Origin of the sequence: Colwellia marinimaniae (assembly GCF_002207865.1) — a bacterium.
GTDB classification, from domain to species: domain Bacteria; phylum Pseudomonadota; class Gammaproteobacteria; order Enterobacterales; family Alteromonadaceae; genus Colwellia; species Colwellia marinimaniae.
On the sequence record NZ_BDQM01000003.1, the window covers coordinates 57,672 to 115,342 of the forward strand.

51 protein-coding genes (2 of these 51 cut by a window edge) are annotated in these 57,671 nt (G+C 39.6%); 28 read left to right on the forward strand and 23 right to left on the reverse strand.

Going from position 1 to position 57,671, the window contains the following annotated elements; translation table 11 throughout:
* On the forward strand, positions 1–286 hold the final stretch of the coding sequence (locus MTCD1_RS02840) for an alpha/beta hydrolase (protein ID WP_057179212.1). Its footprint begins 1,103 nt before the window's first position; the window shows 286 of its 1,389 coding nt (coding positions 1,104–1,389); its start codon lies beyond the left edge, outside the window; its stop codon occupies positions 284–286.
* On the opposite strand, the gene MTCD1_RS02845 is transcribed toward MTCD1_RS02840, so the two are convergent.
* The 3 genes from MTCD1_RS02845 to waaA are packed head-to-tail and all read right to left on the reverse strand — an operon-like array spanning position 283 to position 2,707.
* The gene (locus MTCD1_RS02845; protein ID WP_057179213.1) at positions 283–603 is read right to left on the reverse strand and encodes a hypothetical protein; all 321 of its coding nucleotides are present in this window, start codon (positions 601–603) and stop codon (positions 283–285) included. The genes MTCD1_RS02840 and MTCD1_RS02845 overlap by 4 nt on opposite strands.
* Positions 604–612: 9 nt before the next feature.
* Entirely contained in the window at positions 613–1,389 is a 777-nt protein-coding gene (locus MTCD1_RS02850; protein ID WP_057179214.1) for a 3-deoxy-D-manno-octulosonic acid kinase, read from the reverse strand.
* Between the two features lie 10 nt (positions 1,390–1,399).
* Entirely contained in the window at positions 1,400–2,707 is a 1,308-nt protein-coding gene (gene waaA / locus MTCD1_RS02855; protein WP_057179215.1) for a lipid IV(A) 3-deoxy-D-manno-octulosonic acid transferase, read from the reverse strand.
* Positions 2,708–2,796: 89 nt separating this feature from the next.
* Between waaA and MTCD1_RS02860 the strand changes: the two genes are divergently transcribed.
* A complete protein-coding gene (locus MTCD1_RS02860) occupies positions 2,797–3,702 on the forward strand; it encodes an alpha/beta hydrolase family protein (RefSeq protein WP_143760082.1) in 906 nt (301 codons plus the stop codon).
* Positions 3,703–3,762: 60 nt separating this feature from the next.
* Here the strand turns inward: MTCD1_RS02860 and MTCD1_RS02865 are convergent, their stop codons facing one another.
* Positions 3,763–4,191 (reverse strand): Lrp/AsnC family transcriptional regulator, encoded by a 429-nt coding sequence (locus MTCD1_RS02865; RefSeq protein ID WP_057179217.1) that lies wholly within the window; start codon positions 4,189–4,191, stop codon positions 3,763–3,765.
* Between the two features lie 234 nt (positions 4,192–4,425).
* Between MTCD1_RS02865 and MTCD1_RS02870 the strand changes: the two genes are divergently transcribed.
* From MTCD1_RS02870 to glpG, 4 genes are all read left to right on the forward strand, one after another.
* Positions 4,426–5,634, forward strand: a complete 1,209-nt coding sequence (locus tag MTCD1_RS02870) for a glycine C-acetyltransferase (RefSeq protein ID WP_057179218.1) — start codon at positions 4,426–4,428, stop codon at positions 5,632–5,634.
* Positions 5,635–5,764: 130 nt separating this feature from the next.
* Positions 5,765–6,790, forward strand: a complete 1,026-nt coding sequence (gene tdh / locus MTCD1_RS02875; RefSeq protein WP_057179219.1) for an L-threonine 3-dehydrogenase — start codon at positions 5,765–5,767, stop codon at positions 6,788–6,790.
* Positions 6,791–6,917: 127 nt separating this feature from the next.
* Positions 6,918–7,244, forward strand: coding sequence for a thiosulfate sulfurtransferase GlpE (gene glpE, locus MTCD1_RS02880; RefSeq protein ID WP_082606371.1), 327 nt, complete (start codon positions 6,918–6,920; stop codon positions 7,242–7,244).
* A gap of 5 nt (positions 7,245–7,249) precedes the next feature.
* Entirely contained in the window at positions 7,250–8,140 is an 891-nt protein-coding gene (gene glpG / locus MTCD1_RS02885) for a rhomboid family intramembrane serine protease GlpG (protein ID WP_057179220.1), read from the forward strand.
* Positions 8,141–8,214: 74 nt separating this feature from the next.
* On the opposite strand, the gene MTCD1_RS02890 is transcribed toward glpG, so the two are convergent.
* The gene (locus MTCD1_RS02890) at positions 8,215–8,604 is read right to left on the reverse strand and encodes a flagellar basal body-associated protein FliL (protein ID WP_057179221.1); all 390 of its coding nucleotides are present in this window, start codon (positions 8,602–8,604) and stop codon (positions 8,215–8,217) included.
* A 213-nt stretch (positions 8,605–8,817) separates the two neighbouring features.
* Here MTCD1_RS02890 and MTCD1_RS02895 point away from each other — a divergent pair, with 213 nt between their 5' ends.
* On the forward strand, positions 8,818–9,474 hold the full coding sequence (locus tag MTCD1_RS02895) for a chorismate--pyruvate lyase family protein (protein WP_057179222.1): 657 nt from the start codon (positions 8,818–8,820) through the stop codon (positions 9,472–9,474).
* A 39-nt stretch (positions 9,475–9,513) separates the two neighbouring features.
* Positions 9,514–10,377: a 4-hydroxybenzoate octaprenyltransferase gene (ubiA, locus tag MTCD1_RS02900; protein ID WP_057179223.1), complete on the forward strand. Its 864-nt coding sequence runs from the start codon at positions 9,514–9,516 to the stop codon at positions 10,375–10,377.
* Positions 10,378–10,388: 11 nt separating this feature from the next.
* On the opposite strand, the gene MTCD1_RS02905 is transcribed toward ubiA, so the two are convergent.
* Together MTCD1_RS02905 and MTCD1_RS02910 are read right to left on the reverse strand one after the other, a co-directional pair.
* A complete protein-coding gene (locus tag MTCD1_RS02905; RefSeq protein WP_057179224.1) occupies positions 10,389–12,200 on the reverse strand; it encodes a putative bifunctional diguanylate cyclase/phosphodiesterase in 1,812 nt (603 codons plus the stop codon).
* A gap of 14 nt (positions 12,201–12,214) precedes the next feature.
* On the reverse strand, positions 12,215–13,351 hold the full coding sequence (locus MTCD1_RS02910; RefSeq protein ID WP_057179225.1) for an FIST signal transduction protein: 1,137 nt from the start codon (positions 13,349–13,351) through the stop codon (positions 12,215–12,217).
* 271 nt (positions 13,352–13,622) lie between these two features.
* Here MTCD1_RS02910 and MTCD1_RS02915 point away from each other — a divergent pair, with 271 nt between their 5' ends.
* The 7 genes from MTCD1_RS02915 to MTCD1_RS02945 all read left to right on the forward strand — a co-directional run bounded on the left by MTCD1_RS02915 (position 13,623) and on the right by MTCD1_RS02945 (position 22,031).
* Positions 13,623–14,711, forward strand: a complete 1,089-nt coding sequence (locus tag MTCD1_RS02915; protein WP_057179226.1) for a TRAP transporter substrate-binding protein — start codon at positions 13,623–13,625, stop codon at positions 14,709–14,711.
* Between the two features lie 100 nt (positions 14,712–14,811).
* Positions 14,812–15,333, forward strand: coding sequence for a TRAP transporter small permease subunit (locus tag MTCD1_RS02920; protein WP_197410231.1), 522 nt, complete (start codon positions 14,812–14,814; stop codon positions 15,331–15,333).
* A complete protein-coding gene (locus MTCD1_RS02925) occupies positions 15,333–16,613 on the forward strand; it encodes a TRAP transporter large permease (RefSeq protein WP_057179227.1) in 1,281 nt (426 codons plus the stop codon). Before MTCD1_RS02920 ends, MTCD1_RS02925 begins: the two co-directional genes overlap by 1 nt.
* 238 nt (positions 16,614–16,851) lie before the next feature.
* Positions 16,852–18,099 (forward strand): hypothetical protein, encoded by a 1,248-nt coding sequence (locus tag MTCD1_RS02930; RefSeq protein ID WP_057179228.1) that lies wholly within the window; start codon positions 16,852–16,854, stop codon positions 18,097–18,099.
* A 44-nt stretch (positions 18,100–18,143) separates the two neighbouring features.
* Positions 18,144–18,533 (forward strand): type 2 periplasmic-binding domain-containing protein, encoded by a 390-nt coding sequence (locus MTCD1_RS02935; RefSeq protein ID WP_231732931.1) that lies wholly within the window; start codon positions 18,144–18,146, stop codon positions 18,531–18,533.
* The gene (locus MTCD1_RS02940; RefSeq protein ID WP_057179230.1) at positions 18,526–20,121 is read left to right on the forward strand and encodes a sensor domain-containing diguanylate cyclase; all 1,596 of its coding nucleotides are present in this window, start codon (positions 18,526–18,528) and stop codon (positions 20,119–20,121) included. Before MTCD1_RS02935 ends, MTCD1_RS02940 begins: the two co-directional genes overlap by 8 nt.
* The gene (locus tag MTCD1_RS02945) at positions 20,121–22,031 is read left to right on the forward strand and encodes a putative bifunctional diguanylate cyclase/phosphodiesterase (RefSeq protein WP_057179231.1); all 1,911 of its coding nucleotides are present in this window, start codon (positions 20,121–20,123) and stop codon (positions 22,029–22,031) included. Before MTCD1_RS02940 ends, MTCD1_RS02945 begins: the two co-directional genes overlap by 1 nt.
* A 9-nt stretch (positions 22,032–22,040) precedes the next feature.
* On the opposite strand, the gene MTCD1_RS02950 is transcribed toward MTCD1_RS02945, so the two are convergent.
* Both MTCD1_RS02950 and plsB read right to left on the reverse strand, forming a co-directional pair.
* Positions 22,041–22,829, reverse strand: a complete 789-nt coding sequence (locus MTCD1_RS02950) for a hypothetical protein (RefSeq protein ID WP_057179232.1) — start codon at positions 22,827–22,829, stop codon at positions 22,041–22,043.
* A 119-nt stretch (positions 22,830–22,948) separates the two neighbouring features.
* Entirely contained in the window at positions 22,949–25,384 is a 2,436-nt protein-coding gene (gene plsB, locus MTCD1_RS02955) for a glycerol-3-phosphate 1-O-acyltransferase PlsB (RefSeq protein ID WP_057179233.1), read from the reverse strand.
* Positions 25,385–25,621: 237 nt separating this feature from the next.
* On the opposite strand from plsB, the gene MTCD1_RS02960 reads away from it, so the two are divergent.
* The gene (locus MTCD1_RS02960; protein ID WP_057179234.1) at positions 25,622–26,095 is read left to right on the forward strand and encodes an NYN domain-containing protein; all 474 of its coding nucleotides are present in this window, start codon (positions 25,622–25,624) and stop codon (positions 26,093–26,095) included.
* Between the two features lie 23 nt (positions 26,096–26,118).
* Here the strand turns inward: MTCD1_RS02960 and MTCD1_RS02965 are convergent, their stop codons facing one another.
* The 3 genes from MTCD1_RS02965 to MTCD1_RS02975 all read right to left on the reverse strand — a co-directional run bounded on the left by MTCD1_RS02965 (position 26,119) and on the right by MTCD1_RS02975 (position 30,029).
* Entirely contained in the window at positions 26,119–26,799 is a 681-nt protein-coding gene (locus MTCD1_RS02965; RefSeq protein WP_235013359.1) for a TVP38/TMEM64 family protein, read from the reverse strand.
* Positions 26,800–27,083: 284 nt separating this feature from the next.
* Positions 27,084–29,273, reverse strand: a complete 2,190-nt coding sequence (locus MTCD1_RS02970) for an SHOCT domain-containing protein (protein WP_057179236.1) — start codon at positions 29,271–29,273, stop codon at positions 27,084–27,086.
* Positions 29,274–29,330: 57 nt separating this feature from the next.
* Positions 29,331–30,029, reverse strand: coding sequence for a single-stranded DNA-binding protein (locus MTCD1_RS02975; RefSeq protein ID WP_057179237.1), 699 nt, complete (start codon positions 30,027–30,029; stop codon positions 29,331–29,333).
* 133 nt (positions 30,030–30,162) lie between these two features.
* Here MTCD1_RS02975 and MTCD1_RS21140 point away from each other — a divergent pair, with 133 nt between their 5' ends.
* The 5 genes from MTCD1_RS21140 (at position 30,163) to ftnA (ending at position 34,558) form a co-directional block, all read left to right on the forward strand.
* Complete coding sequence (locus MTCD1_RS21140; protein WP_157447778.1) at positions 30,163–30,318, forward strand: hypothetical protein; 156 nt, start codon at positions 30,163–30,165, stop codon at positions 30,316–30,318.
* Positions 30,318–31,136, forward strand: a complete 819-nt coding sequence (locus MTCD1_RS02980; protein WP_057179238.1) for a class I SAM-dependent methyltransferase — start codon at positions 30,318–30,320, stop codon at positions 31,134–31,136. Before MTCD1_RS21140 ends, MTCD1_RS02980 begins: the two co-directional genes overlap by 1 nt.
* Positions 31,137–31,243: 107 nt before the next feature.
* The gene (locus MTCD1_RS02985; RefSeq protein ID WP_057179239.1) at positions 31,244–33,193 is read left to right on the forward strand and encodes a methyl-accepting chemotaxis protein; all 1,950 of its coding nucleotides are present in this window, start codon (positions 31,244–31,246) and stop codon (positions 33,191–33,193) included.
* Positions 33,194–33,334: 141 nt separating this feature from the next.
* The gene (locus MTCD1_RS02990; protein ID WP_057179240.1) at positions 33,335–33,808 is read left to right on the forward strand and encodes a peroxiredoxin; all 474 of its coding nucleotides are present in this window, start codon (positions 33,335–33,337) and stop codon (positions 33,806–33,808) included.
* Between the two features lie 222 nt (positions 33,809–34,030).
* Positions 34,031–34,558 carry a non-heme ferritin gene (gene ftnA, locus MTCD1_RS02995; RefSeq protein WP_057179241.1) on the forward strand — a complete coding sequence of 176 codons (528 nt, stop codon included), beginning with the start codon at positions 34,031–34,033 and terminating at the stop codon, positions 34,556–34,558.
* A 153-nt stretch (positions 34,559–34,711) separates the two neighbouring features.
* Here the strand turns inward: ftnA and MTCD1_RS03000 are convergent, their stop codons facing one another.
* Positions 34,712–35,041: a winged helix-turn-helix domain-containing protein gene (locus MTCD1_RS03000; RefSeq protein ID WP_057179242.1), complete on the reverse strand. Its 330-nt coding sequence runs from the start codon at positions 35,039–35,041 to the stop codon at positions 34,712–34,714.
* 10 nt (positions 35,042–35,051) lie between these two features.
* Complete coding sequence (locus tag MTCD1_RS03005) at positions 35,052–36,566, reverse strand: DUF4397 domain-containing protein (RefSeq protein ID WP_057179243.1); 1,515 nt, start codon at positions 36,564–36,566, stop codon at positions 35,052–35,054.
* A 325-nt stretch (positions 36,567–36,891) separates the two neighbouring features.
* On the opposite strand from MTCD1_RS03005, the gene MTCD1_RS03010 reads away from it, so the two are divergent.
* Together MTCD1_RS03010 and MTCD1_RS03015 are read left to right on the forward strand one after the other, a co-directional pair.
* Positions 36,892–38,076, forward strand: a complete 1,185-nt coding sequence (locus MTCD1_RS03010; protein WP_057179244.1) for a BaiN/RdsA family NAD(P)/FAD-dependent oxidoreductase — start codon at positions 36,892–36,894, stop codon at positions 38,074–38,076.
* 492 nt (positions 38,077–38,568) lie between these two features.
* Positions 38,569–38,751, forward strand: a complete 183-nt coding sequence (locus MTCD1_RS03015; RefSeq protein ID WP_057179245.1) for a hypothetical protein — start codon at positions 38,569–38,571, stop codon at positions 38,749–38,751.
* Between the two features lie 333 nt (positions 38,752–39,084).
* On the opposite strand, the gene MTCD1_RS03020 is transcribed toward MTCD1_RS03015, so the two are convergent.
* Complete coding sequence (locus MTCD1_RS03020; protein ID WP_057179246.1) at positions 39,085–39,315, reverse strand: glutaredoxin family protein; 231 nt, start codon at positions 39,313–39,315, stop codon at positions 39,085–39,087.
* A 394-nt stretch (positions 39,316–39,709) separates the two neighbouring features.
* Between MTCD1_RS03020 and MTCD1_RS03025 the strand changes: the two genes are divergently transcribed.
* Both MTCD1_RS03025 and MTCD1_RS03030 read left to right on the forward strand, forming a co-directional pair.
* Positions 39,710–40,957, forward strand: coding sequence for an IS4 family transposase (locus tag MTCD1_RS03025; RefSeq protein ID WP_231732938.1), 1,248 nt, complete (start codon positions 39,710–39,712; stop codon positions 40,955–40,957).
* Between the two features lie 198 nt (positions 40,958–41,155).
* Positions 41,156–41,980, forward strand: coding sequence for a hypothetical protein (locus MTCD1_RS03030; RefSeq protein ID WP_057179247.1), 825 nt, complete (start codon positions 41,156–41,158; stop codon positions 41,978–41,980).
* 195 nt (positions 41,981–42,175) lie between these two features.
* On the opposite strand, the gene MTCD1_RS03035 is transcribed toward MTCD1_RS03030, so the two are convergent.
* Positions 42,176–42,586, reverse strand: a complete 411-nt coding sequence (locus MTCD1_RS03035; protein ID WP_057179248.1) for a CBS domain-containing protein — start codon at positions 42,584–42,586, stop codon at positions 42,176–42,178.
* Positions 42,587–43,169: 583 nt separating this feature from the next.
* Between MTCD1_RS03035 and MTCD1_RS03040 the strand changes: the two genes are divergently transcribed.
* Together MTCD1_RS03040 and MTCD1_RS03045 are read left to right on the forward strand one after the other, a co-directional pair.
* Positions 43,170–44,057 carry an alpha/beta fold hydrolase gene (locus MTCD1_RS03040; RefSeq protein WP_057179249.1) on the forward strand — a complete coding sequence of 296 codons (888 nt, stop codon included), beginning with the start codon at positions 43,170–43,172 and terminating at the stop codon, positions 44,055–44,057.
* A 133-nt stretch (positions 44,058–44,190) separates the two neighbouring features.
* A complete protein-coding gene (locus tag MTCD1_RS03045) occupies positions 44,191–46,194 on the forward strand; it encodes a methyl-accepting chemotaxis protein (protein WP_057179250.1) in 2,004 nt (667 codons plus the stop codon).
* 65 nt (positions 46,195–46,259) lie between these two features.
* Here the strand turns inward: MTCD1_RS03045 and MTCD1_RS03050 are convergent, their stop codons facing one another.
* The 7 genes from MTCD1_RS03050 to MTCD1_RS03080 form a co-directional block, all read right to left on the reverse strand.
* On the reverse strand, positions 46,260–47,528 hold the full coding sequence (locus tag MTCD1_RS03050; protein WP_057179251.1) for a leucine-rich repeat-containing protein kinase family protein: 1,269 nt from the start codon (positions 47,526–47,528) through the stop codon (positions 46,260–46,262).
* A gap of 209 nt (positions 47,529–47,737) precedes the next feature.
* Positions 47,738–50,356 (reverse strand): glycosyl hydrolase family 18 protein, encoded by a 2,619-nt coding sequence (locus MTCD1_RS03055; protein WP_057179252.1) that lies wholly within the window; start codon positions 50,354–50,356, stop codon positions 47,738–47,740.
* 114 nt (positions 50,357–50,470) lie between these two features.
* Entirely contained in the window at positions 50,471–52,063 is a 1,593-nt protein-coding gene (locus MTCD1_RS03060; RefSeq protein ID WP_057179253.1) for a lytic polysaccharide monooxygenase, read from the reverse strand.
* An 88-nt stretch (positions 52,064–52,151) separates the two neighbouring features.
* The gene (locus tag MTCD1_RS03065) at positions 52,152–55,316 is read right to left on the reverse strand and encodes a glycosyl hydrolase family 18 protein (RefSeq protein WP_057179254.1); all 3,165 of its coding nucleotides are present in this window, start codon (positions 55,314–55,316) and stop codon (positions 52,152–52,154) included.
* 506 nt (positions 55,317–55,822) lie between these two features.
* Complete coding sequence (locus tag MTCD1_RS03070; protein WP_057179255.1) at positions 55,823–56,224, reverse strand: CPBP family intramembrane glutamic endopeptidase; 402 nt, start codon at positions 56,222–56,224, stop codon at positions 55,823–55,825.
* Positions 56,212–56,571 carry a hypothetical protein gene (locus MTCD1_RS03075; RefSeq protein WP_057179256.1) on the reverse strand — a complete coding sequence of 120 codons (360 nt, stop codon included), beginning with the start codon at positions 56,569–56,571 and terminating at the stop codon, positions 56,212–56,214. The genes MTCD1_RS03070 and MTCD1_RS03075 overlap by 13 nt, the downstream gene beginning before the upstream one ends.
* A gap of 169 nt (positions 56,572–56,740) precedes the next feature.
* A complete protein-coding gene (locus MTCD1_RS03080; RefSeq protein ID WP_088568898.1) occupies positions 56,741–57,043 on the reverse strand; it encodes a hypothetical protein in 303 nt (100 codons plus the stop codon).
* A 168-nt stretch (positions 57,044–57,211) separates the two neighbouring features.
* Here MTCD1_RS03080 and MTCD1_RS03085 point away from each other — a divergent pair, with 168 nt between their 5' ends.
* Positions 57,212–57,671: the 5' portion of a SapC family protein gene (locus tag MTCD1_RS03085; protein ID WP_057179258.1), read on the forward strand. It continues 320 nt past the right edge of the window; the window shows 460 of its 780 coding nt (coding positions 1–460); the start codon lies at positions 57,212–57,214; its stop codon lies off the right edge, out of view.

The following is a 57,671-nucleotide window of genomic DNA, read 5'->3' on the forward strand; positions in this document are numbered from 1 at the left end:
ATGCAGTGACATTTTTGATGTTGCTCACATTGCTACCACTAATTCCCCTGATAATCCCCATTATGGCGTTAATGGGCGCTATAGAAATTGTGGTCACTATGTAAAAGATGCCGTTCGTTATCAGGCATGTAAACAAAATAAGCAGGTGATAAAAGGGGAGGTAACAGCAATGAACCTTAAGCATGAATTGCCAATACAAAGGCTGACTTACAATCCGTATTATCAGGAAATGCTTGCTGATATGGCTAAGTTTTTACAGGTGACTCAGCAGTCAGTTAGTGATTAACGTGAGTATTTTAGCCACAGTTTATAAAATACAGCATTACATGTGGCATTATTGTCCATCTTGCCATCCCTGTCACAATCAGAGCCAGTCAATGATCTAGCAACATGTTGACCATATTCATCTTTATCTGCTTTTGATGGCGTTACTGTAATTGTCACCTTGGGTGATTGTTCAATAAAGTCTGCGACATTTTGATAGCGGGCAAACTCTTGCTGAGAAATTAAGTGACTAATATCTTGTGCCGCCGGCTTTGTTGCGCTTAAAGCAAATGACGTTAGCGCTAAACTTGCGGTCAGTAGCAGGATAAAAAAATTCATTTAAGTCACCTAATCAGTGTGGTTTTGGTAGCCAGTCAGCAATGTTTGCCAGTTTTTTTCAGTAAAATTAAACTGCGTTAGCTTATTGAATTCCTTCAAAAATGAACGCTGTAAACGTGCCATATTAGCATGTTTCCATCGGGCATCAGTTGTTAAATCTGCTTTACTTTGGCGTAATTCGCCACGGTCAAAGTCGATTAGAAACACCTGCTCTTTATCATCGAGCAAAATATTATGGCTATTTAGGTCGTGATGATAAATACCCTGCAGATGAAAGCGTTTAATTGTGGCGCCGATACGTTGCCAAACATTATCAGCTAAGATTTTTTCACTTAATATTGCCACTAAATCTTGTGCGTTTTGAATACGGCTTGATAATAAGTCTGCTTGGTAGGTTAGACGATGGCGAATAACACGATAGGCAATAGGCTCAGGTGCAGGCAGTTGTAGAGTTTGCATATGACTCAGTAAGGCAAACTCACGCGCGGCACGAGTATTTGAAAAACCGCTAAACCAGTAGCTATCGTTAATTATTTTACCCATTAAACCGCCACGGTAATAATGACGTAACACCCAAGCATGTGAAATATTATTGCTATCATTATAAGCGACAAACCAAGTGGTGCCACGGCCTTGGGCTGAACCTGTCACTGCATTTTTTTGTTGCCAATAGCTTGGCTCAAGCATCTTGGCACTGAAATCATCAATAAGGTTTTTACTAAAAAAACCACTGATGTTACCTTGTGAAAACTTGGTAAACTGTTCGCTGCTTATCGCTTGATTCACACGTTTATCCTCATGACTTTGCGCCGTTACTCGCTAATAACGCTTGTACTTGAGCCAAGGTTTTTTCGCTGGCGCCTTGGTTTGCTAAGACCACTTTAAGGGCATTTTCGCCCAGAGACTTTTGTCGTTCCGGCTGCTGTAATAAGACGCTAACTTCTTTGGCAAGTTGATGGCTAGGTTCATCAGCAGTTAATTGGACTATGGCATCTGCCTGTCTTAACTGCTGCATGATTTCGTTGAAGTTACTCATATTAGGGCCAACGATGACTGGTTTATTAAATAACGCCGGCTCTAGTGGATTATGGCCACCCACGGCATTAAAGCTGCCACCCATAGTGACAATATCGCTCAACGCAAAAGCCGCCATTAATTCACCCAAGCTATCGAGTAACCATACTTGCTCATTATTAATGACAGTATTTTCACTGCGCTTAGCCAATGATAAACCTTGCTCAAGACAAAGCTTGGCCACTTGTGCAAAGCGTTCTGGGTGGCGCGGCACTAGCACTAATAATAATCGTGGGTATTGAGATAATAATGTTTTAAAAGCGGTCAAAACAATTGTCTCGTCGCCATCATGGGTACTGGCGACTAACCAAATGCTTCTTTGCTCTTGACGCTCATCAGTAAAAAGTAGTTTGGCTAATTCGACCTTTTTTGCCATCACTTGAGCATTGACACTGATATCAAATTTTAAGTTACCACTATTCACACAGCGACTAGCTTGCGCTCCTAGTTGCAAAAAATGGCTTAAATTTTCTTGGCTTTGTGTCAGGATTTTATCGAAGTGGTTTAGGCAGGGTTTAATAAGCGGGCCAATTTTTTGGTAGCTAGTTAATGATTTCTTCGACAAGCGGCCGTTAATTAATAATAATTTAATGTTTTGCTGAGCACATTGGGCAATTAAGTTCGGCCATAACTCGGTTTCCATAAAAATCATCATTTTTGGTTGTAGTCTATGCAAAAATAATGCGGTGCAGGGCAATATATCTAAGGGTAAATAACCGTGTTGCACACGATCACCAAAGAGCTTAGTTATTTGTGCTGAGCCAGTGGGAGTAAATGAAGTAATCGTAATGGCTAAATCAGGGTAATTAAGTAATAATTTTTCGATAAAACTTTTTAGCGCGATAACTTCGCCAACACTGGCAGCATGAACAACAATACCACCTTGCTGGTAAGGTTTTGGAAAAAATCCCAGTCGTTCAGCTAAACGCTGACGATAGGCTTTATTACTTTTTGAGCGAATAAGCAAAAAAATGAGTAGTAAGGGTAGTAATAGCAAGAGTAAAATACGGTAAAATAGCAAGTAAATCATGTCGGTGAATATTGCTCTATAATCAGTTTGTCGGTAGATTATACCAAAGGGTATCCAAATAAGCGTTAGCAATTATGATGGTAAAAGCCATGCAGCAAAAATTAATGAAAAATGTCGGTAGCTCGAAGGTAAAACACCTTGCTTACCTGAGTATATTGATGGTTTACAGCATTGCAATGCCGGCGAATGCCAACAACCATTTGCCAGAGAGAATTGTCTCCCAGGGCTTTTTATCTGAGAGCATGCCAGAGGCACACAAATCTGCTAAGCAAGCTAAGATTGATCTTGCTCTACAATACCAAGTACAGTTTAAAGCTCGGGTCGATCATGACTTTTTATTAGTGGCTGACTATCGCTACTTCCCGGATAAAGCGTCTGCTAAAAATATGGCCGGCGTCATTGTTTTACATGACTGTCATAGTGACCGCAGCCAATATCGAACCGTATCGACCAGTATTGCTGAGCAAGGCTTACATACCTTATCGCTGGATTTTCGCGGTTATGGCAGTAGTGTCGCCCAGGGATATTCTGCCTTAGAGGTGAAAAAACATGCCACTGACATTATGAGTTTTCAAACTGAAATTGCCGTGTTGATGTCTTATTGGTCAGCAGACTTAGTGGCGGCTTATAATTTTTTACGCAAAAAAGTTGATAATAGCAAAGGTATTTCAATTGTTGCTAGTGGTTGTGCGGGTAGCTATGCGGTAGCGTTAGCTGAAAAAGTGCACTTAAACTCTATGGTGTTATTAACGCCTGACATGTCTTATGCCGATAAAGAGCGCTATAAAAATTTGGTGGATATTCCAAGTTATTTTGTTAGTTCAGCGCAGCATGCCATAAGCTATGCTACGGCACAGGAGCTCTTTGCTTGGAGTGGCGCAAGGCATTCAAAACTGCAAGTGTACAAGGGCGAACGGCTAAATTATCAGCTAATTAGGGCCAATAAATATTTGGTGGATGATATAGCCCAGTGGTTGAAGTCCACTTTGCGTTAAGGCCGCCTAATCGCTTAAATAAGCGTTGGCGCCATTCAGGGCGGTGGCAAAAGGGTAGGGCTAACGCTCAAAGATGGTATCAAGAATAATAGCAGAGTTGGTTCTTTCTACGCCTTCAGTTGAGCATACTATATTGAGTACATCACTGAGTTTTTCTAGTGTGCTGGCTTGTATGATAACCAATAAGTCATATTCGCCACTTATCGAATGGATATGACTAATTTGGTGAACTTTTCTTAAGGCGATACCAATCGTTTTTCGTAAGTTTGGCTTTACTTTTAACGAGACATTAGCAGAAATTAAGCCACTGGTATATGCGCTGCCGAGTACAACGCTGTAGCCTTTAATCACATTATTATTTTCAAGCTTATTGAGTCTATTTTGTATAGCTGTTCTAGAAACGCCTGTGGCTCTGGCGATATCTGAAATACTTGCTCTTGCATTCAGCCGTAATATTGACAGTAATTCTTCATCTTTTTCGGTTAACAAACTAAACTCCACTTTAGTGATTATAGCCGTTATCAATCAATATGGATGTTGCCCACACTTTGAATGATAACGGTTATATATTTATAATATAGTTATTACCTTACACTTTGACAGGTTTACCTGTCAATTTAACTATTAAAAAGGTCATATTACCAAGTAGTGTCACTTTTATTCTAATACGATCTGGGTTGATAATATGACTATTAAACGACAATCATTATTTAAGGAATTTACATGACTGATTCTGTATCGACAAAAGATTTTTACTCGCATTTAACCGCGCAAATAGACCAAGTTAAAACAGATGGTTTATATAAAGCCGAACGTATTATTACTACTGCCCAGCAAGCGAAAATTTCCGTTGCTAGTGGTGAGCAAGTAGTTAACTTTTGTGCCAATAACTATTTAGGTTTAGCAAATCACCCTGAATTAATTGCCGCGGCAAAAATCGGCTTAGATGAACATGGCTTTGGTATGGCTTCGGTACGCTTTATTTGTGGTACACAAGATATTCATAAAACCTTAGAGCAAGGTATTAGCAAATTTCTCGGTATGGAAGATACTATTTTGTACTCTTCTTGTTTTGATGCTAATGGCGGTCTATTTGAAACCTTATTAGGTCCAGAAGACGCTATTATCAGTGATGCCTTAAATCATGCCTCAATTATTGATGGTGTGCGTTTATGTAAAGCTAAGCGCTTCCGTTATGCTAACAATGACATGGCGGCTTTAGAGCAAAGCCTGATTGAAGCTGATGCCGCGGGTGCACGTTTTAAATTAATTGCTACCGATGGTGTCTTTTCCATGGATGGCGTTATCGCTAACTTAAAAGGTATTTGTGATTTAGCCGATAAATACAATGCCATGGTGATGGTTGATGATTCCCATGCGGTAGGTTTTGTTGGTGAAGAAGGTCGCGGTAGTCATGAATATTGTCAGGTAATGGGTCGTGTCGATATCCTCACTGGCACGTTAGGCAAAGCTATGGGTGGCGCATCAGGTGGCTATACTTCAGCGAAAAAAGAAGTGGTTGAGTGGTTACGTCAACGTTCACGTCCTTACTTGTTTTCAAATTCACTAGCACCGGCAATTGTTAATGCGTCATTAAAAGTACTTGAATTATTAGCTGATGGTGGCGCTTTACGTAAAACCTTAAAAGATAATGCCGCATATTTCCGTAGCAACATGGAAGCCGCTGGTTTTACTTGTGCTGGTGCTGACCATGCGATTGTGCCGGTAATGCTAGGTGACGCTAAAGTTGCTAGTGCAATGGCGGAGCGTTTATTAGCGGAAGGTATTTATGTTATTGGTTTCTCTTTCCCGGTTGTACCGAAAGGGCAAGCACGTATTCGTACGCAAATTTCTGCCGCCCACAGTAAAGAGCAGTTGGACCACGCCATTGCCGCCTTTATCCGTATTGGTAAAGAGATGGCCGTTATTTAGTTAAAAGAGCCTAATTAAAGGTATCTAATTAGCAATAACTATAATTGCTGGTTTAGCCCAGCTAGTACTAAATTAGAATGTGGGCTATGCCATTTAATCGTATTGAATATATTAAAGATAGAGAGCGACAATGAAAGCTTTAGCTAAATTAAAAGCAGAACCAGGCATTTGGTTAACCCAGACCGAAAAGCCGAAACTAGGTCATAACGATCTACTTATCAAAATCAAAAAAACCGCCATTTGTGGTACTGATATCCATATTTATAACTGGGACGAATGGGCACAAAAAACTATTCCTGTGCCTATGGTGGTCGGTCATGAATATGCGGGCGAAGTCGTCGGTATTGGCCAAGAAGTAAAAGGCTTTACTATTGGTGATCGTGTTTCCGGTGAAGGTCATATTACTTGTGGTCATTGTCGAAATTGCCGAGGTGGAAAAACTCACTTATGTCGTAATACCATAGGTGTTGGCGTAAATCGCGAAGGTTCATTTGCTGAATTTTTAGTGATACCTGCTTATAATGCCTTTAAATTACCGGATGAAATTTCAGATGACTTAGCGGCAATTTTCGACCCCTTTGGCAATGCAGTGCACACCGCCTTGTCATTTGATTTAGTCGGTGAAGATGTCTTGATCACAGGTGCCGGTCCTATCGGTATTATGGCGGCGGCAGTGGCCAAACATGTTGGTGCTCGCCATGTCGTTATCACAGATATTAATGAGTATCGCCTTGATCTAGCAAGAAAAATGGGCGCAACTCGTGCGGTAAATGTCAATACAGAAAAACTAGAAGATGTCATGAGCGAATTAGGCATGAATGAAGGTTTTGATGTTGGCATGGAAATGTCAGGTGTACCAGCAGCATTTACCAGTATGTTAGAAAATATGAATAATGGCGGTAAAATTGCCATGTTAGGTATTCCCAGTGGCGAAATGGCCATTGATTGGAGCCAAATTATCTTTAAGGGCTTAACCATTAAAGGTATTTATGGCCGTGAAATGTTTGAGACCTGGTATAAGATGGCGAGCTTGATCCAATCGGGCTTAGATCTAACGCCAATTATTACTCACCATTACAAGATTGATGACTTCCAACAAGGCTTTGATATGATGCGATCTGGTCAATCTGGCAAGGTCATTTTAGATTGGACCTAAATTGGTTATACTAGCGGTTACAAAAGCGCTACCCTAGCTGGGTAGCGTTTATATTAAGTTGAGCGAAACCAAAAAATCACTGTCATCAAGGCCGTGATTTAAATAAAGGTTAATTGAGGAATAGATAGTGTCAGAGAATAGTTTTAAACATATGTCAGTCAGTGAGCTGCAAGCAGTTATGGCAGATAAGTCACATGTTGTTGTAGATATTCGAGATGAAAATTCCTTTGCCAATGGCCACATTACCGATGCGATTAATTTAACGAATGAATCAATGGCTGACTTTTTACGTACAGCAGATCTGGATGCACCGCTAGTTGTTTGCTGTTATCACGGCATTTCCAGTCAACAAGCCGCACAATTTCTCATTAGCCAAGACTTTACTGAGGTCTACTCTCTTGACGGCGGCTTTACTCAATGGCAAACAGATTTTCCTGATAATATTGAGCGATAATTAGCATGACAAATGAGTCTGCTGAGAATATGGATACTTTACAGCCTCTGGTGCAAGTTAAAGATCATAGTATTGCCTTATTATTTAGTAACTATTTACAATCTTTGGGTATTCAAGCGCAGCTTAAAGCAAACCCAGAGCAGGGCTATATGATTTTGTGCCCTAAGAATAAAATCTCACAAGCAAAAACAGAATTTGATGCTTTTATTTTACAACCTTATGCTGATAAATATCAACAAGCAGCATGGGATAGAGCTGAAACAGTCACCTTAAATGCGGATGACTTCAGTTTATTAGCTAGCTTCAAAGAAAACTTTTTAGCTCATGCCGGTATTGTTACCTTAGTGATTTTTAGCCTGTGCTGGTTAGTCTTTCTAGGTAGTGAGCTGGGTTGGGCACAAGAAATTTTCAATAGCTTACAGTTTTATCCGCAACTATCAGTGGATGCTTTTTTAGCAGAGCCGCTACGTTTAATTGGCCCTGCATTTTTTCATTTTTCGTGGTTGCATATTGTCTTTAATACCATGTGGTGGTGGCAATTGGGTGGCAGTATTGAGCAAACGTTAGGTAAAACAACACTGATAAATATACTACTTATCTCGGCGATTGTTTCTAACCTAGGCCAATATTTAGTCTCAGGGGCTAATTTTGGTGGCTTATCTGGCGTGGTCTATGCACTAGTGGGTTTTGTCTGGTGGTTTGGCTATTTAGCACCAGAGCGCGGCTTGTCGCTGGCTAAACCTTTGGTTGGTTTTTTACTGTTCTGGTTGCTGCTTGGTTTTGTCGACTTACTACCAGTGAATGTTGCTAACACTGCGCATTTGTTGGGCTTATTGTCAGGGTGTTTTTTAGCGTTATTTACCGTGAAAGTCATCGGTATTAAGGTTAAAAAATAACGATACAGCTTATATTTACTCGCTCTCAGCGCTTCACTTACTAAGAGATTACTCTTGCTGGCGCTTGGCTTAAATTAGTTATCTAGCCATTGGGTAAAGAGTAATTTTTTAATCAGTGGTTTGCCAGTTTCTTTAATCAGTAACTCTTTTACTTGCTCTTCACACTGCAATAGAATTTCTGCTCGGCCTTTTATTGATTTTACTTTAGCTTCTGATTGCTGACCAATAATGTTGATGATGGCGTCGCGTAATAAAGGCGCATGGTGTTCTACTATGCTTAAGTCATCACCTGCAACCATCAACTCCACCGTTAAGCGAACATAACCCATTTTCTTTTTCACCGCGACATAATTGGTGACAATGTCAGGTTCAAAGCCGTAGTAAGCATAATCGCTGGCATTGGCTCGAGAGACGCTAGTGCATAATGTCAGTAAAAAAGAACAGAGAATTAAGGTTTTAAACATAAAATAACAGTCGGTTTAGTATGATTGAACTTATCCTTATCATAACCCGATTTTATTTTTTTTCCTGATTATTTTGATAAATGTAGCGTTTTTTTATTTCATTGATTGAGATAAATGAGATTACTGTTTAGGTCTGCTACTATAGCGACGATCTTATACCAAATAAATTAGTGCCCTTGGTATTAACTCCCTATTATTCTATAAAGTAAATTCATGCCGCAGATAACAGAGAACTTTCCGATAACCTTTCCGGTAACCTTATCGGGTCAATGGCAATCGCCTAGCGCTGAGCGTTTCTCTGAGTTGTCAGTGCCCTTAAAAGATTGGTTGCTTGATGAAGGTTCACTGACAGCCCGTTTAAAAAATCGTGGTAAAGACTTTAAAGTTAAGGTGATTGGTGAGCAAGAGCAATTATGTTCAGCAGCAGAAGCGGGTGACTTTATTAAAGTAGGTGAGCCTGTTTTAGTACGGGAAGTCATTTTATATTGCGACAATGTGCCACAGGTTTTTGCCCGCAGTTTATTGCCTTTAGCTAGCTTGACCGGTAAAGAGCAAGTGTTGGCAAATTTAGGTGAGCAACCCTTAGGGCAAGTACTGTTTAATAACCCGACATTACAACGTCTAGGATTAGAGCTCTCCGCTTTTGCTAGTGATTCTAGTGTTGCCATCTTAGCGGTTAAATTAGCAACCACACTATCTAATAGCTCATCGGATAAAGTACCGCTAATGCCAGAGCAAGAGTTATGGGGGCGACGTTCCATCTTTATGTTGGCTGATAAACCCTTTATGGTAGCTGAGGTGTTTTTACCCGAGGCCTTTGCTTATCAAAAAACAGCAGTACCGAAGGCATTAAACCAAGAAAGCTTATAAACAAAACTATTAAACGAAACTATTAAAAGAAACAGATAAATGCTGAAAAAAATTCAACAAAAATGGTTAGCAATTAAGTTAATTACCCGCATGGATAAACCTATTGGTACCTATCTACTATTATGGCCAACGTATTGGGCCTTATGGATTGCTAGTGATGGCTGGCCTAACATGCATCTACTGTTGATTTTTAGCCTAGGTGTTTTTATCATGCGTAGCGCGGGTTGTGTGATCAATGATTACGCCGACCGAAAAATAGATGGCCAGGTTGCCCGCACTAAAAATAGACCGCTTGTTAATGGCATGATGACCAGTAAGGAGGCCATCACTGTATTCGGTCTATTAATTGGCATGGCACTTGGCTTAGTGCTTACCCTTAGTTGGACCACTATTTATCTCGCTGTTGTTGCGGTGTTTTTAGCTGCGCTCTATCCCTTTATGAAGCGCTATACCCAGTTTCCCCAAGTGTTTCTTGGTGCCGCCTTTGGCTGGGGTATGATCATGGCGTTTTCAGAGGTACAAGGTCAGATACCGTTAGTGGCTTGGTTACTTTTTTCGGCTAACCTCTGTTGGACCGTTGCTTACGATACCATATACGCTATGGTTGATAGAGATGATGATATTAAAATAGGGGTGAAGTCGACCGCTATTTTATTTAGCGATAACGATAAACGTATTATCGGTTTTTTACAGTTAATGACCTTGGCTTTATTGTGGACAGTAGGTGATATTTTAGCTTTTGGTTGGCCATATCAGTTGTCTCTTATTGTGGCTGCAGGCTTGTTTAGCTATCAACAGCTATTGATTGTCAATAGAGATCGCGAGGCCTGTTTGCAAGCTTTTTTGCATAACCATTGGGTAGGTTTGATTGTCTTTGTCGGAATATCCATTGAGTATTTATAGTTTTCATTACGTTAGTTAAACAATTGAACAAACTTATCAAAGGGTAGCGGTTTACTAAAATAATAACCTTGGTATTGATAACAACCAAGGTCCTTTAAACAATTGAACTCTGCCACTGTTTCAACTCCTTCAGCTAAAATGTCCATTTTAAGGGTTTTGCCTAAGCTAATAATCATACTGGCAATGGCGGCACTTTCACTGCTTTGCTCTATATTGGCAACAAAAGAACGATCTATTTTTAATAGACTGGCGGGAATACGCTTCAAGTAGGTAAGCGAGGAGTATCCAGTACCAAAATCATCAATACTACAATCAATAGAGTTTGCTTTAAGATCAGCAATTAACTTGATTGAATCTTCGATATTTTCTACCAAAAGGTTTTCGGTTAGCTCTAATGCTAAACGTTCCGCTGGAATATCATTGAGCTTGATAGCGCGCATTATCTTGTCTTTAAAGTCATGCTGAATTAATTGTTTGGCGCTGACGTTTATGGCTATTTTCTTAAAGGTCTGTGGCAGTGGCAATTGCTCAAGCTTTTTAATGTCACGACAAGCTTGCTCTAATACCCATTGGCCAATAGCGAGAATTAAATCACTTTCTTCAGCAATAGGGATATAAACCGATGGCGATTCCATACCATGAACAGGATGTTGCCACCTTAATAGCGCTTCGGCGCCAATAATGTCACCATAATGATTATATTGCGCTTGGTAATATAATTTAAAATCGCCATTTTCTAGCCCTTGCTTCATATCATCGACATAAGCTAAGCGCCTTTTTATTTTTTCAGACATAGTCTTCTGGTATTGTTTACCCTGTTTACTTTTAGCGCGCTTAGCTTCGTACATGGCAATATCGGCAAACTTAATGAGATTATTCACTGTACTGCTTTGTAACGGAAATAGCGCATAACCAATACTACAACTGAACTTATATGAGTTAGCATCAATAACAAAAGGTATTTCCAGTAATTGATTAATCTGGGTAATTATGTCTTTGATATCATCTTGATAGTTGTGGTTAAGGTTCTTGATGATAATGATAAATTCATCACCACCAAAGCGACCCACATCAATGTGCTCACTCGTTAAGGAATGCAGTCGGTTGGCCAGGGTGAGCAATATTTTATCGCCGACAGCATGACCCATAGCATCATTTATTGGTTTAAAACGATTGAGGTCAATAAAAATGACGGTGCCAATTTTTTTATTGCGATGAGCATCTTCAATGGCATTGCTTAGTAAATGATTAATATGTTGGCGATTGAATAAACCGGTTAAACCGTCGTGTTGTGCTTGAAAGGCGATTTTTTCCTCAATGAGTTGTCTTGAATGTACTTCTTTAACAAGAGAGTCGTGCACTAGTGAGGTATAACAACTTGTGGCTAGTTTTTGTAAAATGGGGGATAACGCCTTTTGCACCTCATCAGCCAAGGTATAATGGGTTTCAAAAATAAGTAAGCCATGTTCAGGAATGATAAAACCAAACAGATACTGACCATTTTTACATTGAAAAGAAATATTGTGCTGAGCCTGGTTAAGTTGCTGGGCAAAGTCGGTTAGTACCGGATTTTTCTGCCATGGTTGGCCACGCTTATTTTTAGGAATGCTTAAAAAATGCTGGTAGATCACACTTTCCAGTGCTGCTAACTTATGGGGCATGCCACTACTATCGCAATATATATAAATGTGGGCACTGGTTAAATTGAGGCGGCTAAAACATACTTTTAAAAAAACTTTTAGCATGGCTTTTAAATCAAGCTTATTACCAATGGCCATGGCAAGCTCATGTTGTAGGGAAATTAGAAACAGTGCTTTAGTCATTACTTACCTAGTTGCTACCAAGAGCTAATTACGATTGATTTATTGAGCAGAGCAATAGCGCCATTGGGGCTATTTGCTACTTCTCCTAAGGAAAGCACGCCAAATAATACCGGTGTCGGGCAGTGCTTGGCGATGGTATCAAGTTCGTGCTCAAATTTATCTGCCAAATATAGCTCCCTGCTAATGCAATCAAAAATCATTGCGGCCGATGTTATTTCTGTCGTTGCGGTAAATGCAGTGATAGCAGCTTGTTCGGCCGAGGATATTAAAGCCTCGCTATTACTTTCAAGCAGATAAACCATAGAATTAATAGGTATATTGCCAGCACATTGCAAATGGTTGTTATGGGTGGCAATAGGATCTCGGACCAGTAAATTATTATTAATATCCTCAATGCCTAGGGGGAAATTCTTGGCAATATCGAAAAAGTTACTGCCATTAAATCTAAACTCACTAGCACTTTCAATTGCTTGGCAATAAACCTCCAGCGCCGGTTGATAATTTAAGCCTTGCACTGTTTGTCCGTGGGCATCTGAAACCAAAAAAGGTCCCTGAAAAATTTTCCAGCCATGGGCAACACCGATATTGAGCTTACTAGGTAAAGTAACTAACAACGCCACATTGCTGTGCAACCCTTGGTTGCTATAAATACAAGGGCGTTGAATGAAGTCTAAACTACCCGCACCGCCACCAGCGATATTAATACCGTGATCTAAGCATTCAAATAGGCAATCGATAAAATCTTCAATGTTGTTGATTCGCGAGTCATAAAACATCAAAAAATCATCATGAGCACAATAATTGTTTTTTTGTTCGAGTGTGTTAGTAATGAGGTCTTCTAACTTATCTTCATTGGTGACCTGATGAAGTTGTGAAAATAGCGTGACATCAAAGGCTTCTTTAAAACCAATAATCAACGCACCTTGCTTGATTAACGTATTTTTCCAGGTAAGCATGGGGTAAATACCACCGAAGATGGTCAGTGGGCAGGCACGTAATAATGAGGAAAGCTCTGCTTCGGGGTAATGATTTTGGCTACAGGTCAACAGTAATAAACTTTTTGCCCCGCTATTTTGGGCAATAGTTAAGGCGTGCTTAAAATCACTTAAGGTATCGCTATGAGTATGCCAAGTGAATAATATTGTATTCATCTTATTGTATCTCTTGATTTTTATTATTACAGCGCTGCTAGCATAATGCCTAAGTTATAAGGAGAAAACTAGTGTTAATTGTATTGCCGTACCATTACTTGTGTATTGGTTAATATTCGTTAGTCTGGTCAAGGGTAAAATAACTACGACTTATGTCTAGTTGCATTGTTTAATAAAAATACAGTACAACTAGTAGGTTCAATTAAATCTGTACAGCGTTATGTTCTTATATAAAAATAATTAATGACAATCAGTTAAAAGGAAGGAACAGATGAAAAAATCAATTTTCGTAAAAGCGGCACTCGTGCTATCGCTGGGGTTATCCTCACTGGGGTTTTCGGCCCTAGCCTATGCTGATGACGACAAAAAATATCGTTGGCGCTTAGCCGAAACTTGGGGGCCAAATTTCCCCATCTTTGGTGACACTACTAAAAACATGGCCAAAATGGTCAAAGAAATGTCCAATGGTCGTTTAACCATTCGCATTGACTCATCTAATAAACATAAATCGGCCCTAGGAATTTTTGATTTTGTTAAAAGTGGCCAATATCAAATGGGTCATTCGGCCTCTTATTATTGGAAAGGTAAAGACTTCAATACCATGTTTTTTACTACCGTACCATTTGGCATGATTGCTTCTGAGCAGCATGCTTGGTTCTACTACGGTGGTGGCATGGAGTTAATGAAAAAGGTGTATGACCAATACGGTATTTTATCATATCCAGGTGGCAATACCGGTAACCAAATGGGTGGTTGGTTCAAAAAAGAAATTAACAGCTTAGAAGACCTTAAAGGGTTAAAAATGCGTATTCCAGGTTTTGCCGGCGAAGTTTTAGCAAAATTAGGAGCAAAACCCACCAATATCCCATCGGGTGAACTTTATACTGCTTTAGAGCGCAATACCATTGACGCCCTAGAGTGGGTTGGTCCATCACTCGATTTACGTATGGGTTTTCATAAAATAGCACCATATTATTACACTGGCTGGCATGAGCCAGGTACTGAGTTACAGTTTATGATCAATGAAAAAGCTTATAATACCTTGCCAAAAGATTTACAAAAAATCCTAACCGTTGCCATGAAAGCAGCCGCTTATGATATGTATGCACAATCTATGCATGTCAGTGGCGTGAATTTAGCCACGTTGAAAAAAGATTATCCTAACGTAAAAATGCGCTCTTTTCCTAAAAGCGTGATGAATGCCCTTAAGAAAACTAATGACGAGTTATTAGCGGAGTTTGCGGCGAAAGATCCAATGACAGCAGAAATTTTAAAATCATTAAATGATTATAAAAAGCAAATACGTGCTTGGACTAATTTGTCAGATAGAGCTTACCTTGATAATTTTGATGAAAAGTAGCGTTGCTGTTAGGAGGGAATAGACCTTTAAATCAGTAAAACCAGTGAGTTAGGTTAACTCATTGGTTTTTATTACATAGTATTAATAACTGAGAAGCCAAATGGATTCAGTGTTAAAAATAACGGGTAAAATTATCGATGCCCTAGGTAATTTTTGTAGCTTACTCATGGTCTTAATGATCATGAATGTTTTTTATGACGTTATCATGCGTTACTTTTTTAATGATGTCAGTATTGGTATGCAAGAGCTTGAATGGCATTTGTTTGCCGCTATGTTCATGTTTGGCATTGCCTATACCATGAAAGAAGATGCACATGTGCGAGTTGATGTTTTCTACGATACCTTATCCGCTAATAAACAAGCCTGGGTGAATATTTTTGGCTCGTTAGTATTTGCCTTACCCATCACTTTAGTTATTTTTTATTACAGCTGTGACTACACTTTTGATGCCTACCAAATGGGTGAGGGCAGTGCTGACCCTGGGGGGTTACCGCATCGTTGGCTAGTGCGCAGTGTTATTCCTATTGCTTCCTTCTTTTTAGTCTTAGCCATTATCCATGTGCTGCTTGTGCAAGTGAAAATTCTCAGCACACCAGCTCACTCTGAAACAGGAGCACAGTAATGACAGGTATTGTACTGTTTGCTATTGCTCTGGTTTGCTTATTTTTAGGCTATTCAGTCGCTTTTACTTTTGCCGGCGTTTCATTAATTGTTGGCACTATTGTCTTGGGCGCGGATTTATTCGCTTTTATGCCTTATCGCATAATGAGCATTATGGAAAATACCATTTTAATGGCTGTGCCTATGTTTATTTTTATGGGCATAGTGTTACAAAAAACCGGCTTGGCCGAACGCTTGTTAGAATCTTCCGCTAAACTCTTTGGCGGCATTTCTGGTGGTGTGGCAGTTTCAACCATTATTGTTGGCGCTTTATTGGCGGCATCAACCGGGGTGGTTGGCGCTAGCGTAGTTGCTATGGGTGTTATTTCACTGCCGGTTATGTTGAAAAATAATTATCACCAGCCAACCGCGGCTGGCGTTATTTGTGCTTCGGGCACCTTAGGACAAATTATTCCGCCTTCTATCATCTTAATTATTTTGGGTGATGTTATGGGAGTACCTGTGGGCGACTTATTCCGTGCGGCGGTGATACCCGGTATGATGTTAGTGATTTTTTATATCGTGTATATTTTAATTTTAGGCAAGTTTAAACCCGAATTAATGCCACCGCTGGTGGTTACTGAGAGCAAACGTGAGTTACTAGTACAAGCGCTAAAAGATATAGTGCCGCCGTTAGTACTTATTCTTGCCGTACTTGGCTCAATATTTGCGGGCATTGCCACACCAACTGAATCTGCTGCTATCGGCGCTGTTGGTGCGGTTATCTTATCTATTTGCTATGGCAGTTTTTCTTTTAGTAAAATGCATGAAGTTTCTAAAGAAACGGTGAAAGTAACTTCCATGGTTTTTGCGGTACTTATTGGTGCCACAGCATTTTCCATGGTATTTAGTTATTCGGGCAGCGAGTACTTAATCGAAGACTTCTTTATGGGGCTTCCCGGAGGTAAATGGACGTTCATTATTTTCGCTATGTTAGCGATCTTGATTTTAGGGTTTTTCATCGACTTTATTGAAATAGCTTTTTTAGTGGTGCCTATCTTATTACCGGTCGCTATAGCTTTAGATATTAACCTAGTTTGGTTTGCCATTTTAATATCAATGAATTTACAAACCTCATTTTTAACGCCACCCTTTGGTTTTAGCCTCTTTTATTTAAAAGGCGTGGCCCCCAAATCGATGAAAACCACCACCATTTATAAAGGTGTTATCCCCTTTATTTTAATGCAAATCATGGTGTTGTTATTAGTGATATTTTTTCCTGAGCATTTGATTATTTCTTAGCTGGATAAAAATAGCTCGTGAGATTAGCTTAATTAAATTAATGATAAGTCGTTAATATTTGTCTAGGCTCTTTACGGGATTTACTAGCTAATCGATAAATAGCTAAAATTAAATGTCAGTTTTTATGTAAATGATTGTTTTTATTGCTTTTTGCTTATTCGCTAATGACTGGCACATTGAATAATCAGCAATGTTGATATATATTTTATATATTCCTTAGCTATTGGTTATCTGTTGTATGCTCTTAGCACAATGTAAAAATTTCCTCTGCTTTGCTCTTGTTGGCCTTGCATTTCATGCGGCAGCAAATGAGACGGGTAATGAAAAATTACAATTCAGTGGCTTTGCCACGCTAGGTGTTGTTTATTCTGACTCTGACCATCATGGCTATCGAAAAAATGTCGGCTCAGATGATGCTGTATATTCAGGTGAGGTTGATTTTAAGCAGCATAGCTTACTAGGCTTGCAAGTCGACTGGTCTATATCACCAAGCTTTGATGTTGTATATCAAGCAGTGCTTAGAGGTTTACCCAAGCCGTCATTAGATAGATATACCACGCTGGCTTTTTTGCGTTATGAAGTGAATACCAATTGGACTATAAGGCTTGGTCGCACAGCTCCAGATGTTTTTTTACTAACTGAATATCGTGATGTTGATTTTTCTTATGTCTGGGCCACTGCGCCTAATGAAATTTACGGTATTATCCCTTATCGAAGTATTGATGGTCTAGATATTACTTATAGTCAAAGAGGCTTAGGTGGCGTTTTTACCAGTAAGGTCTTTACTGGCATTAGCGAGGCTGAAATTTCTGCAAGTTCAGTGATCGAAGAGGTGAAAATTGATGGTATTGTCGGCTTCGTGCTATCGTTTGATCATTTTAACTGGATAGTTCATGCCAGACATACTCAAGTTAATATTGCCAATGAACCTAAAAATAACGCTTTTTTAGCGGCTAGCATTAGTCAAATTCCCGATTTTTTATGGCCTAATCAAGATGTATTTGCTCAGTCAATACGGATGGTGGGACAAGAAGTAAACTATTCATCAATCAGTGGTCAATATCAATGGCAACATTGGTTGGCATCAGCCGAGTTGGCACATATTAACTCAGCAAGTGAAGTCATTCCTAAAATAACCAGCGGTTATGCGGCTCTGTCATACCAATTAGCCGCCCACCAATTTTATGGTATTTATGCTTTTACTGATTCTAACAATTATATTTTTGCTGAACCAGGCGTTAATGAGTTAGCACTAGAAGAAATTATTCATGGCACTACGACAATGATGAATTTCTATGCGACCAACCAGCAAACAATATCCTTAGGTTGGCGTTGGGATCTTAGCAGTTATATGGCCTCATCGTTACAATGGAGCTACACCCTTATTGATGAAGGTGGTGGTACCTTGTGGCTAAATGAAGCGGATCAACATAACGTAGCAGAAGATATTAATACCTTGTTACTTACCTTGAGTTTGATTTTCTGATGGCTAAATTCCCTCAAATTATCGTCATTATAATGCTGACACTATTGAGTGTAATAGTTCAGGCACAAGAACCTCTTGCCGTGGTGGTTAATAAGGCCAATCCTGTTGATGAATTATCCCGCTCCGAACTGATTGACTTATTTATGGGCAAGTATGTGGCCTTTCCTAATGATAGTAAGGCTATTCCAGTCGAGCTTAAGGGGGAGCATGCGATCAAAGTTAAGTTTTATAAAAATCTTGTCGGCATGCCTTTATCTCGGGTTAACGCTTATTGGTCTAGATTACGTTTTACTGGTAGAAAGCGCGCCGCAGTATTTCAGTCAAATGAAGATGACCTAATTGCTTTTATTATAGCGAACGAACAAGCGATTGGTTATGTACCGCAGTCACTTATCACCGATGATTTAAAGGTGGTTTATATTTTAAATGAATAAATCGGGCTTAGTTATTCGATTGGCAGTCGTTATTGTCTTTACAGCAGTTATTGTTGGGCTTATTACTACCCAACTTTTCTATCGTTATACCTTTCTTAACGAGCAACGACTGGGAGAACAAAGTATTAAGCAATTGTATAACACGGTTTCCCCGACGGCCTCTATTGCCAGTTATTTAGGTGATGAAGAACTAGCGAAAGAGGTTATTAATGGCTTGATTAGTAATGATCTTATCACTGCTGCCGCCATTAAAACCGATGTGCTTATGGTGAAAAGTGATAACTATCAAGAGTCGGCAGCTATGCTTGAATTTATCTTGTTTTCGCCTTTTCAACCAGAACGCAGTGTCGGCGTACTTTTTGTCAAAGCAAATGAAAAATACCTCGTTGAAAAAGCCAATAATATAAGTGCGACTAATACTATTGTGGTCGCGGTTGAAGCCTTAATTATCACCATTATTTCCATTTTTGTTACTTATTATGTTATTACGCGTCCTATCTTAAGCATTAGCAAAGCATTGCATGCCATCAGCCCAGGAACGCGAGAACGAATAAATAAACCTTTATCACATCAAAAGAGTGAAATAGGTCAATTAGCGGATGATGTAAATAGTTTATTAGCAAAAGCCGAGCAACAAATGCTCAGAGAAAAAAGCCTTAGAAGTGAAGTACAAGTATTAGAGTCAAGATTTAGAATGCTCTTTGAAAATGCAACTTCAGCGATAGTATTGGTTGAGCCGCAAGGTGATATTCTACTTTATAATCAAGTATTTGAGCAGCTTATTGAGAAACTTAAACTGCCATTAAAAAAGAATTATGGTAACTATTTGCAAGACCTTTTTATCATGAAAAAAGATTTACATGAACAGATTCGCATTGCTTTTACTAATGATGAGTCAGCCGTGGCAGAGCTGGAATTAATATCGTATCAAGAAGAAAAAATTTGGGTGCAAATAGTGGTGACTCAGCTAATAACCGATGACTTTCAAGAAAATTATCAAATTACCTTACATGATATTTCCAAGCGTAAACAACAAATATCATTACTTGCTCAAAAAGCCAATTATGACAGCTTAACCAAGTTACTTAATCGCCAAGCGGCAGAGCAGCATTTAAAACAACTAATCTTCACTAGAGTACCTTTCGCGCTGATAATGATGGACTTAAATGATTTTAAACCGATAAATGATATCTTTGGCCATGATGCGGGTGATGAAGTGCTGATTCATGTCGCCAGTCAGTTAATGAAAAGCTTAAGAAAAGACGATATTCTATCACGTTGGGGCGGCGATGAGTTTGTCATTATTTTACCTAATGCTATAAAAAAAGAGGTGACTAATGTCTGTGCAAAATTGGCTGCACAGTTGAGTAAACCTCATCATTTATCCCAGTATAATAAGAGTGTTAGTGTTACGGCAAGTATGGGGGTTAGTTTTTATCCAGACGATAAATTGGAGTTATTAGAGCTCATTAGAGCGGCAGATAAAGCCATGTATCAAGTAAAAAGAGAAAAATCGACCAATAAAGAGCTTTATTTAGCCTTTAGCAGTGATCTTGCTAAGCAAGCCAATGATAGTACGTCAGCATAATGGCCGTAATAGATGCGGTAGGGCGCTCTTCAATAACACTCTTTTCACAACAGGAAAAAGTTCATCGACTTAGACTAACGCTGAAAATTTTGTTGACTATTCTTACCCTGCTGCTGCTTAGTGAGCTGTTTTTTAATGGTCAATCAGTGTTAGCTTTTGCTATGTTTTCATCGATTAGCCTGTTAGTGGTGTTTTACTATTGGGCTTCTGTCGATACCTGCAGCGTTATATCAGGCATGGTGTTATGGTCTATCGCCGTATTTATTACTTACGCTTGTTGGCTGGGTGAAGGTATCTTTGATGCCGCGGTATTAGCCTTTCCTTGCCTCTTGATGTTAGCCATAGTGCTATCCGGTAAGCTAATTTTTATTTCCTTGTTTGTCTATCTGGTTAGTGCTTTATGTTTCTTCGCTTTGGCCCATAATCAGGGTTTTTTAGTGGCTAGCGGACTGTTTGATACGTTACCCATGTGGGGACGTGTCTTTAGTTATGTGGTCATGTTGACCTTCTTTTCGGTCGGGGTGTTTTATATATTTGCCGATATAAGAACAAGGTTCAAATACATTTTGCAAGCCAATGCTGCGCTTGAATTAGCCATTGCTCAATTAAGAAAAAGTAGTCGCTTTGATCAACTCACGCAATTACCCAATGAAAATGCTTGTAAAACTGATCTTGCACAAAAGCTAAAGCAACAAAAATCGTCAGGTCATCTCTTAGCTTTTATTACCTTGAATGTGGGTAATTTACACTTAATTAAGATGAACTATAGCCATAATGTCTGTGATGAAGCACTTAAACTATTGGCAAAAAGGTTGCTGTCTTTTGCCAATGACAAGACGGTTGTCTATCGGTTTCAACAAAATGAATTTGTTATTTTAAAACACTCCGTGGATTATCGTGGCATCAGTAAATTTGCCGAGCAAGTGCAGCAAGTTTGTTCCCAAAGTTATCATGTCACTGACTTTGAACTTGCGCTGCAACCTGATATTGGTATTGCTCTTGCTCCTTTTGATGGTAGTACTATGGCCGAGTTGCGGCATAACTCTCACTTAGCCATGCATGCTAAGGGTGAAGAGGGTAAAGCTGATTTTAGTTTCTTTGACCGAGTGATGGCGGTGCAAGAGCAAGAAAAGCTACAACTAACTAAAGCGTTAAAAAATGCCATTAGTAATCATGAGTTAGTTGTCCACTTTCAGCCAAAAATAGACTTAGTGACCGAGCAAATAACCGGTGCCGAGGCTTTAGTACGCTGGCTTAGTCCAGAGCACGGCTTAGTACCGGCAACGATCTTTATTCCTTTAGCGGAACAATCAGGAGTAATAACTGATATAACTCATTGGGTTATCGAACAATCAGTTGCCGCGTGCAAGCAATGGCATCAGTTAGGTTTTAATAAATTATCTATTGCGGTGAATTTATCCGCGGAAGATTTTAAACGCGGTAACCTATCAACACATATCCTGAGTGCTCTTACTCAGGTTAACCTAGCCGCACATTTTTTAGAGCTAGAACTGACTGAATCCATGTTGATGGATGATATCAATTATATTCAGAAACAAATTAATGAGTTGCGCTCTTTTGGTATTTCATTTGCCATTGATGACTTTGGTACTGGCTATTCTAATCTAGGTTATTTAGCAAAATTTAATGTCTGTACACTTAAGTTAGACCGCTCTTTTGTTAAGAATATCTGTCATGCAACTAATGAACTACAGATTGTTAAAGCGATAATAGGCATGAGTAAAAGTTTGAGCATTACCAATGTCGCTGAGGGCATTGAAGATAAAGCAACCGCAGATTTACTGGCAGAACTAGGCTGTGAGATGGGGCAGGGTTACTTCTGGTCTAAACCGGTAGTACAGCAAGAATTTATTGCTTTATTAGTAAAAAATAGCCAAGAAAATAAGTGATTTTAGTCTTTATCGTTGAATCGCTAGCTTGGCTTGTACCTTCTGCATATGTTCTCTAAAACCCTTATCGAATTTACTTTCCCCACAAGCAAAACTTGTTCTTGTCGCTTCAATTGGGCTACCGTACATTTGCTCTGTCACCATAGTGCAACTACCGTTATCATTTTTAGTAATACGGGTGTTATTAGAAACACTGGTATTTAGCTTATGTTTTTGATCGCGAGTCAAAGGAACCACAGTATGAGGCACGGGAAAGGGCTCACCATGCATGATGGAAGCGGAACGCTTTTGTGTTAATTCAGTAAAGGCCTGTTGCCGCTGTTGCTCGGCTACTTTTTGTCTAAGACGAGATAAGCGCTCAAAGCTCGAAAAACTGCCTTGACTCACAGCTAGTACTTTATTTTCAGTGGTTACAGTTGTACTTTTAACAGTATTGCTAACCTGTCTAGGTGGCGCTTTAGCTACAGCGATAACAGGTGTAGTTACTGCTTTATTAGCTAATATTTTAGCCACTGTTTGCCCCAAGGCTATCTTCTGGTTTTCAGTCTGCTGCGGCGCTGCTATCTCAGCGATAATTTTTTCTGCGGTAGTTTTTTGAGTGATTATTTCTTGAGGCGAAACTTTTTTTGATACGACTTTCTTAGGGGCAGAATATAAAAAACTTTTGATTATGGTGACTTTAGGCGGCTTTTTCTTGATAACCTTAGGACGATTTATTGAGCTGTTAATTAGGGCAATTAATAGTAATAAGTGCAGTAAAACAGAGATAAAAATGGCAGTGTAAGATCCCTTTAACACAGAGTATTTATTCTTTTAGTTTCCATAGGTAATGTTCTAGACCAAAAAAAACACCACAGGTTCAATACACAGGGTGTTTATTTTTCTAGCAAGCTCTTACTCAACGAGCACTATTAGGGTTAGCGGGCGATACTTTGTAATACTTCAATGTCGACCAAGTTAATGATGGTGGCTTTTATTTCAGCCATGCTACTACTGGCAATGAGTAAACCATCATCATTTATTTCAATATAGCCATGCTGACGCATGCTGGCGATTAATGTTGATTGCGCACGTTTGTCGGTAAATTCTGGGGCATTAATATTATTTAATACCGATAAACGCTTGGCAATAGCCACTACTTTGCTTTCTAAATCACGTTTACTTAAAGGCCCTAAACGACTGGTTAATGACGTGATAATCGCTAGGCGCTGTAAGCTTTCATCAACACACTCCGCCATGGCGTGAACTTGGCTTAGGAGCACCATATCGTCAGTCAGTGACCAAAAACCAGCTTTACTTAATGTTGTAATATCTTTTGCTTGTAATGCCGCTAATATTTGATGCGTTTGTGTAGCGACCTGTTCGCTATCTTGGTATAAAAATAAATCTTCTTTGAGTAAGGCCATTAATGCTTGTACTTTGGCAATTAATTCGTCTTGATTAATTTTGTTCTGTCTATCGAGCAAACGACAAATAAGTGCTGGTAGCACAAACGTATGCAAAATATTATTGCGGTAATAGCGCATTTCAAGCTTGGCGGTATCAGAAAGTGATACCAAGCTACCAAAGCTATCTTCAGTGATAGTCACCTTGTTCAGTGAAATAACATGTGTCAGTAACTGGGCACCTGTTTCTTCTGGAATGGTCAGTTGCTCACTAAAAGGCGCTTGGCGTTGTAAATTCAAGAAAAAATCGAGTTGTGTTTGTAATTCCATTTTAGCTAACGCTTTGTTTTTGCTGGCATGTAAAATCAACGCAGTTAAAGCTACCCCGTTCAATGCGGCACTTTTATTGATGTTTTCCATCACTTTATTAGCAAGTATATTGACCGTAGGCGTTAACCAAGTTGGTTTTTGTGGCGCAATAGGGTCTATGGCATCTTTCCAGTTGGGAACTTGTTTATTTAAAAACTCGTTGATATTCATCGGCTCACCAAAGTTCACATAACCATTGCCGTAGTTACGTAAGCTCTTAATTGCTTTTAGCACGCCAAACATCGATTCGCCTTTTTTCTCACCACCACTTAATTCTTTATGGTAAGTGCCTACTTCCATAACGTGCTCATAGCCTATGTAAACAGGCACTAAAGTTAGCGGTCTATCAATGCCACGCAGTAAACTTTGAATAGTCATCGCTAGCATGCCGGTTTTCGGCGCTAACAATCTACCTGTGCGGCTTCTGCCACCCTCAGTGTAGTATTTAACGCTATAGCCACGTTCAAATAAAAGTCCTAAATACTCGCGGAAAATAGTCGAATATAAACGGTTGCCGCCAAAGCTACGTCGAATAAAAAAGGCGCCGCCTTTTCTAAATACGGTACCTGCAGGCCAAAAATTTAAGTTAATGCCCGCGGCAATACGTGGCATGACTAAGCCTTCTTGCAATATGACATAAGAAAGTAATAAGTAATCCATATGGCTACGATGGCAGGGTACATAAATTATTTCATGGCCATCTTGTGCCAATTTACGTAATACCTTGGCATTAGTGACGTTAATGGCGCTGTATAATCTCGCCCATAACCAATGCAAAATAATCTCACCAAAACGTACCCAAGAAACACTGTAGTCACCAGCAATTTCATTCATCATGGCTAGCGCTTGTTTTTTAACGTCTGCTGCCGGTATTTTTTTACTTTTCGCTTCGTCACTGATCATGCGCTTTATTGACGGATTGGCAAACAAGGCGGTAAACATTTGCTTACGATGCATTAATCTTGGGCCTTTAGCGGCAATGGTTTGACGATGAAAATGAAAGCGAGCAACGCGTAAAAACTTATGTGCGGCAACTTCATCGCTACCGTGATTGTCAGTGATATCTCTAAAAGAAAAAGCTTCGCTAAAACGTACTAAGGTATCGCGACCTAAAAAGAGTACGATAAAAAATTTACGTAACCAATTTGGTGACTCTTGATCGGCAATCAGCGTGCCGATATTAAGGTTTGTACGCTCTTTGGTTGGTGTCCGGCCCCATATTAAATTGACTGGAATTAATTTTGCATCGAGACTTTCATCAAGTGCATGTAGCTTTAAAAGCTCTAAACCTTGGCTGCTTGCCGCTGTTTCACTGGCTTTACACCATGAAAAAATGGGTGTTGGTTTGGCTAAACATAAGGTGCGATTAAAAATTTTTCCGTTAATGCTAACTTGGCCAAGAGGATCGGGAAGATTTTGCTTTTTACAAGCACTTTGCAGGGTCAATAAGTCGGAAGCGGATTGATGACGAACAATATAAAAAATAGGATTATTTAGCGGTTCGGTCGCACTTTGACTGTCGTTGATGATTTTACAGCGAACCAGTAATTTAAGAGGGAAATTCAAGAAAAAATAGAAAAAAGAACGTAAGGCTAACATGTTGTCTTGCTCGGATTAGTCATTAACTGCTATAAAAAAAGATTTTAACATCATTAATTAACATTGTCTTGGTTTGTGGCTAATGGTTATTCAGGTGGGTAGTCTCATTTTGTTTATGCTAATGTCATCCGTGCCTTGCTAAGTGTTCTCTTCTTTATGCACAATGCTATAAAGTGGTAGCACACTAGCTCATCGCGTTTAATCAGATAAAAAGACCTTTAATTTCAGGAGAACACCTTGAAAAAAATAGCTGTGTTTGTCGATGTACAAAACATTTATTACACCACCAGAGATGTATTTTCTAAGCAATTTAACTACCGCTTATTGTGGCAAGAGTTGATGGCGCAAGGTGAGATTACTATCGCCAATGCTTATGCCATTCAACGCAGTGATGATCAACAGCATAAATTTCAAAAAGCGCTGAAACATATTGGTTTTGAGGTCAAACTAAAGCCTTATATCCAACGTCGTGATGGTTCTGCCAAAGGTGATTGGGATGTGGGCATAACCATAGATATCATGGAAGCTGCTGCTGACGTTGATACCGTGATATTACTTTCCGGCGATGGTGATTTTGATGTGCTGCTGCGTAAAGTTCGTGAAAAATATGGGGTTACTACAGAAGTTTATAGTGTTGCCAGCTTAACGGCAAAATCCTTAGTGGATGCTGCTGATGTGCACCATAAAATTGAACAGAGTTTATTGCTCTAAGCTCAGTTATATATCCGTTTGAGCTAGCGGTTAGTTAGCTTCATTTTATGTTTTTTCACTAAATAGGCGCTTAACAACAGCGCAATAATAAATAGACCTGCGCTAGCCATTAACTCATTTTGTGCACCTAAGCGTATACCGCTACCAGCAAGAGCAAAGATGATCATTTGTGGGATAAAACCAACAAATGAGCCACTAACATAAGCGGGCATTGATACCTTACTCACCCCAGCAATAATATTGGTGATAAAATTACTCCCTAGCGGTAATATACGAATAATGATGGCTTTTAAGAAGGTTTGTTCACCAAGAAAAGCCGATAATTTTGCTAGCTTACTTGGGTACTTACGAGTAATTCTATCGCTTAGTAGGTAGCGGGCAACAGTAAAGGTAATGAAGCAGCCAAGCGTTGCCGCCAATGTCGCGATAATCATGCCGATGAAAGCACCCAAGTTAATACCCGCGACTAAAGCGGCAATTTGTCTAGGTAAACCTATACTGGTTGCTAGGGATAAAAAAACCAACAACACCAAGGTATTATAAGATGTTGAGCTGGCTTTTTCTTGCCAGTTAAGCTTATCAACTAAGGCTATGGTCCACTGACTTAAATTAAAGCCAACTTCTGCTGCGCTAAGTGTTGTCGCGCCAGCTGCTGGTGTCTGTATTAGCCACTGATATAAACCAGTCACGATAATAATGATCATGATAAGGCTAGCCAGTATTCTAGTGGTATGTACGTGAGAGGAAAAAAGAACAATCTTAGCAAGCATGGTTATACCAAATAGATTAATTAATTGCCCACTTAGCGATAATTATAAAGCTTATAGGTAAGGCATGGATTGTGGAACATAGTGATTTAGGACATTTTGTTCGAAAAATTACTCAGGATAATAGCTCAGGATAATACCGTCTGCATTATCTCATAAGGTAGCTCCGGTACCGTCTACATTTTTAGTAAGCTAGATGCGTGCAGCTTACTAGCGAAATATTACTCAGTTTTATTTAAACAGTCCAACAATTTGGCTTTCGCTTGGGAAAATTCATCAGCACTTAAAAAGCCTTGTTGTTGTAGTTTAACTAATTTTTCTAAGGCATTCACCAACTCTGTTTCTACTTTTGCCGCTGTTATCGCGGTCGAATCATGATAGTTAGATAAAATGATCGCATCGCTATTTCCCTGAGCTATTGGTATTTCAGCCGTGGGGACTTGTTCATTAACAGCTAAAGTTGGCTGAGGGTGGGTGGCCGGCCTAATAATAGCAGCTTGGGTATGCAGAGGGGTATCATCATGGCTCTTATGCTCTGCTAGAGCTATATCTGCGGCAGAGATACTAGCTTTTAAACCACGCTTGCTGGTATGTTGGCTATTGATCTTGGCGGCAATTAACCAGCACCAATTAATGACATCATCGACCACGGCAAAGTAACTGTTTTTGGTTATTCTATCGTTACCTTTGCGTAGGTATAAACAAATGATGTACTTATTTTTTTTACTGGTATTGATTGATAAGCTAATACGCCTAACTTTACCATCAACCATTTTATCAATTTTCTCGTTATGAAATATCTCACGTAATGCCTGTTCTTGTTGATCATTAAAACCATGAGCCAATGTGGTGTTAATTGTCGCAATGACTAAATCACCCAGTAACAGTTGACACTGCTTAATTTGATCCAGGGCTACCACAGTCTCAGTCTTGTGTTGATGGCGTTTAAATAAGTTTAAAGCTAACTTATCATCAGTCAATGCTAAGTGAGAAAACTCTCGACGTACCAATGATTTAACTGAATTTTTTTGGCTGTTTATTTGGTAAAAAATATAACCAGCAAGTAAAGTGAATAGGCTAATAAAAAAGAAAGTAATACCAGCTAAGCCGCTTTGTTTTGTTGCTTGATTACCTTGTATATGACCTTGGCCTGGCATTATATCCTGTTGAAATAGCTGATAGATAGCGCCAGAGTCCTCATTGAAAAAAAGCAGTTCACCACGATTATCACGAAAAATAGATAATTGCTTAGTGATTAACTTCTGCTGCGATAATGGCCACTCTAGTTGCGGTGTTGATAAGGATTTTTGTTGTTGTACGCCCAATTTAACCACTGGATTACCATTAGTTAATGAGCTCAGTTGCCATTGCCGCTTTTTTTTAGTCAGTAATAATAACTTGTTGCGCAAGCTTGGTGCATTTTGACCTCGGTATACTAGCAAGCTATTGGCCGTTAAAGGTTGGTCGTTTTGGTATATAAACTGTTTAGGTGAGTATGCCCGCCAATCTTCCCCGCCATAGCTATAAGATAACCAATGTTTTATTGTGTTTTTATAGCGGTATAAATGTGATATCAGTAATTTATTAGAGTATTTATCCGGCCAAATAAATTGCTTTATTTGCCCAGCACCCAGTAAATAAATGGCGGCTGAAATTTCGTTATGAGCGAAATAAGGGTTGTTATCAGGCACACTATAACTAGCCGTAGTAATTTCTTGTGGATTAATACGTAAAATGGCACCGGAATACAGTGGGTATTGGCTTAATTTTTGGTTTTGTGCAAGGGCAATATAGAGCTGAGCAAAGTCATCATGCCATGATTTACTGTAGGGATTAAAGCTCAATTGTTTAATGCCAGTTGTTACGCTGGCAATGGCTATTCTCAATACTTCTCTTTGACTTGAAATATCGACTTGCCTCGCTGGGTTTAATTGCCATTCAGTTACTACGGCATCAAAGCTGAGTGCTATGGTGACCGCCGATTCTTGTAAGCGCTTGGCTCTGCTGATGGTAGGTGATTTTTCTACATGAGCGGTATAAAAAATGCCATAACCGCTATGCTCATTCAAGGCAAAGTTGGGGTGTAAAGCAAAAGCGCTGAGTTGCAGTATCGGCTCTTTAGTCGAGACTTGCTGAAAATCTAGTAATAAAGAGCTGTTAATAGCGTTATCTTGCGCTAACTGATAAATTTGACCCTGTCTATTCGCAAGATAATAATTTTGGCTGTTACCCGGTTGCTCAAGCAGTTGCAGCCACTGGCTGTTTTTTCCTTTAAGTAGAGGCGCTTGCGCTATTTTTTGTAGTAAATATTGATTTTTTTCACTGGTGCTATTATTGGCATGGCTGCTGCGGGTGAAGAGCACTAGCCATAGGAAAAAAAATAAAAAGAGAGAGTGTTTTACGGTAAGCATTTAGTTGAGTCATCCATAGTCCAGTGTCTTGCTAACGATTTTATTTTTGCTTTTCTTTTAGGTGCCCTTAAATAAATGCACGTTTTTTACTTCAATAAACTGATCTTTGTTAAAACCGCTGGTGTAACTTAGTTTTCCCTCTAACATCAGTTCATCGCCAATATTACCATGTTCGGCTAAATACAGTGCTTGTTTGCCCCAAGCATGAATGGCTCGTTCAACAGTAATTGTCTGCCATGTTTGTTTTTCGGTATTATAAATATGTTGATTAATGACAATATTGGCTTGGGTTATCTCTTTGTTTTGTTCGGTTAACATTAGTTTTGGTTGAGACGTTAGCTGGGCACTACAATGAATTTGGTTAATTGCTTGAGTATAGCCTTTACTGAATTTTTGCACGAAGTTAGCGTGGACAATACCCAGGTGATTAGTACTTTTATCCGTTGCTTTGGCCTTAATATTACTTAAATAGCCATGCAGTAAAATAATGTCGCCTTTATTGGCCTGTAATAAAGCCTGCTCGACCAATTCACCTTCTACCTTGACATGATGGTAACTAGTCCATTCTTTATATTTGTTAGTATTTTTATCTAACCATTTACTCGATGTCGCTAAGACAATCTCAGTCACAGCGGTGGCAGGATTAGCGCGATAGCGAATATCTGGCGTAGCGACTAAATTGCCCAACAATGTCACGGCACAAAGCTGTGGGCTTGGTGTTTTTAGGTGTTTATTAACAGCATCGGATAATGACAAAATTTTTCCTGTGAGTGTAATTGTTTACAAAGTATTAAGTTTTCTATTATCTCTTTGCATGATAAATGGAGCAAGTGTTTATATTTTAATATGAATACGAGAGAGTTGTTAATGATTTGTAAGGTGAATTGCTTTGAAAGTTAATTTAAAAGCCTCTTTAGTAGCAATTAACTACTCATTTGAGTGGTTAGTGAAAGACAAAGACGGCCATGGCTTTTATAATGAAGATAATATTTTAGAAGCAAATCAAAAAATCTTGTCTTTCTTAGGCAAGCATATAGGAAGCTAATGAGCGCAACTATTGCCAGCGAATACCTTAATACCATCGCCCTCGGTTATGTCGATAATGTTGATAGTGAATACGCTAAACGACTGGCGAAAAAATGGCATTTCAATTATCTGGGGGATGTAGCCGCTGCCAATAAACAGCCACAGCTGGAATTTATCTTGCAAGTGCATCATCACGCTTTAGAGTTATGTAAATTAGACGAACCTAAACTGGGCGCTATCAAAGTAGACTTCGTTGCCGGCGCGGTCGCCCATCGACGTAAGTTTGGTGGCGGTCGCGGTCAAGATATTGCCAAAGCGGTGGGCTTAAAACATGGTTTTACTCCCCATGTTTTAGACGCTACCGCTGGCCTTGGTCGTGATGCCTTTGTTTTGGCTGGCTTAGGTTGTCAATTAACCTTAATGGAACGTATGCCCGTCGTGGCCGCACTTTTAGAGGATGGTATTGAGCGTGCAAAACTAAATCATGAAGTTGCCGATATAGCTAATAACATGCAGTTAATTCACGGTTCATCAATAGAGCAAATGGACTTGGCCAGCGCGCCTGATGTGGTCTATCTAGATCCTATGTTTCCACACCGGGAGAAATCTGCTGCAGTTAAAAAAGAAATGCGTATTTTTCAATGCCTCGTTGGTGAAGATCTTGATGCCGATGGCCTACTTGAACCTGCACTCGCGTTAGCTAAATACCGCGTGGTGGTAAAACGACCCAGTTATGCACCACCACTGGCAGGTAAAAAACCGTCGATGAGCATTAAAATGAAAAAAAATCGTTTCGATGTTTATGTTAATCAAGCCATTCCAAAATTGACTACTTAAGTCTAGCTCGGCTTACTCAATTACATAAATCTGTCATATTTATGTAACCTTACTGTCATATTAATACGTGATTATTGCCTTTAATTTATCTTAAAGGCAATGTTATCATGCGCGTTTCTAGCTTCTCCCGCTTGTCTGTTGCGGCAATCAGTATTTTTGCAGTGATTTTTTTGGCAACCATGTATCACGTCGGTGAATCTTTAAGGAAAAGCCAAGCGCAATACCAGGGCTATCAAGCACTTATTTCTTTAACCAGTATTGAGTTTAATCGCACCATTACTGAGTATTTACAAAGTGGTGATGCGGCTTTGCTGAATAAGGCGCAAAAGCAACTCGCTAATATTGTTAAACAAACACATCGTTTGAATATCGATAAATTGTCTAAGCAAATAGACGGGCAAGCAGAGGCACTTGCTAACAATATCGACACTAAATTTCGCGCTATGGGTAAGCTCAGTGGCGATCCTTTAGTGTTATTGCGTAATAGCGAACAAGCAATGCTGGCCATCAATAACCATCTCGCTAACTATGTGCAAAAAACCCGGGTATTATCGCTATCGGCACAGTTTAACTACCTCATTAAAACCCAAACCATAGGGAAATTATTGGCCGATTTAGTCAGTGCCCGAGAGGCTGTTTTTACTAAGCAACAAGGGAGTATTGAATCGATAACGGCCCTCTTAGAGGAGTTAAAAGATTTAGGTCGTTTCTTAGCAATACAACCGGCTTTAGCGATTTATGCAGCAAGTGATGATGACTTATTTGATGAGGATGACGTACTTGGCGAACCCGAAGAGCTTCAAGATGTAAGTATTGAAGCCATTAATGAATTGCAGTCTTTATTTAATCGCTATCAACGAGAGCTAAAAAACACCCTAGCCCAGCAGCAGCAACGACAAATGGGCTTAGCATTATTGGCCGAGCAAGTAGGCAACATTGAACAAGCTATCATGGCAGGTGAAGCGGATATCTCCCAACAGCAAGAGCAAATGAATGAGCAGCTTTATTTTATTGTCATTGGACTATTAATATTTTTGGTGGTTTTTCTGTTAGCAAACTATGCCTTGCAGCGTAGTGTTATCCTTAAACCACTACGACATTTACGTGATAGTTTTGTGCAATTAATGGCACAAGGCAAGGTAGATAACATCACTAATATTGATAAAAGCACTGAGTTTGGTGAGATTTCAACCAGCTTTAATCATATGGTTAATAAGCTAGCGCAAGACGATAAAGACAAAGCAGAGCAACTTGATTTAGTGGCCAAAGCATTAACCACCATGGAAAGTCAGGTAAAAAGAATTTACCAGTCATCACACACCACCAGTGAACATGTGCAAGGGGCGAGAAAAATAATGCAAGCCTTAGGTGAGGCCACCGAAACAGTGAATACCCTCTCAGGACAAGTGGTTAATAATGCCCAGGCTACCAAAAAAGCCATGGCAGTAAGTCAGCATCATGTTGCGCAAGTACTGGCAGCAAGTGAGTCGACCAATTTAGCAGCAAAGGAAAGTAAAAGTGCTATTACCTCTCTATTTCACTCGGTTGAATCGGTTACTTCTATTGTTGATGTCATTAGCGCCATTGCGGATCAAACCAATTTATTGGCACTGAATGCCGCCATTGAAGCGGCAAGGGCCGGTGAGCATGGCCGAGGATTTTCTGTGGTCGCCGACGAAGTTCGTAAACTCGCGGCTAAAACACAAGAATCACTTAAGCAAATTTCAGCACGCTTAAATCAATTGCACAGCGCCAGCAATTCAATAGAAGGCATTATTAATGACATTGAAAAAGCGTCACATAAGCAACGTATTATCGCCGATGAATTGCAAGAAACAGCACTAGCCGTTACTGGGCAAGCGCAAGTTTCAGCAACGGTTGCCCAAGACACCCTTGAGCAAATTACCCGTCAACGCCAGCACTTTATCGCCTTTGAGCAAGCCATGGCCAATGTTGATAAAGAAGTGAGTGACTCTCAACAATTATCCAGTGTTATCTCGATTGATGTCACTAAGCAAGTAAACGCTATTGGCCTGACCCTGAATAGAGCCTCTTAGTGAGATATTATGTTAAGTTTCTAAAGCTAGGTATAATTAACGTTCATCCGGATAAGTTACTCGAAAACTTATTTCCATTACTAATGCCAATCGGACCCATAAATTAGTCCGATTGGTCTGATAACAAATAAAGGTGTTTTTATGATTAAGCAAAATAGTTTAATGCCAGTAGGCGAATTACAACAATTAAAAAATGGCGAAATGATCACGCATAAAACTGCTGAACTGTTTGCTAATAAAAAAGTGGTGTTATTTGCCGTACCCGGTGCTTTCACGCCAACTTGTTCCGCCGCACACTTACCTGGTTATGTGGTTTCGGCGGATGAATTTAAAGCCAAAGGTGTAGATGCCATTATCTGTTTATCTGTTAACGATGCTTTTGTGATGAATGCCTGGGGCGAGTCGCAAAATGCCGAAAATATCATGATGTTAGCCGATGGTGATGGTAGCTATAGCAAAGCTTTAGGTTTAAGCATGGACACAGCTAGTTTTGGTGGCTTGCGCTCACAGCGTTATGCCATGATTATTGATAATGGTGTAGTGAGCCATTTAAATGTTGAACAAGCCAAGGCGTTTGAAGTCAGTAAAGCCGAAGTCATTCTTGCTCAGCTGTAGCATTCATAGCCGTTATAGTATTGGTTATTAAGGCGGTATTTAATAATAGCCGCTTAATAAAGCGGATACTAAAAGCAATAAACAAGAGAACACAAACAAGAATGATTAACCTTATTAACTCATTGGTTAATAAGGTTTTTTATGTAGTTTATGCTATTTTTACTTGAATGTTCTCGGATAAAAAGGCAGAATTCACCCAATTAAAATATTCAAGGCAAAATTATGTTAAAAGCTGACATGGTAGACAAGTTAAACAAACAACTTAATTTAGAGTTTTACTCTTCAAATTTGTATTTACAAATGAGTGCCTGGTGTGAAGAAAAAGGCTTTTCTGGCGCGGCAGAATTTTTACGTAAACATGCTAATGAAGAAATTCAGCACATGAACCGTTTATTTACTTACGTAAGTGAAACGGGCGCCTTACCTATTATTGGTGCTATTGATGCGCCGCCGCATGAATTTGAAAGCTTAGGGCAATTATTTCAACTAACTTACGACCATGAATGTTTAATCACTGAGCGCATTAACTCACTTGCTCATGAAGCATTCACTAATCAAGATTACTCTACCTTCAACTTCTTACAGTGGTATGTGGCTGAGCAACATGAAGAAGAGACTTTATTCAAAGGTATTTTAGATAAAATCAACCTAGTAGGTAACGATGGTCATGCGTTATTCTTCGTTGATAAAGATTTAGCCGAACTTGCCAAAACTGGCAGCACCAGCATAATGACAGGTGCCACAGTATAAGCGCCTAGCTATAGCGCTTAACCATACGGTTTAACTAACTGTTCCTCAAAAGTTTGCACTTCCTTAAAGGGAAGCTTTGAGGGAGCAGTTAATATAATCATTGCGTCTTTTAGTTAAGTATTTTAGTTAAATATTTAAGTTAATGAATGGACGTTAAGGTTTTAAAAATATATATCCCCGCCCCTTCACTGTTTTAATCACCGTACGCTTCGATATCACCAGTAACTTCTTTCTTAAATTGGCCATGTGACTATTAATACTTTTATCACAACGGGCAAGCTTACGTTGAAAAATCCGCTCAGCAATAACCTCTCTAATCACTAGCGAACCGGCATTGTTCATAAGTAACGCCAGCAAATTAAATTCTAGTCCAGTAGTACTAATAGACTGTTCTAAAAATATTACCGAGCGATTTAAAAAACTTAACTCAACTTGCGCAATTAATAATTTGTCTACGGGTAGCTGTTGCTCTTTAGTTAACATGAGACTTACCTTATTCTTGTTCGGCAGTTTGGTTAAACAGGGTGGTTTTATAGCCTGTTGGCGAAGTCTCACTGCTTTCAAGCACTAAAAACTGTTCATTTGATTGCTCATTAATGATTAATTCAAATGAATTTAAGATAATCGAGCTGCCATTATTATTGGCGATAACAAAAACTTGATAGCTGTTATTTCTTAATAATATTGAGCCAGTGTTTTTATAGCTAAGTTCCCGGTGATAAATAGCAGAGCTTATGCTTTCATCTTGTCTAACAAAGAAAACGGCTACTTGAGCAAAATCATCCGATTGAATTAAGTTTACTATTTCAATCTCATGCTGATAGATACTGCTCAGTACACTATTTTCAACCATCAAAGAGAAAACATTAACGTCAATTTCATCAATGATGCCATCACCATTTTCATCAATATTACCGTCGTTATCATTATCAACATATTCTTGCTCCGCATAGAAAAAGAGTGTTTTATTAGTATTTCCCACTAAAGATAATAAATGATTGCTCATTAACGGCGTATTATCCTCGGTGCTGGTGAGATCTACGCTGTAGTCACCACTTGCTAAGACCAAGGCATTACTAATTTCGCCATAGGGTAGGGCAGCGATAACCGGGCTATCACCAACGCCATTAATATGTAAAGCAAAGACTTCCTGGTAGCTGGTTAATTGCTCATGATTGGCAACGGCATTATAAGCCCTAAATTGTGCTTCAGCTTCGGCGTCGACATACTCAATGACCGCAGAATCTGACATTTTATCTAACACATAAGGTGAAGAACCTGCTCCCATGTTATCTTTTACTATCATAATGTTCTGCGAGCTATAGGCAAAAGGGATGCTGCTTGATCTAAATAACACCTCATCGCTACCAGCAGTGGTGATATAAAAAATATAGTCATCTTGAGCAAGTTTTTCATTGTCAGATAATTGCTGATAACTGTATTGGCCCACTAAAATCGCCTCATTAAAACTTTCATTTTCTTTAGAGAGATAAAAATCAACGGCTTGCTGGTTTGAATGCATATTTAGCACCCTAAGATTAAAAAGATCGTTAGTGGTATCATCGTCATCATCTATGACCGGAATGCTGTGTATCATGACCTGTGGCGATAAAATACTACCGCTGAGCACTATCATCTGGATAGTATCGTCAACCAAGGCGAGGGTATCTTCATAAATGACCGACAGATCATCGGTCGCTGAACTGTCATCATCTTGCCAGGCAAGCTGGTAGTAATAGTAGTTTTTGCTGGTTAAGCTGATATTACTATGGGCTTTACCATAAGCAATGGCGGTATAGGTTTGCTCATAGTGGTCATCATCATTGTTATCCTCAGTAAGATCTTCATCTATGGTTAAATAAATACTGGGTGAGTCTTTAGATAAATTATAGAGTTTCACATAACCTGTCCCGCTGCTGTCCTCACTAAATTCACAACCGAGTAAGGTCAATAATATGCTGGCAGCAAGCCAGCTCTTTAAGGTTTGTAGGGTTTTAAGTGTTTTCATGTGTTTTCCATAAGGTAAAGTTACAACAATTTGTCGTCAAATGTGATGCAGCAATAGATAGCGAGTTGAGGAAAGAGTTCCTACCTTTACACAATCTTTGCATTTCTTTACTTAGCGTGACATTTTCTTGCACAATCGCGTAATTTACTGCACTTTTATCGGGTGATTCGACGAATGTGCAGCAAATGTGCAAGGAGCGTCTTCCGTAAAAAGACTTATAAAAGCAACCACAGTAAAACGCTAAGGTAAGTTTTTGTATACGACCTATTTGCATACAGATTATAATAGCGGCGAAATTTTCAGGTTTTCTTCTTAAGGTGTAACAGTGATCACAACAGACGTATTAATAATTGGTGCCGGCGCGGCAGGCTTAATGTGTGCCGCACAAGCAGGCTATCGTGGTAAAAGCGTTGTTGTGGTTGATATGGGGAAAAAGCCGGCGCGAAAAATATTAATCAGCGGCGGCGGCCGTGCCAATTTCACCAATGAAGGTGCAAGTCCTGAAAATTACCTGTGTCAAAATCCACATTTTGTTAAATCAGCACTTAGTCGCTATAGCGCGCAAGACTTTATTGATTTAGTTGATAGACATGGCTTGCAATACCACCATAAAACCCTAGGTCAGCTATTTTGTGATGATAGCGCGCAAGATCTGGTGGATATATTGATGACCGAATGTGAGTGGGCCGGAGTAGCAGTAAACTTGCGCACTGAGGTATTGTCGGTTACTAAAAACAGCCAGGGCTATTTAGTTACTACGAGCGATAAAATTTACCACTGTAAATCGTTAGTAGTGGCGTCCGGTGGCTTAACCATGCCTAAACTGGGCGCAACACCCATTGGCTATAAAATTGCCGAACAATTTGATTTAAATGTCTTAGAAACCTTAGCTGCGTTAGTACCTTTTACCTTGCATGAGCACGATAAACAACGCTTCGATGGTTTATCAGGCATCAGCTTATTAACCGAAATAACTAGCGAAGACGGTACTAGTTTTCAAGAAAATATTTTGTTCACCCATCGCGGTTTATCAGGGCCAGCGATATTACAAATATCGTCTTTTTGGCGCGCAGGGCAGGCGGTTACTATTAACTTATTGCCAGAATATAACCTTAGCGATACCCTAACTCAGTGGCAAAGTGAGCAAGGGCAAAAATCGGTAAAAAATCTATTGGCGACTTTGTTACCTAAGCGCTTTGTTGAAGTGCTGGTCAAAGAAGGCGTAATCGCCGACAAACCAATTAAACAATTAAACCATCAAGATATTGCCGCACTAAGTGATTACTTACACGCCTGGCAGATCAAGCCCAATGGCACCGAAGGTTATAGAACTGCCGAAGTAACCTTGGGCGGGGTAAACACCGATGAACTATCTTCAAAAACCTTTGAAAGTAAAAAGCAGCAAGGGTTGTTTTTTATCGGTGAAGTCATTGATGTTACCGGCTGGTTAGGAGGCTATAATTTTCAATTTTGCTGGGCTAGTGGTTTTGCTTGTGGGCAAGCGGTTTAGTGTATTGAAGGAATTATACCGAAGACATTTTGCTAAGAACGAAGACAATGTTATCAACGACATTTGATACCCCATTGAAATTATTGCATTTATTTAGTCTTCGTTTTTTAGTTAAAGTAAATAGTCTAGATATATAAAGTGTAAACTCTAAATTTATAGCCATTTAACAGAAGGCTTTAATAACTGGTTAATTGTGACTATGCAGAATGTTTTAGATTATAAATCAGCAAATGAGATTGACTCTTATGGTCACTGTTACCACAAGGCGAGATACCACTATACAATCACTAATACCGCAGACCAACCGGTAGCATCAGCTTTCCTATCGAACGGTCTTTTGTACTTGTCGGCCAAAGTAAATTTAATGTTCAGATAGGATGTTATTTTACAGAAATTTTATTGATATCAGTCAGAACATTGTTTGCACTAAATTGTATGGAGAAAAAGTGGTATAATCCGTTCAATTGTCAACATAGATAGAGAGAAGTAGTAATGCGGATCAAATTAACCCAAGACCTAATATGTGGTCAGGACACTTTTTTAACTGGTGAAGAGTACGAGGCAGTCTTGATATTACCTAGATCAACAACGGTAGAGTTTGTTGCAAATTCGGGTAAAAAAGTCAGAGCATTTAGTTATGAATATGTGGAAGTATTACCTGCAACAGACATCTAGAGTTTAACTTCTGTATCGATTTTTATTTATTGCTACATAAAAATCAGCTTGGTTAATGTTGCTAACAGTGAGCTCTGAGCCCCACAACGAATTAGAGCTAATTGTCATTTTTACCACAAAGCCGAGAAAATTTAGACAAAATTTGATCGCAATAAATAGTCAGCTTAGCAACAATACTTGTGCTGATTGATAAAAAAATTATGGGGTTATAATGCTAAGGGGCGGGTTATATGATGCTTTGCTCCTCTATATTTTGTTATCCAGTCGAAATAGAGTAATCAATAACTCTGTGCCCATGGGTTGCTCAATTATCTAATGAGATAATTGAGCTTCTTAATCTGCGGCATAGAGTTTCTTAAAATTTTCTAGATTCCAGCCAATCATTACTTCATTACCAATTTTAAGGGCTGGTACAGAGCGAGCACCTATAGCGTCAAGCTCTTTTCTACCGCGCTGCATTTTCGCATTTGTTAATCGGTATTTAATGCCATTATCATCCAAGTATTTTTGAGCTTTACGGCAATGGGGGCATTTATCTGAAATATATAAAACAACACGTTTCATCACTAACCTTTACAGAACTGTTAAATACTAACTATTTTACTAAACTCTCAAAAAAAAAACAAAGATGAATTAACTGAACTGTCGATTATATACAAAGAAAATTAAGCTACTCAGTAAACCAATGGGGTCAAAGCATTTTAAGTAATCGTTTTGGCTTTAATTTAATCGTTTCAGCTTAGAGCTGCCAACGGCAGCAATGAGCTTGAAGCGGAGGTTAGAAATAACGGTAGTGTAACTTCCGCTTTGCGCACAGCAATGTCATTAACTTAAGGTTTATTTATGCATTTACAATGGCTTAGCTAGTTGTTAACCTAGCTATGAATTAAAAACATAGAGAAATCACTAATGAGCTGTTCAGTATTTAATTCAAATAGTACAAAAATTAACTAATAAAATTCATTCAACTGAGTTTTTAGAAAATCACCGCAAAAAACTTACCCATTTCACCCGAAATAGAACCCTTACTTTTCCTCGTTTGATTAGTTTTATGTTAAATGCTCTCAATGGCTCTATTCAGGCTGAACTCGTTCGGTTTTTCAATGTTATCGATGATAGCTACTTGTCGACAAAGTCAGTTAGTACCGCTGCTTTTTGTAAAGCCAGAATGAAACTCCCCCATCAGGCCTTTATTGAGCTAAACGATGATCTAATTCAAGCTTTCTATGAAGCTGCAACCATTGATAAATGGCAAGGCCATAGACTGTTGGCTGTTGATGGGTCAGTCACACAATTACCCCAATCTAAAGAGCTCTTTGAACATTATGGTAGAGCGCGTTCAAATGCAGGCATGCCAGCCGTCCGACTTTCTCAACTATACGATGTTAAAAACAATATGACGGTTGATTTACAAGTCGAGAGCCATGCTGTTGGCGAACGGGATATGGCATTGAAACACTTGAATAAAACACAAGCAGGCGACCTAGTAGTTTATGACCGAGGCTATCCCGCTGTTTGGTTTTATAAATATCATATGCTAAAAAATATCGACTTTTGTATGCGAATAGTCAAAAGCTCTAATGTGGTTAAAGCTTTTATAGAAAGTGGAAAATATAGCGATGTCGTTGATTTTCCTTGTATTGAGAAGTCTCTCCGTCGTTGTAGAAAAGATAAGATATCAACCGAATCACTACGTTTGAGATTAGTGCGAGTTGACCTGCCATCAGGTGAGCCAGAGGTTTTGGTTTCATCATTAACAGACTTGAAAGCTTATCCGACTTCTCTTTTCGCTGATTTATATCACCAACGTTGGGGAGTTGAAGAAGACTACAAAATATTAAAAAGTCGCCTCACTATTGAGAATTATTCTAGTATTTCCGTTGAAGGTATTTTACAAGACTTACACGCTAGGTTATTGACCAAAAACCTTGCTGCTTCTGCTATCCATGATGCAAAGCGAAAAATAAAGAAACCTAAAAACACTAGGCTCTACGAATATAAAATCAATTTTACCTTTGCGATAAATCAGCTCAAAGATAATATTGTTCGCTTCACAATGAAGCTAGCTGAACTTGAGCTATATGAATTACTGATAAGTAAAATATCAAAGAATTTAAGTGTTATTCGGCCCAATCGTAAGTTTGTTCGACAAGACCGTAGAAACAAGAAAAATAAGTACTCTATGAATTATAAACGTATGTGTTAAATCCTTAAGTTAATGACATTGGTGCGCACAGAGCTGTCTTTGGTGCAAGAATGATATTTAGCTCCGTTAAAATGAATAACCAATGAGAAAATGCAACAGACATAACCAAATAAGGTTGGTTTTTTAAAGTTAATTAGGTGTATTCTAGCGGCATATCAAATACTTAAAATATAATATTAATACCTTTAAGGTTATTTTATGATTTTTTTAAAAAAACTATTGCTCGGTATTAACACCTTTATCAAAAGTAACCTACTTGTATTAGTTATAGCTTCAGTAATAACCTATGTCGCTATTTATGATTACATGCATGGTGCATTCAATAATGCTAACTTTCTTGAAGGTATATGGGTGGAATTTCATGGATTTATTATTGAGGCAGTACTTATATTAATAGGTTTAGCTGTATGGAATAAACGACAAGAAAAAAAAAGAATTACCCCTATAATGCATTTAATACTTAAAAGGGTTGATGATATAGAACTTTGGCTCCGTGTGGGATTTAAACGGGCTGTTGATAAAGATCATACTAAGGAAGAAAACATAAACACAATAAGGTTTGCATTAGGAGAAATTGAAAGAGATTTTGAAAGATTTGTTTTCCTAATGGATATCAATGCAGCTAATTTAACATCACATATCACTCCTGATTTGCTAGAAATCATGGAGCTTATAGAGGATTTGAAACAAAAAGTTAACTTTGTATCTATCCACCTAACAAAGCAAGATAAAAGGTGTGATTACATTCTGTTTTCCCCACTTGATGACCTACAAAAATTAACAGATATTTTTAATTCCTTAGTCTTATCATTTAATTATAAATTTAAAGAGCCTCGCCCAGCTCCTAGCAACGATGAAATAGATAATTCTTGGGAAGATTACGCGAATGATAACGCTTTATTCACCCCCTTGAATTACATTTACAAAAGAAATCATAAAATTCACGTTTTTGATAGAGGGACATTAATCAATGGTAAAATAGAATGCCCCAAAGGCGTTACAGTGCATTGTTTTAAACATTAAACAGAATAATCAATTGATGCAACCAAATAGCCCGAATGGTGACTGCTTTTACCACAAAGCCGTGCTAATTATTAGAGCAATAGGCTTCTCTTTTATGTCCACTACCTTCAAGAATAGCTGACATTAGCAGTATTTTTCTAAGGCTCTATCGCCGCCATGGCGAGTTAGAAACTATAAATTTAAGGCCAGAATGACTTAGCCACTACACTTGTTGTCAATTTGCTCCAGTAGTTTCTCGAGTACGCAGCGGCGCTGCACCAGCCCGACCACTTTGCCTTCCTCAACCACTGGCAGTACCCGACGATTGTTGTGCAGGAATTTCTCCGCGACATCGACTAGGTTGGTATTGGTACCGATTGATTCGACTTCGGTTGTCATCCGATCGCGAACTAGCTCGCCGATGGTCGAGAAGTAGCCTCCCATCAGCGCGCCGCGCATACAGTCAGCTTCGGACAGAAAACCGATTAGATTGTTATCGGCATCAACCACAGGTGCACCAGACATACTGGCGGTTAGCAGCTGGCGCAGGGCGACGATCACCCCGCTATCGGGGCGAAATGATAACGGTGAACGGTCCATGATGGTTTCAGCGGTGATGGTTTGCATGTTAGGCTCCTGAAGCGGTGGGTCGCTCGTTTGGGTATTGTTGATTGTTATTTGTGGTCGAATGATAGGAAGCAACAGCCGTGCCATCTATAGCATACAAAAATTAACTGTTTTATTACAAATAGTTAGCTTTTTATACGACCAACAAATAACCACTGTCTGGTAATATATAGCGGTTATCGGGTTGAAGGAGGTCTTCTTTGCACCGAAATGGTGCTGTCCGCCGAGGCGTGCATGCGGGGGTAAGACTAAGCAGAAGTCATAAGAGAATGATGATGCTAACGACCGCTTTAAGTCTTGGACCTGCCGTTAGTGAGGCAGGATTTCACTTCTGTAATACGCACCAAGACGACGTTCAATGGAGCAATTTATAGGTGGCTTTTGATGTGTTTAGCACCGAAATTTAGCTGAACTAGATCATAGTATCGTGCCAGCATATAAATTATTTATATATGCGCTCAATTTTGTTTTTATTCAAAAAAGTATCATGCTCCTTGCTGATGTTTTATTTAACTGTATGCTAATGGCTCAGTGGTCAGACCTTTGATTGCGGTAAATTATTATAGAGGGTTGTAAGTAAGCAATGAAGCAGCAGTCGTTATATATTCAAGGTGAAGGTTACCAACTACATCTTCGCCATATTTCTAAAAATTCAGCGGGCACACCGGTATTAATGATCCACGGAGCGATAGAGAATGGCTTTATTTTTTATACTGAGAAAGGTAAAGGTTTAGCCTGTTATTTAGCGGAACAGGGCTTTGATGTTTATGTTGCTGACCTGCGTGGTCGCGGGAAAAGCACACCAATAATAAATGCCAAGTCTGATTTTGGTCAATTTGAAGTGATTAGCCAAGATATTCCCATGCTTTTAGATTACATCGCTAAAAAAACCAACAAAGCCATGCATGTTGTTGCTCACTCATGGGGCGGTGTCTTGATGGCGAGTTGTTTAGCTCGTTATCCAGAACGTTTATCACAAGTGTTAAGTAACACCTGTTTTGGCACAAAAAGGTCGGTAACGGTCAGAAGTATAGAAAAGTTTTTAAAAGTGAATTTGTTTTGGAATAATTTTGCCATCAAGCTAGCAAATAAGCATGGTTTTTTAGACGCAAAAAGGTATGGCATAGGCTCAGATAATGAAACGAAAAAATCGCTTGCACAGAGTGTTGCTTGGGTTAAAAAAGGTGCTTGGCTAGATCCTCACGATGGTTTCGATTATAACAACGCCGCTAAAAATATAGTATGGCCGCCGTCTTGGCATTTTACCGGGGTAAAAGATAAGGTGTTAGGGCATGAGCAAGATGTAAAAGCTTTTATTGCCGAGTCATATAATCATCAAGCTAAGTTTAATTTACTGTCAAAGAAAAATGGTAATGCCCTAGATTATGATCATATTAATATTCTGACTCACCCACAGGCGGTTACCGATCATTTTCCACTGTTAGCTACATGGCTAAAAACGCATCAATAATTTGAGTAAAATCTCGCTAGATAGCCATTTCATTCGAGCCGTGATACAGTTTTTGTCTTATCAACATTAACATTTTGATTTCAGATAATAAAAGCTCAAACTTGTTCAACACCAATCATGCAGTAGGAAGTTCATGTTTAATTTTATCAACCGTTCTATTATGCGTCAGTTAGTTGCTGGCATATCAGGTGCAGTGGCGCTATTACTGATCATCACTTCATTTTTTATCCTGTCAAATGTCAGTGATAACACGCGAACACAAATCATTAGCTCGATTGAAGATATTGTGAAACTGCAATCGGCAGAGGTACGTGGTTTTTTTGAAGCGAAAGGACAAATAGTGCACAGTGTTTTTGCTAGCCCACAAGTTATCGATTGGTTTTCCAACTATGACCAAAGACTTGCAGATATCGATAACAATAAGCAATACCAACAAGTCACTGAATATTTTAAATTTTTCTCAACGAAAGATCCAGCCATTAAAAGTGTCTTTTTTGGTAGTGAAAATACTCATGAATATTTTGATTTAAATGGTCGCTATACCGATGCCGACTATTACACCAATCAACGACCTTGGTGGACTTATGGTATAGAGCAAGGGCAAATGTATGTTACCGACCCTGCGGTTGATAACAATGATGGCTCTATTTCAGCGACAGTAACCGGGCCTTATTACTTACCTAATGGCAAACTATTAGGCATTGGTGGTATTGATATTTTAATCTCCACTATAGGTAAAGATTTACTGTCAAAAATTAAATATCAAGGTGAAGGTGAAGCCTTTTTAATGACAGATACCGGTAAACTGGTGTTTTTTCCTGGCTTCAATACGCGCTTCTCGCCAGGTGATTTGATGCAAGACATAGACACTAAGTTTGCTGATGCGTCGGGCTTTAGCCAATTACAGCACCTAGCCTTAAATAATTCTTCCGGTATGGGCAGTGTTGAGTGGCAAGGGGAACAGTATACAGTTGTCTTTAATCAGGTACGCAGTGACTTTCCTAAAATGAACTGGAAGCTAGGTTTTATGGTGCCAGAAAAGCTTATTTCTGAACCCGTTACCCAAGCTTTTTGGTCATCAAGCTTTATCGTCTTGATTATCATCGTCTTAATCTCGGTAGTTGTTTATGTGATGGTTTTACCGCTGACTAAACGTATCACTCGTTTACAACAAACCATGCATGATATCGCGGAAGGTGATGGTGATTTGACTAAGCGTATTGAACCGCTTAAAGATGATGAAATTGGTCAATTAGTCAAAGAATTCAATACCTTCATTGATAAAATTCAAGCCTTAGTGAAAGAAACCGTGGTGATTACTGCCGAAGTGGGGCAATCAACCAAGATTGCTTCCGCTATTAGTAAGCAAACTATCGAAATTATTGCTGAGCAAAAACAAGAAATTGCCTTGGTTGCCACTTCGGCGAATGAATTGGCGCAAAATAGTAGTGAAATATCCTATAACGCTAATTTATCACAAGAGTTGGCCAATAGTGCTGAAGCTCACGTTGCTCAAGGGGCATCCGTGGTTAATCAAGCCACTGCCGGTATCAGCAAGTTAGCTGAAAATATTAGTGCCGCGGCAACTGTGGTTAATAAACTGAAAGAAGATAGCCAGAGCATTGGTGACGTGTTGAGTGTGATTCGCGGTATTGCCGATCAAACCAATTTATTAGCCTTAAACGCCGCCATTGAAGCGGCTCGAGCGGGTGAACAAGGTCGAGGTTTTGCCGTGGTTGCCGATGAGGTGAGAACGTTAGCCTCGCGGACACAAGAATCAACGGCGAGTATCGAAAAAATTATTGATGAGCTACAAACCACAGCATCAAAAGCGGTGACAGTGATGGAAAGTAGCCGAGTCGAGGCTCAGTCTAGTGTTGAGCTTACTGAGCAAGTGCAAGCGGTGTTAACTGAGATCACCGGTGTTATTAGTAACATTCAAAGCCAAACACAAGAAATTGCGCTCTCGGTTACTCAGCAGTCAACCGTTGCTGAAGAGGTCTCGAAAAACATCGAAAATGTGCGAGCGTTGACCGAAGATACTGTACAAGGCGCCGCAGAAATGCGTGAGGGTTTACAGGGTTTACAAACCTATTCGGAAAATCTGACTACAGTCGTTAATCAATTCAAAGTTTAATCATTAAACTAAATTAACAAAACTTAAGCGTGCAGATGTTCATCTGCACGCTTTTTTTTGTGCTGTTAATAGTGTACTCGCTCATTTAATACCTTAAACGTTTCACTAGCTCTATCTTCTTCAGCGCAAATAGTTAATAAATCTTCAATAAAATGATTTAGCGCTCGGTGTTCAATTTGTTGTACTTTTTCTTGCTGTGCTGGCGTTAACATTTGATAGCTAGTAGCAGCACCAAAGTCGCCAAAAATGATATTACCTTGAGTATCAAATAAGGTGTTATGGGCGTATAAATCACCGTGACATACTTTGCTTTTATGTATGTGGTTAAAGACATCTTCCATTTGCTGCACTATGTGGGTGATGAGGGTAATAGTTAAACTAAAACCTTGTGGAAATGTGTCACGGGTACAACTTTTAAAGCAAGGTGGCAGACCTAGGTTTTTATAGTGTTCAGGAATTAAATTCATGATTAACGCTAGGTACTTACCTCCTGAGTTTAAGTCTTCCTTCACTTGCGCCAACGATTGTATTAAATTTGGGTGATTACCGACTTGCAAACACGCTTGTAATTCATCTTCTGGGTAGCCGTCACTGGTCACATCACCTTTAAATACTTTCACGGCAATGTCATCAGGGAATTGAGACTGGGCACTATGCCAATGGGCTTTTGAAATAACGCCAGAAGCGCCTTGGCCAAGGACATGTTCTAAATTGTAGCTAGCTGATGATAGCTCAGGTACCGATTTAGCCTTAGCTTTTTCTCTGGCACTAAGTTCTGAGAATGGGTTACCGGCAAAAGCCAGCCAAGCTAGCTTTGGTAAGTTTAATAATTGCTCCGGGCATGCAGTTAACTTATTGGCTGAAATTCGAATCAGTTCAAGCTTATGAGCTCGGGCTAATGATTGCGGTAATTGCGTTAAGCGGTTACCGGCTAAGGCTAGCTTTTGTAATCTAGGTCGTTCACCTAAAGAGTCAGGTAAGGTGGTAATTTGATTATCGGTTAATATTAACCAACGCAATTGCGCCGGCAGTGAGTTTGGCGCTACGTGTGTTATTTGGTTTGATTTAAAGCCAACCATCTCTAAGTTAGGTAACTTTCCTAACACTTCAGGCAGGTGTCTGAATTTATTTTGCGAAGCGAAAATTATTTTTAGTTTTGTCAGCTGCACCAGCTCGTCAGGTAGCGATGACAAGGCATTACTTGATAAGTCGAGTATCTCTAAACTGTCAGCCAAGGTTAAAATTTCTAGGGGGAATTCGGTTAGATTTTCAGCGAGTTTTAACTGATTAATGCCGGCGAGTTCACCAGAGCGAAGCTGAGCAAGAGTGTGCAAAATAAAGCGTCCGTTAGAGGTAATGAAAAACGGCGCTAGTGTACTGGAATTCTGGCTGTAATGCTCATGCTATGCGATCTAATGTGAATTTCAGCCACATTAGTCAAGCGAATTTGTGGTTTTACTTTTTGAAAAAAGCACCTAGTCTCATTGCTGAAGCTAGGTGCAAAAGTGTAGGGAGTTAACTTAATTCTTCATTACATTTAGGATTATTTTTTCCAAACACTGGCAACACCAGGCTGCTCACCTTTAGTCCACCAAGCAGCGGTATACGTTACGTTATTATGTGACACTTTATCGCCGCCGTTATACACTAAATCTGCGCGCCAGGCTCTTACTTGACCGTCATCAGGAATAACTTCCGACCATGCAGCACTTTGATCTGGCTGTTCATCTTTAGTCCACCAATTGGCTTTATAAGTTACCTGGTTATAAATAACAGTATCGCCAGTATTATAGATTTTACTGCTGTCCCAAGTACCACTGCCGCCGGTAGCTTTGTTAGTTACCGTAACGGTGAAACTTTGTGAAGTAACGGCAGTACCATCACTCACCTCAACACTTACCATATAGTTAGTATCAGCTGTTACGTCGCCGGCCGTTAAGGTGACATTGGCACCTGAGCCTGTAAGTGTTAAACCGGTAGGTACTTGCCAGGTGTAAGTTAGTGCGTCGTTATCAGCATCGCTAGCAACAACAGTAATGCTTATTTGCATTGCTTCTTCTATCGTTACATCACTTATAACGTTAACAACAGGCGCAATATTACCAGTACTGGGTGCAACTACCGTTAATGTGGTCGATTTACTTACATTTGTTTTACCATCGGATACTGTCAGGGTTAATACATAGTTAGTATTTTGGCTAACTGTACTGGCGGTAATATCAACATTAGCGCTATTAGTTGCCCCAGTTGTTAAGGCACTAGCAACTGTCCAGCTATAGGTTAAGGCATCATTATCGGCATCAGTTGCTGTCGCTGCGATAGTAATCATTTCACCAGAGTTAACCGAAAAACTACTGGCTAATGAAATCACCGGTTTTTTGTTAATTGGGCCTACCGTGCCACCTAAACCTTCATGCATGGCATTGAGAATATCGCCATTATCGGCATCAATTTCCCAAGCAAATAAACCACCTAAACCACTGGCTTTAACATATTGACCTTTAGCAATAACAGAACGTGGGCTATCGTAAGTCACTAAAGTGCCTGATTGCTTGTTCCATACATAAGCCGCATCAGCCATTTCATCATAACCAACTTCAAAACCATTAACACCAGTACCAGCAGCGCCAACCATATGCTGAGCAAGGCCTTTGTAATCAATAATGCCGGCTTCCCAAATACCTTGTGCAGAAGTGCCGGTCAGTTTTCCAGTACCGTCAGCTGTCATGGGATTGTCTAAAATGCTGGTGTTATCTGGAAATACACCTTGCCAACCACGACCATACATAGCAGTACCAACAACAATTTTTTTCGCCGCTACACCTTGTGCTAATAATAAATCTACCGCATTGGTGATGGTATAAGCAGGGCCTTTACGTGGTTCGCCTTTATCATCCAAACCCGTGCCATTACACTCATCAACACTCAAATGGCTACCACAATTTAAACCAGTTTGATGACCAGTAACGTTGTTCCAGCCGCCAAAAAAGTCATAAGTCATGGCAAAAATGTAATCCATAAACTGCGCAGCTGCGGCGTAGTCGACATCTTCAATTTTGTCATAACCTGAGCCGATTGCTGAGGTTAATTCATAGGTGCGACCGGTATCCGCTTCTAACTCGTTTAACATGGTGCGCAACTCTTGCATTAAAGCAACATAAGCTGGACCATCATTAATCGGGTCACCTAATGTTGATGAAGCACCACTACCACCAGGAAATTCCCAGTCAATATCAACGCCGTCGTAGAATTTCCATGTTTTTAAGAATTTTTTCATTGAGGCAACAAACACATCACGGTTAGCTTTCTCAGTAAAACCATAGAAAGGGTCTGATAACGTCCAGCCACCAACAGAAGGTAGTATTTTTAAATCAGGGTTACGTTGTTTTAACGCCATCAATTGCGCGTAGGTACCACGAATAGGCTCGTTTGAGTCTATACCGGGTAAGGTTTTTTGTACTGCTGCCCACGGGTCATGAATAACCACTTCATAATCAGCCGAGCCTGCACAGGCTTTTTCTAATGCGCGCCAGCTATTGCCATTCTCTATTTCTTTGAGTGACTCATTAGCGCCACAAATTGGAATAAAGCCGTATAATAAATGCGTTAAGTTATCCGCGGGTATTTGGCTAACATCATAACCACGGCCGTAAATTCCCCACTCAACAAAATAAGCACCAACAACATTATCTATCTGTTTTGGATAGCTTTTATTATTCGGATCTATATTCATGGTTAGGGGGGCTAAATGACCGCCATCGGTATCGGCAATAACGATTTCTTTTTGTGCACTGGTTGCACACACTGTGCCTTCACACAATTCGATAGTTAGCTGATGACGACCAGATCTATCATAAGGAAAGTTAATAACGCCGCTTTTAGTGCCTGCAGCGAAAGTGCCTTGATTAACCAGTGCATTATCGAAATATACTTTGTAGCTATCGCCACCAGTGCCGCTCCAGGAATTCCATTTAATAGCGATATCAACTTGCTCTTTTACTGTCACTAAATCTTTATAGGAGCCATTGCCTTCAAGGTCTACTTCTACAAAAGAGTAGGTTTGTGGGGTCCAATCTATACTTGGTACAGCGGGTGCTGCAGCGGCTTGTTGCGATGAGAGTGCGGCACTGATTGCGCACATTGTCAGTAATCTTCTATTCATAATTGCCTCTTATTATAATATTGCTGAATTTTATACCCTTGGTATTATCAGCATTGTTGTTGGTATTATTTTGTGGGGGATTCTTGAGCAAAGGCCTTTTCCTAAGGCAGGGAATTAACGTTTTTGCCAAACATTGCTGACATCAGGCTGGTCACCTTTGGTCCACCATTTTGCTTGGTAGTTAATTTGTTGATAGCTAACCACAGCACCTTGGGAGTATTCATTTTGGGCATGCCAAATGATCATGCTACCGTCGGTGGGTGAGTCGAGTTGCCAAGCATTGCCGCTGCTAGGAAATTGGTTTTTGTTCCACCATTTGGCCGAATAAACTTTATTTTCATAACTAACGTTATCGCCAGTAGAGTAGGCTGTAGTGCTTTGCCATTGCGGAACGCTTGGCTCGACTGAGCTGTTGGTAACCGTGACGGTAAAGCTTTTTGTGGTGGTTAACCGGCCATCTGAAACTTCGACACTGAGGTTAAAGTTGGTGTCGGCATCAACAGCCGGGGCAACTATAGTGATATTGGCATCAGTGCCGGTATAGCTTATTTCATTCGGTATCTTCCAAGTGAAGTCCAAGTTCACTTGTTCGTCATCAAAGGCATGTACATGAATGTCCTGTGCGGTAGACTCTGCTATAACAATATTGGCAATGTCATTTACTATCGGTGCGGTATTTACTGGTGCAGTTTGCATGGTAAGAACAAAGCTATGATCTTTATCGGTTAGATAAGTGACATTACTGAGCAGGCTGGCCCCATCAAAAACAATATCTCCTTGAGGGTTTTTTACGCCAATTTGCAGTAAATGGCTGTAATCAAGGTTCAATGATTGCGCTAAATCGCTAGCCCAACTTGTTTGATTTAACTCGGTTATGGAGAGTTGTTGCTTTATTAACTCTTGGCCGGTAGCGTTGAATACTCGTAAGCTGACGGTTTCACCAGCAACTACTTCTTGCCCTTGTTTTACGTAGAAACCAGCATTGAACCAAGTGTCAGGCTGAACATTATCTCGGACTATGGAAATGTCACTACAGTTATAAAATCCCTCACCAGCTGCGTCATCTCGCTGCCAGCGGCTATATAAAATGGCATCGCCAACTCTATCTGCGGGTATGTTGACATCCATCTGATAAAAACGTCGGCCATCGTCATCTTTAATGAAATCGACATTAGCGTGTGACTGCACCAAGGTGATATCTGACCAAGTTAGTGGCATGGTGTTGCCATCATAGTTAGGGTTAGATAAATAAAACTGCCAGAAGCTAGGGTTATGTGGCGTGCTGGCTAAAAACTTTATTTTTATATCGCCATTGGCATTTGGCACCACGTCACTGCGTTGCCAATAAGGTGAAGGCAAGTTCATGCCTTTTTTCTTGTCATCGCCACCGGCACATAAAGTACCATCGGGTATGTTGGCTTTCACGGCAGCTAAATTTGTATAATCAGCAGTATTGACTGCAAATTCATGATGCTGGACAAATTGAAAGTGACCAGAGCTTAAGTAAGCGGCACGACAAGCCGCATTGGGAATATTAGAGCCATCTTCAGGCCACCAGTAACCTTGTTGTAATTGACAAAATGCTTGGCGAGCCATAGGACTGAACATATAACCATGGGCAGCAACTTGCATACTGGCGCCAGATAAGACACTGGTTAGTACTAAAGCCAAGGTAGTGGACTTAAATTTTAGCTGATTTTTAGACATAGAGTTCCCCTAGCGATAAATACTTAAGTATTTATCGCTGGTTAATTATTAAAAATTATTTGAGTTAATTGCTGCGTTTATAGAGGTTTTATAAACTACAAACGTCATCCCAGTCAGCACCACCTGGCGCTGAGTTTGTCCACCACTTTGCTTTGAAAACAGCATTATTGTGCACAACCATATCGCCTTGGTTGGCATGACTAGAATTACCGGCCCAATCTTTTTGCGGGAACTCTGGGTAGACCGATAGTGTTGCAACATCAACACCGTCACATGTTGTGCCATTTCCGCCATCAGAGCCGCCACCTGTGTCACCGCCGCCAGAAGTTGCTTCCGGTAAGCTTGGGTACTCAGCTTTGAAGGCAAAAACTTTACCGTCTTTTTCTATGGTGAAGTTAACTGGGCCACTAATTGGCATGTAGTACATCACCTGAGCATTCACGGTTTGACCTGGTGCGAATGGTTCAGCTGCGCCGCCCCATTCGTCAGTCAAGGTAATTGAGAAGCGATGGAAGTCATTTTCGAAGCCGCCGATGTTATTGCCAACACTATTTGAGGCGTTGTTATCAATAGCCATGTTAAGTTTCTTAGTGGCATTCCAGTTTGATTTGAAGATTGCTGACGTAGACACTGGCACATCAAAGGATATTTTTGCCCCTGAAAAATCAATGGTAGAGTTGTTAGTAAAGGCAAAAGTAGGACTAATAGGGTAGTTATCATCACCACTTGGGAAGTCTTTAGCGGCAAAGCTTACATCAACCATTGCTGCTGGTTTTATAAAGTTCTTATTACCTTTATCTATACCATAGGCTGTGCCACTTTGATTGAATTTGTCATAAGCAATGGTGGTCATGGTTGAACCCATAAAATATTCACCTTTGGCAGCATCATAATCAAAGTCGCCCGCAAGCTCCCAGAACATTACGCCACCTAAACCACGGTCGATAACGTAATCAACCTTAGTAGCCATCGACTCTTCATCTTCGATCGAGATAAAGACTTTTTTACTGTCATTCCATAACCAAGGCGCTATGGCAGCGCTGTCATAATAACGGGTATAAGTGCCAGTTAATTTATCACTTGGCTCATTTACCGGATCAAGGCCGTAAGCGGCTGAGTAGCTGCCAACAATGCCTTTTTCTAAGTTTTTAATATGCCATAGCGGGTTAGAGCCAGCAGGCACTTCTCGGTCATTTTCGGTATCATGCCAAAGGTTGTCGATACCGACAGCGCCATTACCACAGCTGTTTTTATCGCCTTTACCTGTTCCTTTAGGACAGTTAGCTTGATCTGGGAAAACTGCTTGACCCCATAAACCATTGGTACCGCCAGTAACATCTTTAAAACCACGGGTGTAATAAGGAATACCAATGTTGATACGACCAGCGGATAAACCGCCGCGAAAGTATTTTACCGCCCAGTCGGTATTTAAATAACCAATGCCTTCAAATTCTTTAGTGCCGTAGACATCCCATGCGGCTAGCTCAGAATCTAAACCGGTATCAAACAAGGACGCATTGTGACCTACGTGTGAATTCCAGGCACCGTGCAAGTCGTAAGACATGATATTGACGTAATCAAGATATTGTGTTGCTTGGAAGGTTTCCATACCGCGCAATAAGTAACCCGATGATGGTGACGCTATGGTCAGTAAATAATGTTTACCAGCCGCTTCACCGGCAATATCGAGACTTTCACGTAGTGACTTCATCAGTACTTGATAGGAAGCATTTAGCTGTGCTCGGCGGGCATTTGAAAAACTGAAATCATCTGGATGACCAGAATCAGCCATTGATGATGGGTATTCGTAATCAATATCGACACCATCGAAACCGTATTTTTCAATAAATTCAACCGCGCTGGCGCTAAAGGCTGAGATTGCTGCATGATTAACTGTGCCATCGGCATTGGTGGTTAAGGTATAAAAACCGCCATCGGCAACACGACCATTGTCAGCAAAGTGACCACCTGTTTCAGCCCAACCGCCGACCGAAATTAAGGTTTTCACCTTAGGGTGTAACTTTTTATATTTATTTAACAGGTTGAAGTGACCTTTATACGGCAAGCTAGGATCAAGCTCTGCACCGACAACACCAGGCCATTCCATATTGGTGGCAGGATTGTTGGCTGAATTTGGCTCACCAATGGATACTTTATTGTTAGCGTCTATATGGGCAAAGGCGTAATTGATATGGGTGACCTTGTCCCAGGGAATATCATTAACCAAGTAACTTGGTTGATTGTTTGCGCCATTTCGCCAACTGGTGAAGTAACCAATAATACGGCGCGGGTGATCTACGCCCATCAACTCACGACCATTTTGATCGTAAATTGTACAGTATGGCGTATTCACGCCTGGTGTTTGGTATAAGCCTTCAGGGCGACAGGCGTCAGCATCGTTACCTGTTTGTCCATCGGTAACTACGGTAAAGTTGATAGTATTACTGAGTGCAGTTGCACCCTGGTCATCGGTTGCTGCCACAGTAAAAGCTTGCGGACCTAAGGCAGTTGCTGTCCAGGTAAAGCTGCCTGAAGCGGCATCGATGGTATTTATCACCACACCATTCTCAAGTAACGATAACTGAGTCACTTGACCGTCGCTATCAGTGGCGGAATATTCAAAATTTATGGTACTCGCCACTAAAATTTTACTGGGTAAGGTTGCCATTAATGTTGCCGTTGGTGCTTCATTGACCGGAGGCGTATCTTTAGCGGTTACTGTTAGTGTGGTGTTTTCCGTACTCGTTTGTGCACCTTTATCATCAAAGGCAATGGCTTTTAACAGATGTTCACCTAAGACTGCAGACCAAGTGAATTGGTAGGGCGAGCTAGTTAACGTAGTTAACATAACATCGTCTAAATACAGTGCAATTTTGGTGACACTACCGTCTTCATCAGCGGCGAATACGGAAAAGACAACGCTGTCATTTTTAAAGAAAGAACTATTTTTTGCCGGTGAGATGATAGACACAGTAGGTGGACTGTTTTCAACCACGACACCAGCACAAGTGCCTAGGTTTTGCCATTCTTGCCATTCGCCAGAATGAGTTACCGGGTCGGTCTTGTTCCACCAGTTTGCTTTAAACGCTTGCTCAGCTGATTTTACTATTTGCTCGGCTACCGATACTTGCTCTGCTTGCCATTGGGTTAAATTACTACAATCATAAGTGGCCGCATAAACAGAATTACTCAGTAAAGCGACGAATAGCGCACTTAACTTTAAGGCCTTATTTATTTTTATTATCTGTTCCATACTCTTCCTTTACATTTATTTAACATTATTCATGATGTTATTTAAAAATAACACATAAGTTTTAAAGGTCAATATGTCGCCATTTGTAGACAAAAATTAGCAGGATAATAATTAGTCTGTTTTTATTTATTAAAATCAGTTGGTTGAGAATGTTTTCAGAACGACAGTAAAAAACTGTAATTTTAGACATATTTGGATGTGTATGGTGGTGTTAATGGGATGTTAATTATATTGTAGCTGTTGTTTAATAGGACTGTCAGGTTAAAAAATAACCATTGAAATATTATGTTATAAGGTATTCCCAATAAATATATACTACTTGTTCTTTGCGGCGAATAAGATAAAAAAGTCTCAAAAAATTAAAGCGTTAGCGAGTAATATTTAGAGTTTTTATTCTATTTTTAGTGTGTAAAAGACCATAAGTAAGTTATTAATAACGATTGCTGCAATCAATATAGATGCAGTGAAATTGTACTGGTCCGTTAACTTTGCCGATGTAATATTAGTTAAAGTAACTGGCCTAAAAACACCGTGGCATTATGGGCTACTATAGGGAAAAGCAAACTGCCAGTTTTCTCTCGCAACCACAGCAGAGCTAAGCCATAAACACTGGAAAAAACAATACTGATATAAAAAATATGCCAATGTGATTGTTGCCAAATTAGGCCATTTACTAGCGCAAAAAGCAGCACCAGCAAAATGCCGGCAATATTAACTTTTGCCCGATAAATAGGGTAACGTGCCGAGATAATTGCTTTCGACATTACATAGAGTAATACCCCACGATAAAGCATCTCTTTATCTAACCCTGACATTGTCGTTAAAAATAAAAGTTCTTCAGGATCGGTGGAACCATCATCACCACCAAATAAACTGGCAAAAACAAACCTAAATGCTAACAGTAGCAACAGCTTTTTATTGCTGGAATAAGTGAGTTAGGTGCTTGTTTTAAGGTAAAGCCAGCATCGGCTAGGCTAAATTTTTTCTGCCCTAGCCATAGAAGAAGTAGAGCCAGAAAACTGCATGTAATTACGGAGAATTTATCAGCCCAAGGCCAAGCGAACTGGGCAAATAAATGTTCTAAAGGTAATAGAGTGTTCAGCATGCTAGGAGCTAAGACATAAGCAGAAAATAAGGCAATAGCGACTAAGGACCAATTAAGTTTAATCTTAATAAGTTTACGTTGTGATAAAGCTAAACACAGCACGGCAATAATGAATATATAGGCAGTGAGTGGTATTAATAAATCAACCATACAATATTGACTGCTCTGTTAAGTAGTTTATTTTCATTAACTTAAAAGATAACATGAGTGAGGTAAATAAAATTACCTAGGTAGCAGTGTTATTGGGTAAAAGAGCTAACTGCAAGTTTGCCTTTAGCTTTTTTTATTTTAGCTCTAGCGCTAAGGGCTAGTTGCTTACTTACTCTGCTTGATATTTAGGGTGCAGTGCTAAATAATCACACCAAATACTAAAGTGAGTATGATTAAAGCGCACATCAGTTGCGGTAAACCAGTGGGAAGATTCTATCGCTTTAAGACGAAAAAATACTTTATGACCATCGATGGCAATATGACAAATTAGATTTACCATGGTGTCATTACTGACTTGTACTTCGGCAAAGCCTGTGACATTACGTTGATGTTTTACCGTTATTTTAGGCATGGCTATGGCACTAGTAATGAATAATAACAAAGTGAAAAAAGTAAAAATATTAACGGTCATAATCCTATTTTTAAAAGTATTTAGAAAATAATATTAAGTTTAGCATTGAAAGCTTAATTAAGTGTCTCCATAACTTATAGCAACGCAGTAATTTCATTCTAGTTATAGCAATTCAATTACAATATTATAAAAATATGCTCTATAGAAGCATTTATACGAGATAAAATCATGGCTAATTTTGTAGCAATTAAAGCAGACAAACATCAAAACCTTAAAGTTTCACAAAAACGAAACTTAGCACATGTTGCTAACCAGCACATAATTACTATAACGGCAGCAGAATATGCACAAGCTTCTGCTAGCTTCCCAATAGTACTGGTTAAAAATCCCGATTCCCCACGCTACCGTAGTGTTGCCATGTTAGGTTTAGAAGCAGGTGAAAATTTATATTATAATGATGACAAGTGGTCCGCTTTATTTGTGCCGCAAAGCATTGCTATGGCACCATTCTCTTTGGGTTTAGACCCAGACAAAGAAAAAACCTTAACGGCATGTGTTGATGTCGATAGCGAATTTGTTGGTGAAGATAAAGATTTAGCGTTATTCGAAACTGAGGGTAAAGAATCAGAATTATTAACGAATGTACAAAACTCACTTGGTCGCTTATATGAAAATGAAAAAATGACTG

Excerpts from the sequence above, each read along its gene's own strand:
- MTCD1_RS02845 (WP_057179213.1), bottom strand. The coding sequence starts at position 603 with ATGAATTTTTTTATCCTGCTACTGACCGCAAGTTTAGCGCTAACGTCA.
- waaA (WP_057179215.1), bottom strand. The coding sequence starts at position 2,707 with ATGATTTACTTGCTATTTTACCGTATTTTACTCTTGCTATTACTACCC.
- MTCD1_RS02860 (WP_143760082.1), top strand. The coding sequence starts at position 2,797 with ATGCAGCAAAAATTAATGAAAAATGTCGGTAGCTCGAAGGTAAAACAC.
- MTCD1_RS02870 (WP_057179218.1), top strand. The coding sequence starts at position 4,426 with ATGACTGATTCTGTATCGACAAAAGATTTTTACTCGCATTTAACCGCG.
- tdh (WP_057179219.1), top strand. The coding sequence starts at position 5,765 with ATGAAAGCTTTAGCTAAATTAAAAGCAGAACCAGGCATTTGGTTAACC.
- glpG (WP_057179220.1), top strand. The coding sequence starts at position 7,250 with ATGACAAATGAGTCTGCTGAGAATATGGATACTTTACAGCCTCTGGTG.
- MTCD1_RS02890 (WP_057179221.1), bottom strand. The coding sequence starts at position 8,604 with ATGTTTAAAACCTTAATTCTCTGTTCTTTTTTACTGACATTATGCACT.
- MTCD1_RS02895 (WP_057179222.1), top strand. The coding sequence starts at position 8,818 with ATGCCGCAGATAACAGAGAACTTTCCGATAACCTTTCCGGTAACCTTA.
- ubiA (WP_057179223.1), top strand. The coding sequence starts at position 9,514 with ATGCTGAAAAAAATTCAACAAAAATGGTTAGCAATTAAGTTAATTACC.
- MTCD1_RS02905 (WP_057179224.1), bottom strand. The coding sequence starts at position 12,200 with ATGACTAAAGCACTGTTTCTAATTTCCCTACAACATGAGCTTGCCATG.
- MTCD1_RS02910 (WP_057179225.1), bottom strand. The coding sequence starts at position 13,351 with ATGAATACAATATTATTCACTTGGCATACTCATAGCGATACCTTAAGT.
- MTCD1_RS02915 (WP_057179226.1), top strand. The coding sequence starts at position 13,623 with ATGAAAAAATCAATTTTCGTAAAAGCGGCACTCGTGCTATCGCTGGGG.
- MTCD1_RS02920 (WP_197410231.1), top strand. The coding sequence starts at position 14,812 with ATGGATTCAGTGTTAAAAATAACGGGTAAAATTATCGATGCCCTAGGT.
- MTCD1_RS02925 (WP_057179227.1), top strand. The coding sequence starts at position 15,333 with ATGACAGGTATTGTACTGTTTGCTATTGCTCTGGTTTGCTTATTTTTA.
- MTCD1_RS02930 (WP_057179228.1), top strand. The coding sequence starts at position 16,852 with ATGCTCTTAGCACAATGTAAAAATTTCCTCTGCTTTGCTCTTGTTGGC.
- MTCD1_RS02940 (WP_057179230.1), top strand. The coding sequence starts at position 18,526 with ATGAATAAATCGGGCTTAGTTATTCGATTGGCAGTCGTTATTGTCTTT.
- MTCD1_RS02945 (WP_057179231.1), top strand. The coding sequence starts at position 20,121 with ATGGCCGTAATAGATGCGGTAGGGCGCTCTTCAATAACACTCTTTTCA.
- plsB (WP_057179233.1), bottom strand. The coding sequence starts at position 25,384 with ATGTTAGCCTTACGTTCTTTTTTCTATTTTTTCTTGAATTTCCCTCTT.
- MTCD1_RS02965 (WP_235013359.1), bottom strand. The coding sequence starts at position 26,799 with ATGATCATTATTATCGTGACTGGTTTATATCAGTGGCTAATACAGACA.
- MTCD1_RS02970 (WP_057179236.1), bottom strand. The coding sequence starts at position 29,273 with ATGCTTACCGTAAAACACTCTCTCTTTTTATTTTTTTTCCTATGGCTA.
- MTCD1_RS02980 (WP_057179238.1), top strand. The coding sequence starts at position 30,318 with ATGAGCGCAACTATTGCCAGCGAATACCTTAATACCATCGCCCTCGGT.
- MTCD1_RS02985 (WP_057179239.1), top strand. The coding sequence starts at position 31,244 with ATGCGCGTTTCTAGCTTCTCCCGCTTGTCTGTTGCGGCAATCAGTATT.
- MTCD1_RS02990 (WP_057179240.1), top strand. The coding sequence starts at position 33,335 with ATGATTAAGCAAAATAGTTTAATGCCAGTAGGCGAATTACAACAATTA.
- ftnA (WP_057179241.1), top strand. The coding sequence starts at position 34,031 with ATGTTAAAAGCTGACATGGTAGACAAGTTAAACAAACAACTTAATTTA.
- MTCD1_RS03000 (WP_057179242.1), bottom strand. The coding sequence starts at position 35,041 with ATGTTAACTAAAGAGCAACAGCTACCCGTAGACAAATTATTAATTGCG.
- MTCD1_RS03005 (WP_057179243.1), bottom strand. The coding sequence starts at position 36,566 with ATGAAAACACTTAAAACCCTACAAACCTTAAAGAGCTGGCTTGCTGCC.
- MTCD1_RS03015 (WP_057179245.1), top strand. The coding sequence starts at position 38,569 with ATGCGGATCAAATTAACCCAAGACCTAATATGTGGTCAGGACACTTTT.
- MTCD1_RS03020 (WP_057179246.1), bottom strand. The coding sequence starts at position 39,315 with ATGAAACGTGTTGTTTTATATATTTCAGATAAATGCCCCCATTGCCGT.
- MTCD1_RS03030 (WP_057179247.1), top strand. The coding sequence starts at position 41,156 with ATGATTTTTTTAAAAAAACTATTGCTCGGTATTAACACCTTTATCAAA.
- MTCD1_RS03035 (WP_057179248.1), bottom strand. The coding sequence starts at position 42,586 with ATGCAAACCATCACCGCTGAAACCATCATGGACCGTTCACCGTTATCA.
- MTCD1_RS03040 (WP_057179249.1), top strand. The coding sequence starts at position 43,170 with ATGAAGCAGCAGTCGTTATATATTCAAGGTGAAGGTTACCAACTACAT.
- MTCD1_RS03045 (WP_057179250.1), top strand. The coding sequence starts at position 44,191 with ATGTTTAATTTTATCAACCGTTCTATTATGCGTCAGTTAGTTGCTGGC.
- MTCD1_RS03055 (WP_057179252.1), bottom strand. The coding sequence starts at position 50,356 with ATGAATAGAAGATTACTGACAATGTGCGCAATCAGTGCCGCACTCTCA.
- MTCD1_RS03060 (WP_057179253.1), bottom strand. The coding sequence starts at position 52,063 with ATGTCTAAAAATCAGCTAAAATTTAAGTCCACTACCTTGGCTTTAGTA.
- MTCD1_RS03065 (WP_057179254.1), bottom strand. The coding sequence starts at position 55,316 with ATGGAACAGATAATAAAAATAAATAAGGCCTTAAAGTTAAGTGCGCTA.
- MTCD1_RS03075 (WP_057179256.1), bottom strand. The coding sequence starts at position 56,571 with ATGGTTGATTTATTAATACCACTCACTGCCTATATATTCATTATTGCC.
- MTCD1_RS03080 (WP_088568898.1), bottom strand. The coding sequence starts at position 57,043 with ATGACCGTTAATATTTTTACTTTTTTCACTTTGTTATTATTCATTACT.